Source organism: Allobosea sp. CRIB-10, assembly GCF_900112185.1.
In the GTDB taxonomy this organism is placed as follows: domain Bacteria; phylum Pseudomonadota; class Alphaproteobacteria; order Rhizobiales; family Beijerinckiaceae; genus Allobosea.
The window spans coordinates 111,443-153,035 of sequence record NZ_FOKP01000014.1 but is presented as its reverse complement, the minus strand read 5'-3'; the positions used below and the strand labels follow the sequence as shown (position 1 = coordinate 153,035).

The 41,593-nt window shown below is 66.2% G+C and carries 37 protein-coding genes and 1 pseudogene (1 of these 38 only partly in view); 27 read left to right on the top strand and 11 right to left on the bottom strand.

What is annotated here, in order from left to right:
- Window positions 1-218: 218 nt before the first annotated feature.
- Window positions 219-1,235, bottom strand: a complete 1,017-nt coding sequence (locus BMZ69_RS18190; protein ID WP_092159130.1) for a nickel/cobalt transporter — start codon at window positions 1,233-1,235, stop codon at window positions 219-221.
- Window positions 1,226-1,876 carry a DUF1007 family protein gene (locus tag BMZ69_RS18185; RefSeq protein WP_175506859.1) on the bottom strand — a complete coding sequence of 217 codons (651 nt, stop codon included), beginning with the start codon at window positions 1,874-1,876 and terminating at the stop codon, window positions 1,226-1,228. The genes BMZ69_RS18190 and BMZ69_RS18185 overlap by 10 nt, the downstream gene beginning before the upstream one ends.
- Window positions 1,877-2,155: 279 nt before the next feature.
- Here BMZ69_RS18185 and BMZ69_RS18180 point away from each other — a divergent pair, with 279 nt between their 5' ends.
- The 7 genes and pseudogenes from BMZ69_RS18180 to BMZ69_RS18150 all read left to right on the top strand — a co-directional run bounded on the left by BMZ69_RS18180 (window position 2,156) and on the right by BMZ69_RS18150 (window position 12,131).
- A complete protein-coding gene (locus tag BMZ69_RS18180) occupies window positions 2,156-5,710 on the top strand; it encodes an indolepyruvate ferredoxin oxidoreductase family protein (RefSeq protein WP_092159126.1) in 3,555 nt (1,184 codons plus the stop codon).
- A 74-nt stretch (window positions 5,711-5,784) separates the two neighbouring features.
- A complete protein-coding gene (locus tag BMZ69_RS18175) occupies window positions 5,785-6,378 on the top strand; it encodes a LysE family translocator (RefSeq protein ID WP_092159124.1) in 594 nt (197 codons plus the stop codon).
- A 143-nt stretch (window positions 6,379-6,521) separates the two neighbouring features.
- Window positions 6,522-7,196, top strand: a complete 675-nt coding sequence (locus BMZ69_RS18170; RefSeq protein WP_092159122.1) for a Crp/Fnr family transcriptional regulator — start codon at window positions 6,522-6,524, stop codon at window positions 7,194-7,196.
- Between the two features lie 288 nt (window positions 7,197-7,484).
- Window positions 7,485-8,060 (top strand): putative periplasmic lipoprotein, encoded by a 576-nt coding sequence (locus BMZ69_RS18165; protein WP_092159120.1) that lies wholly within the window; start codon window positions 7,485-7,487, stop codon window positions 8,058-8,060.
- A gap of 190 nt (window positions 8,061-8,250) precedes the next feature.
- Window positions 8,251-10,620: pseudogene (locus BMZ69_RS18160) on the top strand (Orn/Lys/Arg decarboxylase N-terminal domain-containing protein).
- A gap of 15 nt (window positions 10,621-10,635) precedes the next feature.
- Window positions 10,636-11,175 carry a GNAT family N-acetyltransferase gene (locus BMZ69_RS18155; RefSeq protein WP_092159118.1) on the top strand — a complete coding sequence of 180 codons (540 nt, stop codon included), beginning with the start codon at window positions 10,636-10,638 and terminating at the stop codon, window positions 11,173-11,175.
- A gap of 146 nt (window positions 11,176-11,321) precedes the next feature.
- The gene (locus tag BMZ69_RS18150) at window positions 11,322-12,131 is read left to right on the top strand and encodes an EF-hand domain-containing protein (protein WP_175506858.1); all 810 of its coding nucleotides are present in this window, start codon (window positions 11,322-11,324) and stop codon (window positions 12,129-12,131) included.
- 175 nt (window positions 12,132-12,306) lie between these two features.
- Here the strand turns inward: BMZ69_RS18150 and BMZ69_RS18145 are convergent, their stop codons facing one another.
- A complete protein-coding gene (locus BMZ69_RS18145) occupies window positions 12,307-12,648 on the bottom strand; it encodes a hypothetical protein (protein ID WP_092159114.1) in 342 nt (113 codons plus the stop codon).
- Between the two features lie 338 nt (window positions 12,649-12,986).
- On the opposite strand from BMZ69_RS18145, the gene BMZ69_RS18140 reads away from it, so the two are divergent.
- The 8 genes from BMZ69_RS18140 (at window position 12,987) to BMZ69_RS18105 (ending at window position 22,325) form a co-directional block, all read left to right on the top strand.
- Complete coding sequence (locus tag BMZ69_RS18140) at window positions 12,987-14,915, top strand: AMP-dependent synthetase/ligase (RefSeq protein ID WP_092159147.1); 1,929 nt, start codon at window positions 12,987-12,989, stop codon at window positions 14,913-14,915.
- Window positions 14,912-15,727 (top strand): ABC transporter ATP-binding protein, encoded by an 816-nt coding sequence (locus BMZ69_RS18135; RefSeq protein ID WP_092159112.1) that lies wholly within the window; start codon window positions 14,912-14,914, stop codon window positions 15,725-15,727. Before BMZ69_RS18140 ends, BMZ69_RS18135 begins: the two co-directional genes overlap by 4 nt.
- Before the next feature lie 187 nt (window positions 15,728-15,914).
- On the top strand, window positions 15,915-16,829 hold the full coding sequence (locus BMZ69_RS18130) for a branched-chain amino acid ABC transporter permease (RefSeq protein WP_092159146.1): 915 nt from the start codon (window positions 15,915-15,917) through the stop codon (window positions 16,827-16,829).
- A gap of 11 nt (window positions 16,830-16,840) precedes the next feature.
- The gene (locus tag BMZ69_RS18125; RefSeq protein ID WP_092159110.1) at window positions 16,841-17,920 is read left to right on the top strand and encodes a branched-chain amino acid ABC transporter permease; all 1,080 of its coding nucleotides are present in this window, start codon (window positions 16,841-16,843) and stop codon (window positions 17,918-17,920) included.
- A 106-nt stretch (window positions 17,921-18,026) separates the two neighbouring features.
- Window positions 18,027-19,355, top strand: a complete 1,329-nt coding sequence (locus BMZ69_RS18120) for an ABC transporter substrate-binding protein (RefSeq protein ID WP_092159108.1) — start codon at window positions 18,027-18,029, stop codon at window positions 19,353-19,355.
- Between the two features lie 156 nt (window positions 19,356-19,511).
- On the top strand, window positions 19,512-20,357 hold the full coding sequence (locus tag BMZ69_RS18115; RefSeq protein WP_092159106.1) for an ABC transporter ATP-binding protein: 846 nt from the start codon (window positions 19,512-19,514) through the stop codon (window positions 20,355-20,357).
- A gap of 31 nt (window positions 20,358-20,388) precedes the next feature.
- Window positions 20,389-21,063 carry a zinc metallopeptidase gene (locus BMZ69_RS18110; protein ID WP_091832588.1) on the top strand — a complete coding sequence of 225 codons (675 nt, stop codon included), beginning with the start codon at window positions 20,389-20,391 and terminating at the stop codon, window positions 21,061-21,063.
- 29 nt (window positions 21,064-21,092) lie between these two features.
- On the top strand, window positions 21,093-22,325 hold the full coding sequence (locus BMZ69_RS18105) for a phenylacetate--CoA ligase family protein (protein ID WP_092159104.1): 1,233 nt from the start codon (window positions 21,093-21,095) through the stop codon (window positions 22,323-22,325).
- A gap of 3 nt (window positions 22,326-22,328) precedes the next feature.
- On the opposite strand, the gene ung is transcribed toward BMZ69_RS18105, so the two are convergent.
- Window positions 22,329-23,027, bottom strand: a complete 699-nt coding sequence (gene ung / locus BMZ69_RS18100) for a uracil-DNA glycosylase (RefSeq protein WP_092159102.1) — start codon at window positions 23,025-23,027, stop codon at window positions 22,329-22,331.
- Window positions 23,024-24,544 carry a bifunctional metallophosphatase/5'-nucleotidase gene (locus BMZ69_RS18095; RefSeq protein ID WP_092159100.1) on the bottom strand — a complete coding sequence of 507 codons (1,521 nt, stop codon included), beginning with the start codon at window positions 24,542-24,544 and terminating at the stop codon, window positions 23,024-23,026. Before BMZ69_RS18095 ends, ung begins: the two co-directional genes overlap by 4 nt.
- A 153-nt stretch (window positions 24,545-24,697) precedes the next feature.
- Between BMZ69_RS18095 and hemH the strand changes: the two genes are divergently transcribed.
- Window positions 24,698-25,735: a ferrochelatase gene (gene hemH / locus BMZ69_RS18090; protein ID WP_092159098.1), complete on the top strand. Its 1,038-nt coding sequence runs from the start codon at window positions 24,698-24,700 to the stop codon at window positions 25,733-25,735.
- Between the two features lie 9 nt (window positions 25,736-25,744).
- Here the strand turns inward: hemH and BMZ69_RS18085 are convergent, their stop codons facing one another.
- Entirely contained in the window at window positions 25,745-26,644 is a 900-nt protein-coding gene (locus BMZ69_RS18085) for an alpha/beta fold hydrolase (RefSeq protein WP_092159096.1), read from the bottom strand.
- Window positions 26,645-26,698: 54 nt separating this feature from the next.
- Here BMZ69_RS18085 and BMZ69_RS18080 point away from each other — a divergent pair, with 54 nt between their 5' ends.
- The 7 genes from BMZ69_RS18080 to BMZ69_RS18055 all read left to right on the top strand — a co-directional run bounded on the left by BMZ69_RS18080 (window position 26,699) and on the right by BMZ69_RS18055 (window position 30,556).
- Entirely contained in the window at window positions 26,699-27,202 is a 504-nt protein-coding gene (locus BMZ69_RS18080) for a MarR family winged helix-turn-helix transcriptional regulator (protein ID WP_092159094.1), read from the top strand.
- A gap of 55 nt (window positions 27,203-27,257) precedes the next feature.
- On the top strand, window positions 27,258-28,235 hold the full coding sequence (locus BMZ69_RS18075; RefSeq protein WP_092159092.1) for an SPFH domain-containing protein: 978 nt from the start codon (window positions 27,258-27,260) through the stop codon (window positions 28,233-28,235).
- A gap of 2 nt (window positions 28,236-28,237) precedes the next feature.
- The gene (locus tag BMZ69_RS18070) at window positions 28,238-28,684 is read left to right on the top strand and encodes an NfeD family protein (protein WP_092159090.1); all 447 of its coding nucleotides are present in this window, start codon (window positions 28,238-28,240) and stop codon (window positions 28,682-28,684) included.
- A gap of 442 nt (window positions 28,685-29,126) precedes the next feature.
- A complete protein-coding gene (locus BMZ69_RS18065) occupies window positions 29,127-29,597 on the top strand; it encodes a L,D-transpeptidase (protein ID WP_092159145.1) in 471 nt (156 codons plus the stop codon).
- Between the two features lie 174 nt (window positions 29,598-29,771).
- Window positions 29,772-30,089 (top strand): DUF2853 family protein, encoded by a 318-nt coding sequence (locus BMZ69_RS18060; RefSeq protein ID WP_210188041.1) that lies wholly within the window; start codon window positions 29,772-29,774, stop codon window positions 30,087-30,089.
- A 124-nt stretch (window positions 30,090-30,213) separates the two neighbouring features.
- The gene (locus BMZ69_RS32380; RefSeq protein WP_280142116.1) at window positions 30,214-30,345 is read left to right on the top strand and encodes a hypothetical protein; all 132 of its coding nucleotides are present in this window, start codon (window positions 30,214-30,216) and stop codon (window positions 30,343-30,345) included.
- 7 nt (window positions 30,346-30,352) lie between these two features.
- A complete protein-coding gene (locus tag BMZ69_RS18055; RefSeq protein ID WP_092159086.1) occupies window positions 30,353-30,556 on the top strand; it encodes a hypothetical protein in 204 nt (67 codons plus the stop codon).
- Between the two features lie 4 nt (window positions 30,557-30,560).
- On the opposite strand, the gene BMZ69_RS18050 is transcribed toward BMZ69_RS18055, so the two are convergent.
- Window positions 30,561-31,862: a class I SAM-dependent methyltransferase gene (locus BMZ69_RS18050; protein ID WP_092159084.1), complete on the bottom strand. Its 1,302-nt coding sequence runs from the start codon at window positions 31,860-31,862 to the stop codon at window positions 30,561-30,563.
- Window positions 31,863-32,099: 237 nt separating this feature from the next.
- Between BMZ69_RS18050 and BMZ69_RS18045 the strand changes: the two genes are divergently transcribed.
- Both BMZ69_RS18045 and BMZ69_RS18040 read left to right on the top strand, forming a co-directional pair.
- Window positions 32,100-33,614 carry a globin-coupled sensor protein gene (locus BMZ69_RS18045; RefSeq protein WP_092159082.1) on the top strand — a complete coding sequence of 505 codons (1,515 nt, stop codon included), beginning with the start codon at window positions 32,100-32,102 and terminating at the stop codon, window positions 33,612-33,614.
- Between the two features lie 340 nt (window positions 33,615-33,954).
- Window positions 33,955-35,109 (top strand): winged helix-turn-helix domain-containing protein, encoded by a 1,155-nt coding sequence (locus BMZ69_RS18040; RefSeq protein WP_092159080.1) that lies wholly within the window; start codon window positions 33,955-33,957, stop codon window positions 35,107-35,109.
- 168 nt (window positions 35,110-35,277) lie between these two features.
- Here BMZ69_RS18040 and BMZ69_RS18035 read toward each other — a convergent pair whose 3' ends face one another.
- From BMZ69_RS18035 to galE, 3 genes are all read right to left on the bottom strand, one after another.
- Window positions 35,278-36,525: an SGNH/GDSL hydrolase family protein gene (locus tag BMZ69_RS18035; RefSeq protein WP_092159078.1), complete on the bottom strand. Its 1,248-nt coding sequence runs from the start codon at window positions 36,523-36,525 to the stop codon at window positions 35,278-35,280.
- A 68-nt stretch (window positions 36,526-36,593) separates the two neighbouring features.
- The gene (locus BMZ69_RS18030; RefSeq protein WP_092159076.1) at window positions 36,594-37,829 is read right to left on the bottom strand and encodes a lytic murein transglycosylase; all 1,236 of its coding nucleotides are present in this window, start codon (window positions 37,827-37,829) and stop codon (window positions 36,594-36,596) included.
- Between the two features lie 239 nt (window positions 37,830-38,068).
- Window positions 38,069-39,058, bottom strand: a complete 990-nt coding sequence (gene galE / locus BMZ69_RS18025) for a UDP-glucose 4-epimerase GalE (RefSeq protein WP_092159074.1) — start codon at window positions 39,056-39,058, stop codon at window positions 38,069-38,071.
- A 321-nt stretch (window positions 39,059-39,379) separates the two neighbouring features.
- Between galE and galU the strand changes: the two genes are divergently transcribed.
- Window positions 39,380-40,258: a UTP--glucose-1-phosphate uridylyltransferase GalU gene (gene galU, locus BMZ69_RS18015; RefSeq protein ID WP_092159070.1), complete on the top strand. Its 879-nt coding sequence runs from the start codon at window positions 39,380-39,382 to the stop codon at window positions 40,256-40,258.
- Between the two features lie 211 nt (window positions 40,259-40,469).
- Here the strand turns inward: galU and ppa are convergent, their stop codons facing one another.
- Complete coding sequence (gene ppa / locus BMZ69_RS18010) at window positions 40,470-41,009, bottom strand: inorganic diphosphatase (protein ID WP_092159068.1); 540 nt, start codon at window positions 41,007-41,009, stop codon at window positions 40,470-40,472.
- 143 nt (window positions 41,010-41,152) lie between these two features.
- Here ppa and BMZ69_RS18005 point away from each other — a divergent pair, with 143 nt between their 5' ends.
- On the top strand, window positions 41,153-41,593 hold the 5' portion of the coding sequence (locus tag BMZ69_RS18005; RefSeq protein ID WP_092159064.1) for a fused DSP-PTPase phosphatase/NAD kinase-like protein. 282 nt of this gene lie beyond the right edge of the window; 441 of the gene's 723 nt are visible here — the first part of the coding sequence; it begins with the start codon at window positions 41,153-41,155; its stop codon lies off the right edge, out of view.

The following is a 41,593-nucleotide window of genomic DNA, read 5'->3' as shown; positions in this document are numbered from 1 at the left end:
CCGACATGCCGATCATCCCGCTCCGATCAGGCCAACTGAATCAGCAATCAAACCTCAAAGCCAGAACCCTTTCGCAGAGAAATCCCTCGGGGGAGAAGGTGGCAGCGCGAAGCGCTGACGGATGAGGGAAGGGCTGCGCAAACGGCTCTTTTCGTTCACCCAGTCGTACCGCCCTCATCCGCCTGCCGGCACCTTCTCCCCCGAGGGGAGAAGGAAGCCTAACTCCCTTGCCCGGCCGCCCAGAGGCCGAAGAACAGCGCCGCGCCCAGCACCGCGACGAAGGCCGCCGCCAGCACTTCGAGCCCGGCGATAATCCGAGTTCCCTTCAACGAGCCGCCGCCGGCGAAGCGTAGGGCCGCGAACTTGAAGAACACCGCCAGCGCCGCCAGCGCCCCGGTGGTCAGCGCCGTGCCGAGCGCCATGGCGAAGGTGGCGGCGATGCCGGCCCAGAGCAGGCCCTGCGCATTGGCGAAGACGAGGATGATCAGCGCGCCCGCACAGGGGCGCAGGCCCGCCGCCAGCACGACGCCGGCCATCTCGCGGACGGAGCGCAGGCGCGAGACCTCATCCGCTCCCGGCATATGGACATGGTCGCAGGTTGCGGGGTCATGCACCGCGCTGCCGCCGAGCGCGACGAGGCTGCCGGCCTTGCGCCAGAGCACATAGAGCCCGACCAGCGCCACCAGCGCAAAGCTTCCCTGTTCGATCACGAAGGTGGTCGAAGCCATGGTCTTGGCGGTCGCGTTGAGCGACAGCGTCAGTGTGCCGACCAGCGCGATCGCCACCAGCGCCTGTACGATTGCCGCCGCGAAGCTAAGCCCAAGCCCGCGCTTCAGGTTGCGGTTGTCGGCGACGATATAGCCGGAGATCACCGCCTTACCGTGGCCGGGCCCGGCAGCGTGGAAGACGCCATAGGCGAAGGCGAGCCCGAGCAGGCCGGGCAGCGCCGCCGGCGATTGCGCGATCGCCTTCAGCGTCGCGGTCAGCTCGCGATAGAAGCTCGACTGCCAGGCGAGGATGATCGCACCGATGCCCGTCGTCGCCGGTAACGCCTCGCGCGGCAGCGCCGTGCCGAACGGATTACGCGGTGGCGGAGGCGGCGGCGGGAAATAGAGGCTGGCAACCCAGGCGATCAGCCCGAGCGCGCCGGCGACCAAAGCCAGCGCCAGCAGCGCGACCAGCAGCCGACGCGGCCAGAGCGGCAGGCCCGGCGCGGCGGGAGCGCTCAGGGACATGCCACCAGCGCCCGGGTGGTGACCTGATAGGCGCTCATGTCAGGCGTCGCGGTGATGTCCTCCTGCGCCAGACGCTGCTGCGTCGCAGAGTCGAGCTTGGGCGGGCGCATGATCCGGACGATGCAGCCCTTGGGCGCATCGCGCGCTGCGACGGCATCAGCCTCCTCGCCGATCTCGAAGGCGACGAAATAGGTTGGATCGCCGATCTCGATGCCGAAGGATCGATTGGCCGTGGCCGGCGTCTTCAGCGGCAGCGTATAGGTCAGCGTCAGAATCTTGTTCTCATAGGAGAGCGACTCTCCGCTCGGCGTGCCGAATTCCTGCGCCTTGCCGTTCGCCTTGGCGATGGTGAAGAAGCCGACATCCGGCAGCGATTCCATGTTGACCTTGGCGAGCTCGGCCAATTCGTCCGAGGTCAGCTTGCCGTCGCCGTTCTTGTCGAGGCCCTGGACCATATAGGCCGAATAGGCCTCGTCGAAGCTCCAGCGATGGCGCAATGCCTTCACGGCGCCGCTAGCGTCATAGAGAATCTCGGTGCGCGAGGTCACGAAGACGTGCGGGTGCGCCAGCGCCGGCAAAGCGAGGCCGAGCAAGCTGGCAACGGCGGCGAACAGCGTCGGGAGCGTCGAGTATCGCGGCACGCGGCAATTTCCTCGAATCTGCGGCGAATCCGGCCGAGCCTTCATACAAAAGCGCGCTCGCCGCGCCTACCCTCGCAATCTCGTGCCGGAGGCCCTGCCGGCATCGCCCGCAAAGGCGGCCAAATCGCGGCACATCCGTCTCCGCCACTCTGGAATCACCCCAGGGTGATTTGACGATATCACGCCGGGTATGACAGCCTTGCTGACGTAATAACGAATTGGAGACCGGCGCTACCGGTCCCTATAGTCGATTTGAGTGCGATCGTCGGGAGGTCGGCCATGGCCGGTACGCAGCAGACTTCGCAAGGCGCCGCAGCCGGCGAGCCCGAACTGAGGGCCGTCGCCCTCGACGACAAATACGACCTCTCCAAGCAGCAGATCTTCCTGACCGGCACGCAGGCCATCGCCCGCATGCTGCTGGTCCAGCACGAACGCGACCGGCGCGCCGGGCTGAATACAGCCGGCTTCGTCTCCGGCTATCGCGGCTCGCCGCTCGGCGGGCTCGACCAGCAGCTCGCCCGTGCCGCCAAGCAGCTGAAGCCCGCCAACATCGTGTTCCAGCCCGGCCTCAACGAGGACCTCGCCGCCACCGCGATCTGGGGCACGCAGCAGGCCGAGCTCTCCGGCGAGGGCAAGTATGACGGCGTTTTCGCGCTCTGGTACGGCAAGGGCCCGGGCGTCGACCGCACCGGCGACGTCTTCCGCCATGGCAACATGGCCGGCACCTCGCGCCATGGCGGCGTGCTCTGCCTGATGGGCGACGACCACACCGCCGAATCCTCGACCAACGCCCACCAGACCGAGTTCGTGCTGGTCGACCGGATGATGCCGATCCTCAATCCGGCCGGCGTCCAGGAGATCATGGACTATTCCCTGCACGGCTTCGCGCTCTCGCGCTTCGCCGGCGTCTGGGTCGGCCTCAAATGCGTCAAGGACAACATCGAATCGACGGCCTCGGTCGACGGTTCGGTCGAGCGGGTCAGCATCGCCACCCCCGACGACTTCGTCATGCCGCCGGGCGGCCTCAGCATCCGCCGCGAGCTCGACTTCCTCGACCAGGAAAAGCGGCTGCACCTGCACAAGCGCGCCGCGATCCTCGCCTATCTGCGCGCCAACAAGCTCAACCAGACCATGCTCTCGGGCGGGCAGGCGCCGCGCATCGGCATCATCACAGTCGGCAAATCCTATCTCGACGTGCGCCAGGCGCTGGAGGAGCTCGGCCTCGACGAGGTCCGCGCCAATGATCTCGGCATCCGGCTGTTCAAGATCGCCTGCCCCTGGCCGCTCGATCCGCAGGAGCTGAAGGATTTCGCTAGAGGTCTCGACCTCGTCATGGTCGTCGAGGAGAAGCGCTCGCTGATCGAGGTGCAGCTGCGCGAGGAGCTTTACGGCACCGCCCACCAGCCGATGGTGATCGGCAAGAAGGACGAGCAGGGCGAATGGCTCTTCCCGGTCCATGGCGCGCTCGATCCCAACGACATCGCCATCGCGCTCGGCGCCCGCCTGCTGCAGTACCGCGACGATCCCGCCTTGCGCGGTCGGCTGGAAGAGATCGCCGCGGCTCAGGGCCGTCTCGCCGAGGCGATCGAAGTCGCCAAGCGGACGCCCTATTTCTGCTCGGGCTGCCCGCACAATTCCTCGACCGTCGTGCCCGAGGGCTCGCGCGCCTATGCCGGCATCGGCTGTCACTACATGGTGCAGTGGATGGACCGCGACACTACCGGCTTCACCCAGATGGGCGGCGAAGGCGCCAACTGGGTCGGCGAGGCGCCGTTCTCGAAACGCGGCCACGTCTTCCAGAATCTCGGCGACGGCACCTATACCCATTCCGGCTCGCTCGCGATCCGCTGGGCCGTCGCGTCGGGCGTCAACATCACCTACAAGCTGCTCTACAACGACGCCGTCGCGATGACCGGCGGCCAGCAGGCGGAAGGGCACCTGTCGCCCGACCAGATGGCGCGCCAGGTCGCGGCCGAGGGTGTCGCCCGCATCGCGGTGGTCTCGGACGATCCCGACAAGTACCCGGCCGGCACGCTCTGGCCGCCGGGCACCACCCTGCACCATCGCGACGCTCTCGACGCCGTCCAGCGCGAGCTCGCGACCGCGTCAGGCGTTTCGCTGCTGCTCTACGACCAGACCTGCGCCACCGAGAAGCGCCGCCGGCGCAAGCGCGGCGCCTATCCCGACCCGGACAAGCGCGTCATCGTCAACGAGCTGGTCTGCGAGGGCTGCGGCGATTGCGGGGTGAAGTCGAACTGCGTCTCGGTGCAGCCGCTCGAGACCGAATTCGGCCGCAAGCGCCAGATCGACCAGTCGAACTGCAACAAGGACTTCTCCTGCGTGAAGGGCTTTTGCCCCTCCTTCGTCACCGTGCATGGCGCGCGGCCGAAGAAGGCGGAGCCGCGCACGACGGATGCCTCGGCGCTCGGCGCCGGTGACCTGCCCGAGCCCAAGGTCCCGGCGCTCGACCGCAACTTCGCTGTTGTCGTCACCGGGGTCGGCGGCACCGGCGTCGTCACCATCGGCGCGATCCTCGGCATGGCCGCCCATCTCGAAGGCAAGGGCTGCGGCATGATCGACATGGCCGGCCTCGCCCAGAAGGGCGGCGCGGTCTTCAGCCATGTCCGCCTCGCGCCGACGCCGGAGGAGATCCACGCCATCCGCGTCGCCGCCGGCCAGGCCGATCTCGTGCTCGGCTGCGACCTCACCGTCACCGGCTCGAAGAAGGTGCTGGGCGCGATCCGCCAGGGCCGCTCGGCCGTGGTCGTCAACACTGCCGAGGCGATGCCCGGCGATTTCACCCGCAACGCCGATTTCTCGCTGCCGACCGAGCGGCTGAAGCGATCGATCGTCTCGGCCGCGGGGCGCGAGCAGACCCATCTCGTCGATGCCACGGCAGCCGCCACCACCTTCCTCGGCAATGCCATCGCCGCCAACATGTTCATGCTCGGCTACGCCTGGCAGTTCGGCGCGGTGCCGCTGTCGCGAGCCTCGCTGCTGCGGGCGATCGAGCTCAACGGCGAGGCCGTGGCTATGAACAAGCAGGCCTTCGAGCTCGGCCGCCGCGCCGCGCATGACCCGGCGGCCCTGCTCGCGGCGCTCGCCGAGGCCAAAGCGCCGACCGAGGCGCGCCAGATCTCGCAGAGCCTCGACGAGATCATCGCCCGCCGCGTAGACTTCCTCACCGGCTACCAGAACGCCGCCTATGCGGCGCGCTATCGTGACCTCGTCGAGAAGGTCCGCGCCAAGGAAGCGAGCCACGTCCCCGGCCAGAGCGCGCTGGCCGAGAGCGTCGCGCGCTATCTCTTCAAGCTGATGGCCTATAAGGACGAGTACGAGGTCGCCCGGCTCTACAGCGACGGAGCCTTCCGCAGGCAGCTCGCCGCGACCTTCGAGAAGGACAGCACCTCCGGCGAGCCCTTGCGCCTCGAATTCCACCTCGCCCCGCCATTGCTGCACAAGCGCGATCCCAATACCGGCTTAGCCCGCAAGATGAGTTTCGGGCCGTGGATGCTGGGCGCCTTCGGCATGCTGGCGAAGCTGAAGGGCCTGCGCGGCACAGCTTTCGACGTCTTCGGCTACACCCAGGAGCGCAGGACCGAGCGCAAGCTGATCGCCGATTACGAGGCGCTGGTCGCCGAGATCCTCGGCAAGCTCTCGCCGCAGAACCATGCGCTCTGCGTCGCCCTCGCCGCGATCCCGGAAAAGATCCGCGGCTTCGGCCACGTCAAGGAGCGCCATCTCACCGCCGCCAAGGCCGAGGAGGCGGAATTGCTCAAGCGCTTGCGCGACGGCTCGGCCGAGGCATTGGCGATGCCACGGGCGGCGGAGTAGCCGCACGAACGTTCAAGACCGGTGGCGTCTCTGCTGCTTCCCTCTGCATTCTTTCAAGAACTGCGGAGGAGATCATGGACGGGTTGGCTGGCTTCCTTCTCGCCGGCGTCGCTCTCACCGGAAGTCCCGGCCCGGCGACGCTGAGCCTGACCGCGACCGGCGCCGCCTTCGGAACCCGGCGCGGCCTCGCCTATGGCGCCGGCATCACGCTCGGCATGGTGGCGGTGATGGCGCTGACCGCCAGCGGCTTCGTCGCGATCATCCTGGCGCTGCCCGGCCTCGCGCCGGTCGTCACCATTCTGGTGGCGCTGTATTTCCTCTACCTCGCCTTCCGCATCGCGACGGCCCCGCCGCTCGCCGAGACGAACAGCGATATCGCCGCGCCGTCCTTCGCCGCCGGCTTCGCGCTCTCGCTGGTCAATCCCAAGGGCTATGCGGCGATGGCGGCTTTGTTCTCCGGCTTCGCATTGCTGCCGCAGCAGCCGGCGATCGATGCGATCCTCAAGATCGGCTTGCTGTTGCTCGTGATCGCCGCGGTCAACATCGCCTGGCTGCTCGCCGGCTCGGGCCTGACCGGGTTGTTCCGCGATTCCCGGAGCAACCGGATCGTCAACCTGGTTTTCGCCGTGCTGCTGCTCGCCTCGCTCGCCGCCGCGATCAGGTTCTGAATCCCGGGCCGACTCCCCTCGCGGAAGCGGCGCACGGCGCATCTGGGGATCGGTGCAGGCGGTGCGACCGCCAGCCTGACTTGAGTTTGCGATGAACCGGGCCGCATAGTGCGCGACGAGCGCATGCGAGGGGCCGGCGAATCTTGATTTCCGAGGACGAGCTGCGCCGGATCGCCACCTGGTCGAACGACCTCACGCCGGAGGAGTTCGAGGAAGCCAGACGCGGCACCAGCATCAAGGCCTATGGCAAGGGCGCCTATGTCTGCCATGTCGGCGACCGGCTGGAATCCTGGACCGGCGTCGCCGATGGCCTGCTCAAGATGAGCACCACCTCGCGCAGCGGCAAATCGGCGACGCTTGCGGGTCTCCGCGGCGGCGCCTGGTTCGGCGAGGGCACGATCATCAAGAACGAGGCGCGGCGCTACGATCTCGTCGCGCTGCGCGAGAGCAAGGTCGCGCTGATGCGGCGCCAGACCTTCCTCTGGCTGTTCGAGCATTCGGCCGCCTTCAACCGTTTCCTGGTGCACCAGTTCAACGAGCGCCTCGCCCAGTTCATCGGGCTTGCCGAATACGACCGCATGCTCGGGGCCACCGGGCGCCTCGCCCGCAACCTCGCCTGGCTGTTCAACCCGATCCTCTATCCGAACAACGACCGGACGCTGACCATCAGCCAAGAGGAGCTCGGCCTGCTCGCCGGCATCTCGCGGCAGATGGCCAATCAGAGCCTCGCCAAGCTCGCCGAGCTCGGCTTCATCAAGATCGGCCACAACGAGGTGACGATCCTCGATCTGGAGCGGCTGGCGCGTTACGAAGGCTAGAGCGATTCCGCGATTCTCCGAATCGCGGAATCGCTCTAGGTCTTTGTTTTATTGCATTTTCTTCATGCGGACCGATGTCCACTGCGTCGCAAAGGCTCTAGGATAAACAGGTAGAGTGAAACACTAGCCCTTATTCGTCTTCGAGGGGCCTATTGTGGCGCCGTGGAAGTTGGCCTTTATTCTTGAATCCGCGAAGTCATCAATTCGCAATTTTCTCGATTTGTAGACCGAAACCCGGAAGCCGGCAGTCGATTTCAGGCCGGACAGCATTCGATGGGGAGACGTCCAATGTTGAAGAAGATCAGCGTGATCGCCGCAGTTTCATTCGCTCTTGCGGGTTGCGCGACCACTCCGGTAGTCACCAGCCAGACGGTCGTCGTCGCCGGGGTCGGGCCGGTGGAAGTCGAGCGGCTCGATGTCGAGATCGCCGCGGTCAATCCCGCCCAGCGCACCGTGGTCGTCAGGCAGGGCCGCCAGACCTGGCCCGTCGCCGTGCCGCCGGTATTCGGAGACTTGCAGAACCTGCGCCCGGGCGACAGGGTCGAGGTTCGCCGCGTCGAAGGCGTGATCCTCGACGTCAAGCGGGCCCGGAAAGGCGCCAAGCCGGCGATCATCTACACCGAGGCTTCGGCCGACTCCTCCTTCCAGAATCTGCCGGAGCGCTTCGTCGCGCGGTCGCTGACGGTGACGGCGCGATTCGAGAGTTTCGATCCGGCGACCAACGTCGTCAGCTATGTCGGCCCGGCCGGGCCTCGGACCCATGTCGTCGCGGATCCCGACATCCAGAACGAGCTGGGTCGCCTGAAGCGCGGCGACATGGTCGAGCTGAGCTTCGCCGAAGCCTTCCTGCTCCAGAAGACCTGACTGCGTTCGCACGCAGCCCTTGCGGGTGAGACCGCGAGGCGCAGCCTCCTCCTCGACAGGGAGATGGGGGTTGCGCCTGCCGCGGCAGTGGATGGTGCAAAAAGCGCGGCTCGAACCTAGCCGGCTCCATGGTCGCCGAATTGTCGCATAAATCGCCCAATGCTGCCGGTTCACGCTGAGCGGAGCCGGCATGGACTATTTCAGGCGCTTCACCTTCCTGTTCGCGACGCCGAACTTCGATGCCGAGGATCTCGAAGGCATCCGCTTCAACCAGATCATCGAGGAGATTGAGCGCTCGGGCTTCGAGGTGGTCAAGGCGCGCAAGCTCGAGGATGCCGAGATCGCGGTCCAGACCGATGCCGCCATCGGCTGCATGGTGGTCGACTGGGGCAAGAAGGGCCTGGAAGGCAAGACCGCCGCGCTGATCAACCTGATGCGCCGGCGCGGCCTCGATTTCCCGATCATCCTGCTGATCCGCCGCAAGCGCTTCGAGGACGTGCCGGTCGAGGTGCTCGATTTCATCGACGGCTATATCTTCCTCTCGGAGGAGACGCCGCCCTTCATCGCCAAGAGCCTGATCAGCCGTCTCAAGCAATATGCCGAGACGCTGAAGACGCCGTTCTTCGGCGCGCTCGTCGACTACGCCGAGGAAGGCAACCATCTCTGGACCTGCCCGGGCCATAATGGCGGCGTGTTCTACAGCCGCAGCCCGATCGGCCGGGTGTTCATGGAGCATCTCGGCGAGGCTGTCTTCCGCGACGATCTCGACAATTCCGTGCTCGATCTCGGCGACCTGCTGACCCATGAGGGCCCGGCGCTGAAGGCGCAGAAGGAAGCGGCGCAGATCTTCGGGGCGGAGAAGACCTATTTCGTCCTGAACGGCACCTCGACCTCGAACAAGGTCGCGCTCGCAGCCCTGGTGACCGATGGCGACCTTGTCCTGTTCGACCGCAACAACCACAAGGCCGCCCATCACGGCGCGCTGCTGATCGCCGGCGGCATCCCCGTCTATATCCCGACCGCCCGCAATGCCTGGGGCCTGATCGGCCCGATGCGCTGGGAGAGCTTCGACGAGGAAGCGCTGCGCGAGCGCATCCGCTTGAACCCGCTGGTCAAGGATCCCGAGGCCTGGACAAAGCCGCGCCCGTTCCGCGTCGCCGTGGTCGAGCAATGCACCTATGACGGCACGATCCACTCGGCCCAGATGATCCTCGATAAGATCGGCCATCTCTGCGAGTACATCCTCTTCGACGAGGCCTGGGCCGGCTTCATGAAATTCCACCCCCTCTATGCCGGGCGCTTCGCCATGGGGCTGACGGGCTTGGGGCCGGACTCGCCCGGCATCATCGCGACGCAATCGACCCACAAGCAGCTCGCCAGCTTCAGCCAGGCCTCGCAGATCCACATCAAGGACCGACACATCAAGGGCCAGAAGCGGCGGGTCGAGCACCGGCGCTTCAACGAGAGCTTCATGCAATACGCCTCGACCTCGCCGTTCTATCCGCTGTTCGCCTCGCTCGACGTCGGCGCGCAGATGATGAAGGGCCGGTCCGGCGAGGTGCTCTGGGACGACACGATCCGGCTCGGCATCGAATTGCGCAAGAAGATCCGGGCCGTGCGCCGCGAATTCGAGGAGAAAGAGACCAGGCCCGATCGGCGCTGGTTCTTCGAGCCATTCGTGCCGGACCGGGTCAGCATCGCCGACGCCTCGCGCGAAGGCGCCGTCCATGACGTCGCCTAGGAAATGGTCGCGACCGATCAGCTCGCCAGCAATCCCAACTATTGGCAGCTGGCGCCGGATGCGGGCTGGCAAGGTTTTTCCGGGATGGAGCCGGGCTTTGCCATAACCGACCCCAACAAGCTGACCCTGCTGACGCCCGGCTTCGACCGCGAGACCGGCGCCTATGCCGAGCATGGCATCCCGGCGCCGGTCGTCGCCCAGTTCCTGCGCGAGAACCGGATCGTCGCCGAGAAGAACGACCTCAACTCGCTGCTCTTCCTGCTCACGCCGGGCGTCGAGGCGAGCAAGGCCGGCACGCTGATCAGCGGGCTCGTCGCCTTCAAGAAGCTGCACGACGACAACGCTCTGCTGGAAGAGGCGATCCCCGAATTCTACCGGCGCCGGCCGGGCCGCTATGCCGGCGTCAGGCTGCGCGACCTTTGCGGGGAGATGCACCGCTTCTTCCGCGATCACGATGTCAGCGGACTGCAGAACCGGCAGTTCTCGCCGGAGCATCTGCCGGAGATGGCGATGTCGCCGCATGATGCGGCGCGCTGCCTGACGCGCAACGACGTCGACTATCTGCCGATCGACGCCATCGCCGGGCGGATCGCGACGACGCCCTTCGTCGTCTACCCGCCGGGCATCGCCACCATCGTCCCGGGCGAGCGGCTGACCGAACGGGCCAAGCCGATGATCGACTATCTCAAGATGTTCGAGGCCTGCTTCAACGCCTTCCCCGGCTTCGAGGTCGAGATCCAGGGCGTCTATCGCGAGTTCGATGCCGAAGGGCGGGTGCGGCTCCATACTTATGTCGTCAGCGAGCAGGCGCAGGGCTAAGGGTCGCTACGGCATATGGAGAGCGACCTACCGATCATCATTCGTCCCTCCCGCGACGACGATGTCGAGCCGATGCTGGCGATCTATCGCCGGCATATCCGCCATGGCATCGAGGCCGGCGTCGAGGACACCGGCACGCCGCAGCCGGACGATCTCAAGGACCGGCGCAAGAACCTGCGCAGCCGCAAGCTGCCGCATCTGGTCGCGACCCGCAGCGGCGAGGTCGTCGGCTATGCCTATGTCGTGCTGTTCCGCAAGCGGCCGGCCTATCGCTTCACGGTGAAGCACTCAATCTACGTCCATCACCAGCATCTCGGCCGCGGCATCGGACGGCTCTTGATGCAGGCGCTGATCGACGCCTGCGCCGCTGCCGGCTTTCGCCAGATGATTGGCTATATCGACGCCGAGAACGGCGCCTCGCTCGCCCTGCATGAGCGCTTCGGCTTCGCCCGCGTGGGGCTGTTGCCGGGTGTCGCCTATCGCCACGGCAAATGGTCCGACAGCGTCATGGTGCAGAGATCGCTGGGGCCGGGTGCGACGCAGCCGATTGGGTAGGCTGGGCCGGGCGATTCAATCGGACCCTCTATCGGAATAGCGACCGGAACTCGTGCCCGACCTGCCCTATTGGGCGCGACGGGCGAATTCTCGTGGCACTTGTCTTGCTTCCTAAAACTCAACCAATGGTTTTCCGGGGGAATGGCATGACCTCAGTATCCACCGGCGGCGGCCTGACGCAGCAGCTCCATATGCGGCTGTTCGACCGCCTCGACGCCGACAAGTACGATGTGCTCAGCGCCAAGGAAATTGAAGCGTCCGGCTCAGGCAGCGGAAATTCCGTAAACCTCGTGAAGAAGTTAGACGCCGATGGCGACGGGAAGGTCAGCCGCGCCGAGATGTTGCCGACCCGCACCTTCGGGATCGAGACCATGGGCTCGCTCATAGCGGCTCAGTCCGAAGCCGACAGGGCGAAAATCAGCACGGAAATTATTGCCGACCTGTTCAAACGTGCCGACCTTGATGGAGACGGCGCACTCAGTGTCGATGAGATGAACGCCGAAAAAGACCTGCGGCGCGCGGCCAATATCGATGCAGGATTTGCCTCGGACACAATATTGGTGCCCCGGGACGAGAACGGAGACGGCCTGCTGACAAAAGACGAGATCGGAGTAGGCCAACGACTCAGGATTCCGTTGAAAATAACCTTCTTCGATGAAATGCCTGCAGATGTGCAGAAGGAGATACTGGCTCGCCGCGAGCGCATGGGCCTCCCTCCGCCTCAGCCGCTGAGCGAGGCGGACAAGGCGGCAAGACGCGCACAAGTGGAGGCGGATTGGGCGGAGCGCAACTCCGGCCCTGCCGGCACCATGAAGTTCCTCAGCCGCGAGATCGAGAGCTTGAGGGAGAAAGCGGCAGCCGCCTATGGCACCGGCGCGCAGCTGTCGGACAGCCTGAGCCAACGCCTGATCCAGCAGATCATGAGCGAGAGGTGGAGCACCGACGCCAAAATCTAGAGCATTTTCGAGCGAAGTGGACACCGGTTCGCGTGACGAAAATGCGATGAAACAAGGAGCTAGAGCATTTTCGCGATTCGGAGAAACGCAGAAATGCTCTCGTCGCGCTCTGCCCCTGTGTCGGCATCGAGGCCACCCGCGGATGTCGGCTCTCGCCCCTCTCCCGACATTAGCACTATGATCCCCCACCCGGCGAGAAGAAGCAGAGCAACTCGCCCGCATCGTTCATGCAGAGATGGAAGAACCCGTCCGGCGAGAGGCGGGCCTTCTGATAGGGGATGTCGAGCACGGCCGGCTGGCGGCGCTCGCTGACCCACATCGGATGCCGGCCCGGCATGATCGTCACGACGAAGCCGGACGGGGTCTCCCGCACCTCGCTGGCGTCGATCCGGGCGCAATCGGCCTCGGAGCAGCACTCGAACGGGTAGTCCCAGCCGCCGGGCGCCCGATGCGCGCGCGTTTCGCTCGCTCCCACAGCGAGCAGCATCGCGATCGTGATCAGGGCAATAGCACGCATCGGCCGGTCCTCGCGCCGAGCCAGCGACCATGCGCACAGCCGGAAACACTGCGCCAGCCCAGTGAAAACCAGGCGCCTGCGAGCCTTGCGATGTCGGGAAGCGGTGCCCGGCCGATCGCGGGGCTGAAGACCAAGTCAAACCTCGGCGGGACAATAGCGCCTCAAATGCGTCTTGTCTGTCAAGTGGCTTCTTGCACAGCGCCGAGCCACCTGCAAAGCTTGCATGATCGCACAAGGGCCTTGAGGTCCGGCAAACCCGCGACAGACGGGGCGACAGGGTGGAGACGACGATCGTGGCAAGCGCAGCCGCCGGCCAGGCGGATACCTTTCCCAAGCTCATGCTGCGCAATGCTCGGGAGCGCGGCGCACGCGTCGCGTTCCGTCACAAGGACCTCGGTATCTGGCAGTCCTGGACCTGGGCCGAAGTCGCCGAGCAGGTCCGCGCCTATGCCAAGGGTCTTGAGCAGCTCGGCCTGAAGCGAGGCGAGAAGGTCGCGATCATCGGCTACAACCGGCCGCGCCTGTACTGGTCGATGGCCGCGGCGCAATGGCTCGGCGCGATCCCGGTGCCGGTCTATGCCGACAGCGTCGCCGACGAGATGGCCTATGTGCTCGACCATGCCGGGGCGGTCTTCGCCTGCGTGCAGGACCAGGAGCAGGTCGACAAGGTGCTCTCCGTCACCGAGCGCCTGCCGAACCTGCGCCACATGCTCTATGACGAGCCGCGCGGCCTGCGCGACTACGACCACGCCAAGCTGCACGATATCGGCGATGTGATCGAGGCCGGGCGCGCCGCACTCAAGGACACCGCCGTCTCAGCCGCGCATGACCGCGAGATGGAGCAGGGCAAGAGCGACGATCTCGCCATCATCCTCTACACCTCCGGCACGACCGGCCGGCCCAAGGGGGTGATGCTCACCCATTTCAACGTGATCACCGCCGCCGAGATCGGCTGCAGCTTCGACGGGTTGAACGAGAACGACGAGATCATCGCCTATCTGCCGATCGCCTGGGTCGGCGATCACGTCTTCTCCTATGCGCAGGCGATCATCGCCGGCTTCTGCGTCAACTGCCCGGAAGGCCCCGAGACCGTCGTCGACGACCGCCGCGAGATCGGCACGACCTACGCCTTCGCGCCGCCGCGCGTCTTCGAGACCATGCTGACGCTGACCATGGTGCGCATGGAGGATGCCGGCCCGCTGATGCGGAAGGTCTTCCACTACTTCCTCGGCGTCGCCAAGCAGCACGGCGAGAAGATCCTGAACGGCGAACCCGTGCCGCTCGGCGCCCGCCTGCTCTACAAGCTCGGCGACATCATCATCTACGCGCCTTTGCGCAACCGCTTCGGCCTGACCAACATCAAGGTCGGCTACACCGCCGGCGAGGCGATCGGCCCCGAGCTCTTCCGCTTCTACCGCTCGATCGGCGTCAACCTGAAGCAGCTCTACGGGCAGACCGAGGCCGGCGTCTACATCACCATGCAGCCGGACGGCGAGATCAAGGCCGACACGGTCGGCAAGCCGGCGCCGCAGGTCGAGATCAAGATCGCCGACAATGGCGAGGTGCTCTACCGCTCGCCCTCGATCTTCCGCGGCTACTACAAGGACGAGGAGAAGACAGCGGAGACGATGACGCCGGACGGATATGTCCGTTCGGGCGATGCCGGCTTCTTCGACGAGAGCGGCCACCTCAAGATCATCGACCGCGCCAAGGATGTCGGCAAGCTCAACTCGGGCGACCTCTTCCCGCCGAAATACATCGAGAACAAGCTGAAGTTCTACCCGAACATCAAGGAGGTCGTCGCCTTCGGCCAGGGCCGCGACTACGCTACCGTGGCGCTCAATATCGACCTCACCGCCGTCGGCAACTGGGCCGAGCGCAACAACGTCGTCTACGCCTCCTATCAGGAGCTCGCCGGCCATCCGCAGGTCTACGAGATGATGGCCAAGCATGTCGACGAGGTGAACCGCTCGCTCGCGGCCGAGCCGATGATGGGCGGGGCCCAGATCAAGCGCTTTCTGATCCTGCACAAGGAGCTCGACGCCGACGATGGCGAGCTCACCCGCACCCAGAAGGTCCGGCGTGGCTTCATCGCCGAGCGCTACGCCCCGCTGGTCGAGGCTTTGTACAATGGCTCGACCCAAGCGGACATATCGACGGAAGTGACCTTCGAGGACGGTCGCAAGGGGGTGATCTCGGCGACGGTCAAGGTCGCCGACGCGAAGATCTACCCGGTCACGGCCCCGGCGACGAAGGAGGCGGCATGAACGCGCATTCCACGGCCGTCACCGGCACGCCGGTCACGCAGAAGGGCGAGGTGCTGCTCTCGGTCGAGAACGTCTCGCTGCGCTTCGGCGGGGTGAAGGCGATCACCGACGTCTCCTTCGACATCCGCAAGGGCGAGATCCGCGCCATCATCGGCCCCAACGGCGCCGGCAAGACCTCGATGCTCAATTGCATCAACGGCTTCTACCACCCGCAGGAAGGCCGCATCACCTATAAGGGCGTGCGCCGCGCCAAGGTCAGGCCGCATCAGGCCGCCGCCGCCGGCATCGCCCGCACCTTTCAGAACGTCGCCTTGTTCAAGGGCATGTCGACGCTCGACAACATCATGACCGGGCGCACCCTCAAGATGCGCAAGGGCTTCTTCTGGCAGGCGCTGCGCCATGGCCCGGCGATGGACGAGGAGATCGAGCACCGCAAGGTCGTCGAGGACATCATCGACTTCCTCCAGATCCAGCACATCCGCAAGTTGCCGGTCGGCAAATTGCCCTATGGCCTGCAGAAGCGGGTCGAGCTCGGCCGGGCGCTCGCCATGGAGCCGGAGCTGCTGCTGCTCGACGAGCCGATGGCCGGCATGAACCTCGAGGAGAAGGAGGACATGTGCCGCTTCATCCTCGACGTGAACAACCAGTTCGGCACCACCATCGCCTTGATCGAGCACGATATGGGCGTGGTCATGGACCTCTCCGACCGCGTCGTCGTGCTCGAATACGGCCGCAAGATCGCCGACGGCACGCCGGCCGAGGTCAAGGCCGACCAGCGCGTGATCGATGCCTATCTCGGAGTGGCGCACTGATGGCCGCCGCAAGCAAGGACATGAGCGCATGAGCGACATCGCCGCGCAGCCCGCGCCCAATCTCCTCGCCAATGGCTGGGTCAAGGCCGGCCTGATCGTCGTCGGCCTCGTCGCCGCCGCGCTGATCGGCGCCCGCCTCGACCCGACCGGCACGATCCACGCCATCTTCGTCGACCCGTTCAACCAGATGGCGCAGGCGCCCGACCTGCTCGCCCAGACGATCTGGGAGGGCCTGGTCTCCGGCGTGCTCTACGCGCTGATCGCGCTCGGCTTCGTGCTGATCTTCAAAGCCTCGGGCGTGTTCAACTTCGCCCAGGGCATCATGGTGGTGTTCGCGGCGCTGACGCTGGTCGGCCTCTACGAGAAGGGCGTGCCGGCCTTTCTCGCCGTGATCCTGACGCTCGGCGTGATGTTCGCGCTGGCCGTGACGATCGAGCGCGTGGTGCTGCGCCCGCTGGTCAACCAGCCCGACATCATCCTGTTCATGGCGACCTTCGGGATCACCTATTTCCTGATCGGCTTCGGCGAATCCATCTTCGGCGGCAATCCCAAGCAGATGATCGCCGACCAGCTCTATCTGCCCAAGGGGGCGATCGACCTGAAGATCCTCGGCGGCCTGGTCTCGCTGCAGAAGATCGACATCGCCGCCGCGATCATCGCCTCGCTGATGATCGCCGTGCTGGCCCTGTTCTTCCAGTATACCCGCATCGGCCGCGCTCTGCGGGCCGTCGCCGACAGCCACAAGGCGGCGCTCTCGGTCGGCATCTCGCTCAACCAGATCTGGGTGATCGTCTGGTTCACCGCCGGCATCGTCGCGCTGATCACCGGCATCATGTGGGGCGCGCGCTCGGACGTCTCCTTCGCGCTCGAGATCGTGGCGCTGAAGGCGCTCCCCGTGCTGATCCTCGGCGGCTTCACCTCGATCCCGGGCGCCATCGTCGGCGGGCTGATCATCGGCATCGGCGAGAAGCTCGGCGAGTTCTACTGGGGCCCGCTGATCGGCGGCGGCATCGAGAGCTGGCTCGCCTATTTCATCGCGCTGGGCTTCCTGCTGTTCCGGCCGCAGGGCCTGTTCGGCGACAAGATCATCGAACGCATCTGAGAGGCTGACCCGTGTTCTACCGCGAAGCCGGCCAATACAAATCGACCTACGCCGCCGACATGGCCGTGTTCCCGCTCCGGCAGGACCGGATCGGCATCGCCGTCATCCTCGCGATCGCCTTCATCGGCATCCCGCTGACCGGAAACGACTTCTTCATCGCCTCGGTGATGATCCCGTTCCTGGTGCTCTCGCTGGCGGCGATCGGGCTCAACATCCTCACCGGCTATACCGGGCTGATCTCGCTCGGCACCGCCGCCTTCATGGGTGTCGGCGCCTATTCCTGCTACAAGCTGACGACCTTCTTCCCGGGCGTGAACATCATCGTCCTGATCCTAGTGTCCGGGCTGTTCTCGGCGGCGATCGGCGTGCTGTTCGGCCTGCCCTCGCTGCGGATCAAGGGCTTCTATCTCGCCGTCGCCACGCTCGCCGCGCAGTTCTTCCTGCAATGGGCCTTCGTGCGCGTGCCCTGGCTGTTCAACTACAACGCCTCGGGTGCGATCGAGGTGCCGCAGCGCACCCTGTTCGGCCTGCCGATCACCGGCGCGTCCGCGACGCCGGAGACGCGCTATTTCGTCTGCCTCGGCCTCGTCGTGGTGCTGACCTGGTTCGCCTCGAACCTGGTTCATGGAAAGCTGGGGCGATCCTGGATGGCCGTGCGCGACATGGACATCGCCGCCGAGCTGATGGGCATCAAGCTGCTCAACGCCAAGCTCACCGCCTTCGCCGTCTCCTCCTATTTCGCCGGGGTCGCCGGGGCGATGATGATCTTCCTCTGGTATGGCGGCGGCGAGGCCAACGACGTCTTCACCATCCGCCTCTCCTTCACCATCCTGTTCATGGTGATCATCGGCGGCCTGGGCTCGCTGATCGGCTCCTTCTTCGGCGCCGCCTTCCTCTCGGCCCTGCCGACGGCTCTGAAATTCGGCCTGCCGGCGCTGGGCGTGCCGATCGGCGGCGCCACCGCCGAGCACGTCACCTTCATGCTGGTCGGCGCGCTGATCATCATCTTCCTGATCGTCGAGCCGCACGGCCTCGCCCGGCTCTGGCAGATCGGAAAGCAGAAATTGCGGACGTGGCCCTTCCCCTATTGAGGCGGGGGAGCAGGACCCAAGGACAACGACCCGCCGCGGTCTTCAAGCGGCGGGCAAGCGAAGACGGGACGGCTCGGCCGGACCCGGCAACCACGGAGGAAGGCCTATGAAAACGAGCAGCATCATCAGGAGCGTCGCCGTCGGCGCGCTTCTCGCCGCCGGTGCGATCGCCGCCCCGGCCTATGCGCAGGAGACGATCTACTTCTCCAACAACGCCTATCGCACCGGCCCTTTCTCGGGCTCGGGCATTCCGATCGGCGACGGCATGCGCGACTACATCTCGATGATCAACGAGCGCGACGGCGGCGTGAACGGCGTCAAGATCGTCTATGAGGAGTGCGAGACCGGCTACGACACCAAGAAGTCGATCGAGTGCTACGAGCAGGTCAAGTCGAAGACCATCGTCTACAGCCCGTGGTCGACCGGCGCGACGCTGGCCGCGATCCCGCGCGCCCATGTCGACAAGCTGCCGATCCTGTCGATGGCCTACGGCCTCTCGGCCTCGGCCGACGGCACCAACTTCCCCTGGGTCTTCATCCCGCCGCTGACCTATTGGGACGGCGCCTCGGTGATGGTGAAGCACATGGCCAACGAGCTCGGCGGCATGGACAAGCTCAAGGGCAAGAAGCTCGGCCTGATCCATCTCGACGCACCCTTCGGCAAGGAGCCGATCCCGGTGCTCGAGAGCCTCGCCAAGAAATACGGCTTCGAGCTCAAGCTCTATCCGGTCGCCGCGGCCGACATGCAGAATCAGGGCTCGCTCTGGCTCTCGATCCGGCGCGACCGGCCGGACTTCCTCTACAACCAGGGCTGGGGCGCGATGAACCCGACCGCGGTCAAGGAAGCCATCAAGAACAACTTCCCGATCAACAAGCTGGTCGGCGTCTGGTGGGCCGGCGGTGACGACGACGCGCGCGCCGGCGGCGCCGAGGCCAAGGGCTACCGTTCGCTGAACTTCAACGCGGCCGGCCAGAACTTCCCGGTGATCCAGGACATCCTCAAGCATGTCGTGGATAAGGGCAAGAGCACGACGCCGAAGGAGAAGGTCGGCGAGAACCTCTATAATCGCGGCGTCTACAACTCGATGCTCGTGGTCGAGGCGATCCGCACCGCCCAGAAGCTGACAGGCAAGAAGGTGATCACCCCGGAGGACATGCGCCGCGGGCTCGAGAACCTGAACATCGACGAGGCCCGCCTCAAGGAGATCGGCATGGCCGGCTTCGCCTCGCCGGTGAAGGTCAGCTGCACCGACCATTCCGGTCACCACAAGGCCTATGTCGCCGAATGGGACGGCACCAAGTGGACCCAGAAGGGCGACTGGATCGAGCCGATGAAGGACGAGGTCCGGCCGCTGATCGAGGCCAACGCCAAGGACTATGTCGAGAAGGCCGGCAATTGGCCCAAGCGCACCGAGCCTTGCGAGAAGTCGTCCTGACCTGACGAGTGCCAATCCTTCTCCCCTCGGGGGAGAAGGTATCTGCGAAGCAGACGGATGAGGGAAGTCTTGCACCACCTCATCCGTCCGTCCCTCATCCGACCCGGCTGACGCCGGGCCACCTTCTCCCTCGAGGGGAGAAGGATTGGAGGTTCAATGTCGACCGCCATCCTCGAGAAGCCCGCCACCGCCGCGGCGACGGACACGATCCTGTCGCTGAACAATATCGAGGTGATCTATGATCACGTCATCCTGGTGCTGAAGGGCGTCTCGCTACAGGTCCCGCGCAAGGGCATCGTCGCGATCCTCGGTGCCAACGGCGCCGGCAAGACCACGACGCTGAAGGCGATCTCGAACCTGCTCAAGGCCGAGCGCGGCGAAGTCACCAAGGGCTCGATCGTCTTCGACGGCGAGCGGGTCGACAAGATGTCGCCGAACGAACTGGTGCGCCGCGGCTGCATCCAGGTGATGGAAGGCCGGCACTGCTTCGGCCATCTCTCGATCGAGGAGAACCTGCTGACCGGCGCCTTCACTCGCCGCGACGGCAACGCCGCGATCAAGCGCGACCTCGAGAAGATCTACGAGCTCTTCCCGCGACTGAAGCAGCGCCGCGGCTCGCAGGCCGGCTACACCTCCGGCGGCGAGCAGCAGATGTGCGCCATCGGCCGCGCCATGATGAGCAAACCCAAGATGATCCTGCTCGACGAGCCGTCCATGGGCCTCGCGCCGCAGATCGTCGAGGAAATCTTCGAGATCGTTCGTCAGCTCAACGACAAGGAGGACGTCTCCTTCCTCGTCGCCGAGCAGAACACCAACATGGCGCTGCGCTACGCCACCTATGGCTACATCATGGAAACCGGCCGCGTCGTCATGGACGGCGAAGCCAAGATGCTGCGCGAGAACGAGGACGTGAAGGAATTCTATCTGGGCGTCGCCGAGGGCAACAAGAAGTCCTTCCGCGAGGTCAAGAGCTACAAGCGCCGCAAGCGCTGGCTGTCATAGTCCGGCCGGGATCGGCGGGCAGGAGCCGGTCATGCTCTATGTCGTCCTCGCCCTCCTTCTCGTCGCCGTCATCTACGGTCCGCAATTCTGGGTCCGCTACGAAATGGACAGGCACGCCGCAGACAGGCCAGACCTTCCCGGCACCGGCGGCGAACTTGCCCGCCATCTGCTCGATCGTTTCGGCCTGCAGACAATCCCCGTCGAGATCACCGCCGCCGGCGATCACTACGATCCCGACGCCCGTGCCGTGCGGCTTTCGCCCGGCAATCATGACGGCCGCTCGATCACCGCCGTCGCCGTTGCCACCCACGAGGTCGCCCATGCGCTGCAGCATGCGCAGGGCAGCCGCCTCTTCGATATCCGAACCAGCCTCGCCCGGCTGCTGGGCAAGGTCGACAAGGTCGCGATGGTGGTGCTCGTCACCGCACCGCTGGTGATGATCCTGGTGCGGGCGCCGGGTGTGCTTTTCGCGCAGTTCGCCGCGGTGCTGGCGCTGCTCGGCATCGGCCTTGTCGTCCATCTCGTGACGCTGCCGGTGGAGTTCGACGCCAGCTTCGGCAAGGCGCTCCCGATCCTCCAGCAGGACGGCTACCTGCACCCGGACGACATGCCCGCCGCACGCGGGGTGCTGAGGGCCGCAGCGATGACCTATGTCGCGGCCTCCCTGATGGGACTGCTCAATTTCCTTCGCATCCTGCGCCGATAGGCCGGGCACCATTTCCAAGGGCAAGAGCGATGAGCGAGCATTTCGACGATCTCGAGACCCGGCCGCCCGAGCGGCGCGAGGCCGACCTCTTCGCCCGGCTACCGGCCGTGCTCGCCGCCGCGCTGGCGACGCCGGGCTATGCCACGTATCTGAAGGGTATCGACCCGGCTGCCATCACCGATCGCGCCGCCCTCGCCAAGCTGCCGGTGCTGCGCAAGGCCGACCTGCCGGCGCTGCACAAGGATACTCCTCCCTTCGGCGGCTTGGTCGGCTCCCCGCTCGGTTCCTTCGGCCGGCTCTTCACCTCGCCCGGCCCGATCTTCGAGCCCGAGGGCACCGGCAGCGATCCCTGGGGTACCGCCCGCGGTCTCTACGCTGCCGGCTTCCGTAAGGGAGACATCGTCCTCAACACCTTCGGCTACCATCTGACGCCCGGCGGCTTCATCATGGATTCGGCGGCGCGCGCCATCGGCTGCGCCGTCATCCCGGCTGGGCCCGGCAATACCGAGCAGCAGATGGAGGTGATCGGCGCCTACCAGCCGAGCGCCTATACCGGCACGCCGGATTTCCTGAAGCTGCTGATCGAGGCGGCCGACAGCCGCGGCGTCGACAGCTCCTGCCTGAAGCGCGCGATCGTCTCGGGCGCCGCCTTCCCACCCTCGCTGCAGGCCTGGGTGCGTGAACGCGGCATCGACGCCTACCAGCTCTACGCCACCGCCGATATCGGGCTGATCGCCTATGAGACCAGCGCCCGCGATGGCATGGTTCTGAACGAGAACCTGATCGTCGAGATCGTCCGCCCCGGCACCGGCGATCCCGTCGCCGAGGGCGAGGTCGGCGAGATCGTCGTCACCAATCTCGACCCGCACCACCCGCAAATCCGCCTTGCCGTCGGCGACCTCACCGCGGTCCTGCCGGGGGTGAGCGCAAGCGGGCGCACCAATGCGAGGATCAAGGGCTGGCTCGGCCGCGCCGACCAGACGGCGAAGGTCAAGGGCATGTTCGTGCGGCCCGAGCAGGTCGCCGAGATCGCCCGCCGCCATGCCGAGATCGCCAAGCTCCGGCTCGTGATCGGCCGCGCCAACGAGCTCGACACGATGACGCTCAAGGCTGAGATCTATGCCGAGCCGAAGGGCTTCATCGACGCGGTCTCCTCGACCCTGCAGCAGGTCACCAAGCTCAAGGGCTCGGTCGAGGTGCTGCCGCTTGGCGCCCTGCCGAACGACGGCAAGGTCATCGCCGACGAGCGGCCGGTCGGGTAGCCCTCACCACGCGATCGGCGCCTCCCCTTTCGCCTTCAGCCAGTCATTCGCCTGGCTGAACGGCTTCGAGCCGAAAAAGCCGCGCCGCGCCGACAGCGGCGAGGGATGGGCGCTGGCGATGACGAGATGCCTGCTCTCGTCGATCAGGGCACGCTTGGCCTGCGCCGGGCCGCCCCACAGGATGAACACGACATGCGGCCGCCGCTGCGAGACGGCCGCGAGGATCTCGTCGGTCACCGCCCGCCAGCCGAGCTTGAGATGCGTGCCGGCCTGGGTCGCGCCCTCGCGCACCGTCAGCGCGGTATTGAGCAGCAGAACGCCCTGCTTCGCCCAAGGCGACAGGTCGCCGTCGGCAGGTGCAGCAAGGTGAAGGTCCTCGGCCCGCTCCTTGTAGATGTTGACCAGCGAGCGCGGCAGCGGCGGCGGCCCGGCATAGGAGAAGGCGAGCCCGTTGGCATGGCCGGGCGTCGGATAGGGATCCTGGCCGAGGATGACGACGCGAACCTGATCGAGCGGCGTCAGTGCCAGCGCGGCCAGGAAGCGCTCCGGCGCAGGCGCCACGACATGGCCAACGTCGCGCTCGGCATCGACGGCGGCGCAAGCGCGCTCCACCGTCCCATTGCTGAAGACGGAGAGATCGCGCCAGGAGGCCGAGGCAGGCGAAGCCAGAAAGGCGTCGAGCGCCGCGCGAAAGCCGCTCACTTCAGGACTGCCCGCCCCTCGACCTTGGCCTCGACCGTGCCGAGGCGGCGGATATAGACCATCACCTCGTTCGCCATCAGCTTGCCGTCGGTCAGGCCGATCAGCGTCTTGCCGCGGCCGAGCGCGGTGTAGCCGTCGCCGCCAGTCAGCATGAAGTTGTTGGTGGCGACCGTATATTTACCGGCCGGGTCGATCTCCTTGCCGTCGACCTTGACGGAGGTGACGCGCGAGCCCTGCGGCTGCTTGAGGTCGGCCTCGAAGGTGAAGCCCGACACCACCGGGAAGCGGCCGGAGCCCTGCGGCGCATCGCGCAAGCCGTTCTCGATCGCGTCCTTCACATCCTTGCCGGTAATCTCGACCATGGACGTCGCATTGCCGAAGGGCAGTTCGCTCAACACGTCGCGCCGCGTCAGCTTGTGGCCGGCGGGATATTGCTTGTTGGCGCGGATGCCGCCGGCATTGGTGATGGCGAGCTGCGCGCCGGTCGCGGCCCGGATCGCATCGGCGATCAGGTTGCCGATCGCGGTCTCCTGCGTGCGAATCACGCTAGTGCGGGAATCGAGCGGGGCGCCCAGCGTCCCGATCTCGATGTCGAGCTCCTTCGACAGCTCGCTCTCATAGCCCTTGACGATGGCCGCGACCTCGGGATCGGGCGTCGCGGCGCGGCTGTCGTTGACGCGGAAGGTCGGTGTCCACTCGACCTTGCGATTGGCGCCCTCGCCCGTCGCCTTGGCGGCGATGTCGATCGCGGTGACGTAATTGCCCTCCTCGTTCGACTCGACCATCACCACCTTGCCGTCATAGGCGATGGCGAGGTCGTGATCGTGGCCGGTGAGCAGGATGTCGACGACGCGCGAGCGCACGATCTCGTAATCCGTCTTCCGGTCGGCATGGACCACGCCGACGAGGATGTCGGCACCCTCCGATTTCAGCTTGCGGGCCTCGCGCCGCAGCGCCTCCATGGTCGAGGAGAATTTGAGGTCGCCGGGATTGGAGAGCTGCGGCGTCGGATCGTAGGTCGTGCCGATCACGCCGACCTTGATGCCGCCGAGCTCGAAGATCTGCGAATCCTTGTGACCGGGCAGGGGATTGCCGGCTGCATCGCGCAGATTGGCCGCGAAGGTCGGATAGGTCTGGGCGGCTGCGAGCTTGAGATAGTTCTCCTTGCCGAAGTCGAATTCGTGATTGCCGGGCACGAAGACGTCGATGCCCATCTTGTTCTGCATCGCGACGATATGGGCGCCCTGGTCGAAGCCCGACATCAGCGAGGGCGAATAACAGTCGCCGGCATGGCAGAACAGGACGGGCACGCCACGCGCGCGCTCGGCCTTGGCGATGCCGGCCGCCCGGGCGAAGCCGCCTTTGCCCTTGTCGTCGCTCATCTTGTAGATGTCGTTGACGAGCAGCAGCGTGAAGCTGGCAGGCGGCGTCTGCGCCTTCGCGACCGGGGCGGTGGCGGCAAGGGCTGCTGGAGCGCCGAGGACGCGGAACGCGTGGCGGCGGGTCATCTTGGTCATCGGCGCGAACCCCTGCGGTTTTGATTTCGACAAAGACTAGCAAGAGCCTAGCCGGCTTGCGAGACCCCTGCTCACGCAGTGTCGCACCCCGTACGCCCCGACTGGACGAAAACCGTAACTCGTCTAAATCACAGCCGAACGAAAGCGGATGTGATGAGCCTCAAGCCGAGTTTGCCGCCCGACCACGCCACCATCAGAAGCGGCCGCATCGGCGTGCTCCTGATGAACCTCGGCACGCCCGAGGGCACCAGCTACAAGCCGATGCGGGCCTATCTCAAGGAATTCCTCTCCGACCGCCGCGTCATCGAGGAGCCGCGCTGGAAATGGTGGCCGATCCTCAACCTGATCATCCTGTCGACACGCCCAGGTCGCAAAGGCAAGGACTATGCCTCGATCTGGAACAAGGAGCGCAATGAGGGTCCGCTCAAGACGATCACGCGCTCGCAGACGGAGAAGCTCGCCGAACGGCTGGCGGGGGCTGCCGATGGCCGCATCACCGTCGACTGGGCGATGCGCTATGGCCTGCCCGATGTGAAGAGCCGCCTGAAGGCCCTGCTCGCGCAGGGCTGCGACCGCATCCTCCTGGTGCCGCTCTACCCGCAATACGCCGCGCCGACCTCGGCGACCGCCTGCGACCAGGCCTTTCGCGCCCTGATGGAGATGCGCTGGCAGCCGACCGTGCGGGTCGCCCATCCCTATTACGCCGACCCGACCTATATCGACGCGCTCGCCACCTCGATCCGGGCCTCGCTCGGCAAGCTCTCCTTCGAGCCGGAGGTCATCCTCTGCTCGCTGCACGGCATGCCCAAGGAATACCTGCTCAAGGGCGATCCCTATTACTGCCAGTGCGCCGTCACCGCGCGGCTCCTGCGCGACAAGCTCGGCCTCAGCGAGGAGCGCTTCCGGCTGACCTTCCAGTCGCGCTTCGGCCCCGACGAGTGGCTGCAGCCCTATACCGACGAAACCGTGAAGGCGCTGGCGCAGGGCGGTACCAAGTCGCTGGCGATCGTCGCGCCCGGCTTCTCGGCCGATTGCCTGGAGACGCTGGAAGAGCTCGACGGCGAGAACCGCGAGATCTTCATGCACAATGGCGGCAAGGAGTTCGCCTATCTGCCCTGCCTCAACGATTCCGAGGAGGGCATGCAGGTGATCGAGGCAGTGGTGCGCCGGGAGCTGATGGGCTGGGTGTGAGGTAGGGCGCTACCCCACCACGAAGCGCGTCACGCTCTCCACGACCTGCTTCGCTTGAAGAACCCGCCGGTGACCTAACCCGCTGGTCTCCTGCAGCGTCACGAACGGCCCGGCTGCCGCCAACGTCTGCGCGTGGTGGAAGTCCAGTTCCCGGTCCTGCCGGTCATGGATCACCAGGGTCGGCAGGCCGATCGCCTCCAGTTGACCGCGGCCCTCGAAGGCCTCGACCGGATTGCCGGCGACGCTGTGGATGCGGCGCTCCAGCGCCGCCTGGCCGCGGCGCCCGAGCCCGATCGTCGCGCCGAAATTGCGGGTGATCGTCGTCACCGAGGACGGCGCCGCGACCAGAGCGAGCCGGCCGGCTCTGACCCGCGGCTGGCCCGGGACGCTGCGGGCGAGGCCGGCCAATGCGATCGCCCCGCCGAAGGAATGCGCCACGATCGCATGCACCGGGGCGAAGACGCGCGCCACGGCGGCGAGCGCGCCGACCCCGAGCGGAATGTTGAGCTCGGCCCCGGTCGAGGCGCCATGTGCCGGCATGTCGAAGGCGACGACGCGGAAGCCCTGCGCCAGCAATGGCTGCACGAACGCGGTCATGAACGCCGCCTCGCTGTTCCAGCCATGCAGCAGGATCACTGTCGGCGCCGGACCGTCGCCATCTTGCAAGCGGGGCTCAGGTTCGAACAGATAGGTGCTGACCGTCCCGCACGGGTAGGATACCGCCTGCCTGATCGCAGGCGCCAACCGGGCGCGGGCGGCGATGATCGCTTTGCCGGTCCGGCTCTGTGGGCCAGGCGGGCGCGGTGGGGTACAGAAGAGCTTGAAGGCGGCGCGCCCGGTCGTGTGCGGGGCGATGAAACTGCCGATGCGGACGAGAGGGCGAATGACGCGAAGTGCTACGCTGGGCATGATCGGAAACCTTGTTCGTTCAGCCTTGAACTATTATGTTCAGCGATGAACAAAATGCAAGAGCCGATTTCCGCAACCGGAGCTGAGGGCGCGAGCACCGCGCGGCTGCCCTGGGACCTGCCGCGCTTCAAGAACTGGCTCGCAGTCGCGCGCATGCATCAGCTCTGGAAGAAGGTCTTTTCGGAGGCGCTGGCGCCGCTCGGCATCCAGCTTGCCCATTACGACGTCCTCGCCAATGTCTTTCGCACGCCCGGCCTGACCCAGCAGCAGCTGGCCGAGAAGCTGCTGGTCGGCCGTAGCGCCATGAGCATGCTCCTGCCCGAGCTCGAGCGTCGCGGCCTGATCGAGCGCCGCAGCGACGAGACCGACCGGCGCGTACGCCGGCTCTGGCTGACCGGGGATGGCGAGGTTCTCACGCGCAAGGCCCTTGCGATCCATGCCGCCCGGATCGAGGCGATGATGGGCGTGCTCAGCGACGAGGAATGCAATGCCGTCGGCACGATGATGTGGCGGGTCGTCGGCTATCTCGAAGGCAAGCCGCCGCGCGAGCCGTCATGAGACACTCGCAAAGCCGCGCTTGAACCAAATTCCCGGACCGGGCTGGAGAGCTGAGATGAATCCCACTGGCTTCGACATCGTCGTCGTCGCACTGGTCGCGCTGGTGATCCTGACGATCGCGCTCGGGGTGCGCACCATCCCGCAGGGCTTCAACTACACGGTCGAGCGCTTCGGCCGCTATTCGCGCACGCTGGGGGCGGGCCTCGGGCTGATCATCCCGTATATCGAGCGAATCGGCCACAAGGTGAATGTGATGGAGCAGGTGCTCGACATTCCCAGCCAGGAAGCCATCACCAAGGACAATGCTGGCGTGCGCATCGACGCCGCCGCCTTCTACCAGGTGCTCGACGCCGCCAAGGCCTGCTACGAGGTCGCCTCGCTCGACCAGGCGCTGATCGTGCTGACCATGACCAATATCCGCACCGTGGTCGGCTCGATGGATCTCGACCAGTTGCTCTCGCATCGCGACGAGATCAACGAGCGGCTGCTGCGGGTGATGGACGCCGCCGCCTCGCCCTGGGGCGTCAAGGTCACCCGCATCGAGATCCGGGACATCCTGCCGCCGGCCGACATCGCCGGCGCGATGAACCGGCAGATGAAGGCCGAGCGCGAGAAGCGCGCCGCCGTGCTCGAGGCCGAGGGCCTGCGCCAGGCCGAGATCCTCAAAGCGGAAGGGCAGAAGCAATCGCAGATCCTCGCCGCCGAGGGCCGCAAGGAGGCGGCGCTGCGCGATGCCGAGGCGCGCGAGCGCCTCGCCCAGGCGGAGGCGAACGCGACCGCCATGGTCAGCGAGGCGATCAGCCGCGGCGACATCCAGGCCGCCAACTTCCTGATCGCCGAGCGCTATACCGAGGCGCTGAAGGCGATGGCGAGCGCCCATAACAGCAAGGTGGTCATCGTCCCGATCGAGGCCGCGGCGCTCGCCGGCACCGTCGGTGGCATCGCGCAGCTCACCAAGGCCGTGTTCGGCGAGGATGCGGCGGCGAGCCGGCGCTCCGGCTCCGTGCCGGCAGCGGGCCGCACGGAGGGCTGAGCATGCTCGACTGGTTCGCTTCCTTCGGCGGCTGGGCCTGGATCGTGCTCGGGCTCGTCCTGATCGGCGGCGAGATGCTGGCGCCCGGCGTCTTCCTGCTCTGGCTCGGCCTCGCCGCGCTGCTGACCGGCGCCGTCGTCGGGCTGACCGGCCTTGTCTGGCAGGGTGCTCTCTTGGTCTTCGCGGCGCTCGCCGTCGCCTCCGTCCTCCTCGGCCGCGCCGTCACGCGCCATCGCAGCGACGAGCCGGACACCGCGTCCGGCCTGAACGATCGCGGCCGCCAGTTGATCGGCAAGGTCTTCAAGCTGGAAGCGACCATGGCTGGCGGCGAGGGCCGCATCCGCGTCGGCGATTCCTCATGGCGCATCACCGGGCCCGAGCTGCTGGCGGGCACCGAGATCCGCGTGGTGCGGGTCGACGGCGCGACGCTCGTTGTCGAGAAGGCCTGAACACCGGCCGCTGGCGAGCATTTTTCGCAAACCCTGCGGGAGTGCTTAACGGGCCGTTCATGCCAGCCATCGCTGCTCGTGGACCATGCCCGCTGCTTCGGTCATGACGGCCACAGCGCCGCCGGGTATCGGATCTCGGCCGCGCGGAGGAACCCGTCATGAGCATTTCGCACGGACCGATCGACCTCGCCCTTGCCGCCCTGCTGTCGCTGCTGCTGGCGATGCTCGCGCTCGGCGGCGCCGTCGCCTGAAAGTAAGAGTCGGTTAAGCCCGGATTCATGGTGAATCGCTCTGAAGCGGCGGTTCACCATGCTGCTGAACCCTGGATTCACCGGCCGCTCGTCCAATCCGCCTCCGAAGCGTTCAGATGCGCGAGGAGAAGGCCATGGCGGGCCGACACAGACCGATCGATTTCATCCTCGCAGCAGCAGTCTCGCTGCTGATGCTGCTGGCGGTGCGTCCCGCCCAGGCGCGCGAGGTCGTCGACTTCCCCGATTACCGCTACCAGCCCGGCACGATCCTGATCCGCACGGCCGAGCGCAAGCTCTACTACATTGCCGCACCAGGGCAGGCTTTGCGTTACACCATCGCCGTCGGCAAGGCCGGCAAGCAGTGGCGCGGCGTCAAATATGTCGAGGAACTCCAGGTCGACCCGGCCTGGAGCCCGCCGGCCGAGGTCAAGCGCGACAATCCGCGCCTGCCCGACGTGATCCCCGGCGGTGCGCCCAACAATCCGATGGGCGCGCGCGTCATCGGCCTCGGGCCTGGCGGGCAATACGCCATCCACGGCACCAATAATCCGCGCTCGGTGGGCACCGCCGCCTCCTATGGCTGCTTTCGCATGCACAATAGCGACGTGATCGATCTCTATGCCCGCGTCCGCATGGGAACGCCGGTCGTCGTCATGCCGTGAGTCGCAGGTTTCCTCGAAGGATCGTCACGGATTCCGCGATTCCACCCGAGGAATCGCGGGATTTTCGTGCCGACGCCTCTCGCCTGCGGCAAAAAAGCCGGATATCGTTTTCCGTGGCGGTTAACGCTGAGTCCAGCGCGCCTTCGAACCGATATGTCTTCAGAGGGGTACCCGATGGATCATCTCGCCGACGTCAAGAAGTTCGCCAAGAAGCCCGTGAACGAGGCCGCTTTCGCCGGCATGAGCAAGGCCTATGCATTGGTGATGAGCAAGCCCGACACGCGCTATGTCGCCTGCTCGGACCCCGCCGAACTCGAGCGCGTCCGCGAGAACTTCCTGAAGAAGAAGCTCGGCCTGAAGAGCGCCGACCTTGACGCCACCGTCAAGGCGACCTGCGAGCATATGAAGGCCGACAAGACCAAGTCGCGCCTGACCTTCTACTATCTGCTGGCCGAACATTACGGCAAGCTCGACGCCTTCGTGAAGAAATAGGTTTGAAAGCCTGGCCTGACCTGATGGCGCCCCCTCGGGCGCCATTCGCATTTTCAGGGGCTGTCGCGAAAACCGTGCAGAGCGCCGCAAAACCGAACACGAACGATCCGCTTGGGGGTTTTCGATGTTCACGCTGTCCCGCTCCGCCCTTTCAGGCCACGCCCAGACGCTCTTCACCGTCGCCGAGGCGGCCTTCGCCTCGATGATCGTCTTCGGCGCGGGCCTCGCCCTCGGCGCCACCATCGGTTTCTTTTGAGGCGGTCATGCCGACCGCCGCCGCCCCGACCACCCGTCCGCATTTCAAGATCGGACGCGACCGCGAGGGCCACTGGATCGCGGTCGAGACACATGGCCGCGGCGGCGGCTATTTCCGCAGCCGGGACGATGCCCTGCACTATGCCCGCGCCGAGGCAGGCGCCGGCGCCGTGAGCTTCAGCAACCGGCCGCTCGCACTGCGCCTCTCATGACAGCTCAGCGGTAGAGATCGGCCCGCGTCAGCGGCAGGCCCGACGGGCCCTTGCGCCGCTTCGAGACCAGTGTTTGGTTGATCAGCGCCCCGCCACGCTCGAAGGCGAGCGAGCAGCCGGCGAGGTAGAGCAGCCACATTTTGGTCCGCTCCGGCCCGACCTCGGCCTCCGCCGCAGACTTGTTCGCATTCAGCCGCTCGAACCAGAGCCGCGTCGTGCGCTGGTAATGCTCGCGCCAGCCTTCGACATCGTGGACCTCGAAGCCGTAGCGCTCGAGATTGGCGATCGACATGCCGAGATGATCGAGCTCGCCGCCCGGGAAGATGTAGCGCACCAGAGCCCGGTATTCGGCCGGCATCTTGTTGAAGGCCTTGTCGGTCTTCTTGGCGCGCCGCGAGATCGAGTGGTGCAGGTAGAGGCCTCGCGGCTTGAGCAGCCGGTTCACCGCCTGAAAATAGGTCGGATGGTTGCGGATGCCGACATGCTCGAACATGCCGATCGATGAGATCTTGTCGAACTCCCCCTCCATCTGGGTGAAGTCCTTGAGATGGAGCGTGACCTTGCCGGTGAGGCCGAGCGCCTCGACCTTCTCGCGCGCCAGCTTGAGCTGCTCCTCGGCCAGCGTCACGCCATGCGCCTCGACGCCGTAATGCTGGGCGGCGTAGCAGACCAGCGCGCCCCAGCCGCAGCCGATGTCGAGCAGCTTGTCACCCGGCTTCAGGCGTAGCTTGCGGCAGATCATCTCGAGCTTGTCGGTCTGCGCCCGTTCGAGATCGTCATGATCATCGGTGAAATAGGCGCAGGTGTAGACCATGCGCTCGTCGAGGAAGAGCCTGTAGAATGCGTTCGAGACGTCGTAGTGATGGGCGATATTGGCCTTGTTCGTCGCCGGCGTGCCGTCGCGGGCGATCTCGTCGCCCTTGATGTGCTCCACCGCCTGCGGCGCCTGTCCCGGCGCGAACAGGAAGTGCCTGACCACATCGAACGCCGCCGTCTTGGAGATGCTGCGCGCCAGCCGGCCGACCTTGCCGTCGGGCCTTGCCGCGGCGAGATCGAAGATCGTGCCGTTCTCGATCGCAATCCGGTCGGAGACGTGCAGATGCAGCAAGGTATCGAGCTTGGGCTTGCGCAGCAGCGCCGCGACGACGCCGGCATCGCGGATCGCGATCATCAGCCCGTCTGCTGGCCAGCTCGCCGGCACGCGCGAGCCGTCCCAGAGCGAGAAGCCGAGCTTCAGCCCGAGTTTTTCGTAGGCCTCGGTCAGGAGCCGCCGCAGCGCCTCGATTCTCTTGCCGTCGCCGCTCATGCTTTGCCTGTTCCGACCGATATGCGCCGCCCTCTTAGCGCGGTTTTCGCCCGATCGGAATTCGCGCCGTCAGAACGGCTTTGCCCTTCTGCAATCAGCGGCGGCTTGTCGAAACGGCACAGCACGCAAAACGGGCAGTAAACTGGCTAAGCAACCATTGTCGGTTTCTTAACCATACTTTGCTTCCATTCCAAAGTGGCCAAGCGGCGCCGCGCATCGTGATTGGGGGATCACATCATGTCGTCAGGGGATCAGCTCGACAGACGGCTGGACTTCATGCAGCTCGATCGCGAGGCGCGGGAGCGCATCGCCGGAATGGAAAAGAGCATCCTCGGCGCCTTGCCCGGCGCGCTCGATGCCTTCTACACCCAGGTCGCTGCCTTCCCCGAGACCAAGGCCTTCTTCAGCAATGCCGCCCATATGGACGGCGCGAAGAACCGCCAGATCTCGCACTGGAACCGCATCGCCAAGGGCCAGTTCGACCAGGACTATGTCCGCGCCGTCACCACCGTCGGCCAGATCCATGCCAAGATCGGGCTGGAGCCGCGCTGGTATATCGGCGGCTATGCCCTGCTGCTCGAGAATCTGCTCGCCAAGGTGCTGGAGGAGCGCTGGCCTAAGAGCCGCTTCGGCGGCAAGCTCGACGGCGCGGCCGAGCGCGGCGCCGAGATCGGCGCCATCGTCAAGGCCGCCCTGCTCGACATGGATTACGCCATCTCGGTCTATCTCGAAGCCTCGGAGGCGGCGCGCCTCAAGATCGAGGCCGAGGCTCGTGCCGTCGAGGAGGCCAAGGCGAAGGAGCGCGACAAGGCGATCGGCTATGTCGGCAATGGCATGGCGGCGTTGGCGCGCGGCGACCTGACCCATCGCATGGCTGACGACATGCCGGCCGAATACGCCAGCATCCGCGACCATTTCAACGATGCCATGACCAAGCTCGGCGAGATGGTCGCGAGCATCAAGACCAGCTCCGCCGCCATCGCCGCCTCCTCGCAGGAGATCAACAGCGGCGCCAACGACCTGTCGTCACGCACCGAGCAGCAGGCATCGGCCCTGCAGCAGACCGCGGCGACCACCGAGGAGCTCACCGCCTCGGTCAAGAGCTCGGCGCAGTCCTCCCGCCAGTCGGTGACGCTGGCGGACAATGCCTCGGCCGTGGCACGCACCGGCGGCGAGATCGTCAAGGACGCGATCGAGGCGATGGCGCGCATCGAGGGGGCCTCAAAGAAGATCTCCGAGATCACCAGCGTGATCGACGGCATCGCCTTCCAGACCAACCTCCTGGCCTTGAATGCGGCCGTCGAAGCCGCTAGGGCCGGCGATGCCGGGCGCGGCTTTGCCGTCGTCGCCGCCGAGGTCCGGGCGCTGGCGCAGCGTTCGGCCGAGGCCGCCAAGGACATCACCGGCCTGATCGGTTCCTCCGACATCGAGGTCGTCGAGGGCGTGCGCCTGGTCCGGCAGGCCGGCGAGACGCTGGAGAAGATCGTCGAGGCCTCGATGCAGGTCTCGTCCACCGTCAACGAGATCGCCGCCGCCGCCGGCGAGCAGGCCAACGGCATCGACGAGATGGCCCGCACCGTCAGCCATATGGACGAGATGACCCAGAGCAATGCCGCTTTGGCCGAGGAAAGCGCCGCCTCGGCACGGGCCCTGCTCGATCAGATCGAGCGCCTGAACCGTTTCGTCAGCACCTTCCGGACAACGCAAGGCGAGGAGGCCGCGGCACCGGCTCGGCGCAGCCGGGCGGCCTGAGCCTCTGCCGGAACGGCCGGGGCCGCATGGACTGTTCCACACGGCACCTCCATCGTTCCGGTGTTCCGCTCGGCTGCAGCCGATCCAGGTTTGAGTTGCGGCGCTCAGAGCCGTCCGCTTTCGGCGGAAAGCGTATCGGCGATCGCAAGCTGGGAAGCAGCGTGTGTCAAGGGGGCGGACCAGGGCTTCATCGACGCCAGCTCGGCAGGCCTGCTCCGGATCTATGAAGCAGACGGCCGGCAAGATACCGGGCCTGTCACTCGTCGCCGCCGACAGCTTCTGTCAGGAATGCGGGCCATCGCCACTTATCGGCGCACCGGCTTGTCGCTAGCTTGCCCAGATGGCGACGCGACCGCGAAAGATTCTGACACTCGACAAGGCGGCGGCGCGCCGGGGCTGGCTCAAGGCCCAGAAGCTCGACATGCGCGAGCCCTTCGGTTCTGGCGCGGAGGCGACGGCGGCGGCGGTCGCCCATCTCGGCTATGTCCAGATCGATACGATCAACGTGATCGAGCGCTGTCACCACCACATCCTCTACAGCCGGATTCCCGGCTATAGCCGCGACGACCTCGCGCAGGCGCAGTCGCAGGACAAATCGGTGTTCGAGTACTGGACGCATGCGTTGTCCTATGTGCCGACTGCGGACCTGCGCTATTTCCTGCCGGCGATGAAGGCACATCGCGCCGAGCCGAAGCGCTGGGCTGCGGTCGGCAGCCGCGAGGAGACGCGCAAGCTGCTGCGCCGAATCCGCAAGGACGGCGCCCTCACCATCCGCGACATCGACACTGACGTGCTGGTCGAGAAGACGCATCTCTGGGCCAGCAAGAAGCCGTCAAAAGGCCTGCTCGAGCGCGCCTTCTATGATGGCGAGCTCGCGATTTCGGCCCGCGCCGGCATGCTCAAGACCTATGAGCTGATCGACCGGCATTTCGGCTGGGACCAGCAGCCGGCGCCGGCGTCGGAACGTCAGGTCGCCGCCTACAAGCTCGACCGGGCGTTGCGGGCGCAAGGGATCGTCAGCCTGGATTCGATCTGCCATCTCGATGCGCCCAGCAAGAAGGCGATCGCCGAACTGATCGCGGCGCGCGTCAGGCGCAAGGAGCTGGTGCCGGTCGCGATCGAGGGTGCCGCGAAGACCCCGCATTGGGCGATGCCGGAGGTGCTGGAGCCATCGGAGCCGGTCGACGACAGCCTCGTCCACATCCTCTCGCCCTTCGACCCGCTGATCATCCAGCGCAAGCGGCTGAAGCTGTTCTTCGGCTATGACCATGTCTTCGAGGCCTATTTGCCGAAGGAAAAGCGCGTCTTCGGCTATTTCGGCCTGCCGGTGCTGGCGGGGGACCGCATCGTCGCCGTCGCCGACCTCAAGACCGACCGGGCGGCGCGCAAGCTCCTGGTGCAGCAATGGACTTGGCTGGAGCCTGAGCCGTCTGCGGAGCTGCGGCGGCGGGTCGACGAGGAGATGCAGCGCTTCGAGCGCTTTCAGCTGGGATAACCATGCCGTCTTGCCGGGACGCTGCATCGCAGCGAGCCTGGAACCCATGAACACAGGCAGAGCCGACCAAGACTCACCGATCATCGACCTTCTGGAAATGCGCTGTGGTTATGGGTTCCGGGCTCACGCCTTTGGCGTGACCCGGAAAGACGGAGCGGCTCCGCTGCTTCAATTGCCCCGCGGCCAGCGGAAATCGTCGGCGCGGCCGGGGCGCGGCTCAGGCGCGATGCCCTGGCCGAAGACGCGGTCGAGCCCTGCGGCAATATCGCCGCGGCCGCGCGCTTCCTGGATCGAGGCGATCAGCGCCGCATCGCCGCCCAGGGAGACCGCCCCGGTCAGGGGCAGGATCGGGCCGGCGAGCGGCCTGGGCGGGACCACGGGTAAGAGCGGAAGATCGGTCGGCGCGCCGCTGACCATGCGGTCGATCAGCCGTTCGACATCCATGGGCTGCGGCGGCGGCGAGGGCGTGCCCTCTGCCTCGGGAGGAACGGGCAGGGCGATGACATTCTGCGTCGGTGTCTTCTCCAGGATGCGGCGGATGACGACGTCGACGAAATGAGCCGCCTTGCGGGCGCCGGCCTTGGTGAAATGCACGCCGTCGCCGAGCCGCAGCCGGGCGATTTGGCCGTTCACGTCCGGCCCCATCGCCGTATAGCGGTTCTCCGTGTCGACATAGGCCTCCCAGAGGTCGACGAACTGGCCGCCGGCCCCCTCGGTTCCCTTGCGAAAGAGATCGTTCAGCGTGGTCAGGTCGGTGGATAGGCGAGGATTCTGCATCGGCGGCGCGCCGACCCAGATCAGCGGCACGCGCTTGGCGCTGAAGGCCGAGGCGACCGCCTCGATCCGCGCCCTGTAAAGCTGGAGCCAGCGTTCGCTCAGCGGCTCATGGGTGATCTCGCCTTCGCGGATGACCTGCCGGTCGTTCGGCCCGAGCACGACGACGCCGACCATGACCTTGGCGTCCGCCGCCAGCAGCTCGCCGGCCATTTTGGGCCAGTCGTAGAAATCGCTGCGGACCAGGCCGCTATCGGCCTTGGCCTTGTTTTCGACCGCAACGTCGGCGCGGTCTTGCAGGCTGTCTTCCAACCCTTCGGCGATCTGCCCGGCGAGCGTGTCGCCGATGACCAGGACGTGGTGGTTGACGTCGACCTTGGGGATGACCGGATCGTCTCGGACGACGACGCGGGTCGGCGCCCGGCGCTGCTGGACCGGCGCAACGCGTTGACGCTGCGGGCGTGGCTGAGCGACGGGCTTCTCGGGAATCTGCCAGAACATGTTGAACAGGCTGCGCCCCTGCGGCGGCGCCTGCGGTATCCGGCCCGGCGGCACCGGGTTCTGGGCGATCGAGATCGGCCCGCCGGTGACGAGCACGAGCAGGGCCGCAGCCAGTACCATGAAGAGCGAACGCGGACGCATCGTGCTCTCGATCGGCGCCGGTCGGGAAGTGGCACCGGAAGGCAATATAGTCGCGATTGCCCGCTTTGTCAGCGGGGCGCCTTCATCCGCGCCAGCAGCGCCGGGGTCGGGTAGCCGTCGGCAAGTATGCCGACGCGCAGCTGATACTGTCTGACCGCCTCGCGCGTGCCGGTGCCGATGCGCCCGTCGGCGTCGTGATTGTAGAGACCGAGGGCCTTCAGCCGGCGCTGGACGTCGGTGGTGCCGGCCTTGTCGAGGCGTGGTGCCTTGACCGGCCATTCGCCCTGCAGGGCGGGCCTGCCGACGATCCGGTCGCCGAGATGGCCGACGGCGAGCGCATAGGCGTCGGAGGAGTTGTACTTCTTGATGACGTCGAAATTCGCGGTCAGCAGCATGGCCGGGCCGGTATGGCCGGCCGGATAGAACAGGCGCGCTTCACCGGAGGAGGGCAGCGAGCCGCCGTCGGCGCGGCGCACGCCCGCCGAGCGGAAGGATGAGAAGCTGGCGCGGTAGAGATTGTGGTCGAAGCCCTCAGGGATCACGACCTCGATCCCCCAGGGCAGGCCGGGGGTCCAGCCATAGCCCTTGAGATAGTTGGCGGTCGAGGCGATGGCGTCGCTGGTCGAGGTCCAGATGTCGGCATGGCCATCGCCGGTCTGGTCGACCGCGTATTTCATGTAGCTCGATGGCATGAACTGGGTGTGGCCCATGGCGCCGGCCCAGGATCCCCGCAATTCGCTGCGCTCAACATGACCCTTCTCGATCAGCTCCAGCGCGGTCAGGAGCTCGTCGCGGAAGAAGTCGCCACGATAGCGGATGCTCGCCAGGGTCGCGAGCGAGCGGATCACGTCCTTGTCGCCCTTGAACGAGCCGTAGTTGGTCTCCATCCCCCAGATACCGAGGATGATCTCCTTCGGCACGCCATAGCGGGATTCGGCCTGGGCCAGCACGCTGGCATGGGCGTCGAGCATCTCGCGGCCACGCGAGATGCGCGAGCCGCCGACCGCGCTGTTGAGATAGCTCCAGATCGGCGCGGTGAATTCCGATTGCTTGCGAGTCAGCGCCACGATGGAGGGATCGGGCGTTACTCCTTGAAAGGCCAGGTCGAAGGTCTGGCGCGAGATGCCGCGCGCCTGCGCCATCGGCCAGAGCGTCCGCAGGAAGCCGTCGAAGCCCGGCGCAGCCGGCCGCGCCTCGGGCTTGGGGACTTGCGCCCGCGCCGGATTGATCGAACCCGTCGTCTGCGCGAGCGCCGGCCCGAGGCCGAGCGCCGCTGCGAAGGCGAGAACGGTGACGGGGCGCATGGTTGCTCCTCTGGCTCGGTCGCGGGGTCTTTCCACCACAGCGCCCGATCGAGGTTAACCATGGGTTAACGCCGCGCCAAATCTCTTCGCCAGCAGCCAAACATAAAGCCCTCATCCTGAGGAGGCCGCATCAGCGGCCGTCTCGAAGGATGCTTCAGCTGTCTCTCGAGCCTCGTGGAGCATCCTTCGAGACGCGATCTGCGATCGCTCTCCAGGATGAGGGCTGAGAGAATGCGGTGTTAGCTCGCATTGCGCTTGCGCAGGCTCTCCTCCCAGGCCAGCGCCTGGGTGACGATCTCAGTGAGATCGTCATGCTCTGGCTGCCAGCCGAGCTCGGCGCGGATGCGGTCGGCCTTGGCGACGAGCGCGGCCGGATCGCCGGGGCGTCGCGGCGAGAGCCGGACCGGGAAATCGACGCCCGAGACCTGCTTCACCACTTCCGTGACTTCCTTGACCGAATAGCCGCGGCCATAGCCGCAGTTCAGCGTCAGATTGCCGCCGCCGGTGCGCAGATGGTCGAGAGCCGACAGATGGGCGCGGGCGAGGTCGGTGACGTGGATATAGTCGCGGATGCAGGTGCCGTCCGGCGTCGGATAATCGGTACCGAAGATGTCGAGTCCGGCGCGCTGGCCGAGCGCCGCCTGGCTCGCGACCTTGATCAGATGGGTGGCGTTGGTGCTGGACTGGCCCGACCGCCCCTTGGGATCGGCGCCGGCGACGTTGAAATAGCGCAGCGCGACGTAAGACAGGCCGTGGGCGCAGGCGACGTCGCCGAGCATCCATTCGCTCATCAGCTTGGAGCGGCCATAGGGGTTGATCGGGTTGAGCGCGATCTCCTCCGGCACCGGCGAGACCGGCGGCTCGCCATAGACGGCCGCGGTCGAGGAGAAGATCACATGCTTGACGCCGCCGCGCACCGCGCTCTCCAGGAGGGCGCGCGTCTTGACGGTGTTGTTGTGGTAGTAGCCGAGTGGATCGGTGACCGAATCCGGCACGACGATCTTGGCGGCAAAATGCGCGATCTCGCTGATGCCATGTTCGGCGATGGTGCGCTCGACCAGGGCCTGGTCGCCCATGTCGCCGCGCACGAGGGTCGCCTCCTGCGGCACCGCCCACCAGAAGCCGGTCGAGAGATCGTCGAGCACCACGACCTTCTCGCCACGGTCCAGAAGCTCGAGGACCATATGGCTGCCGATATAGCCGGCCCCGCCCGAAACCAGAATCGCCATCTTCGTCTCCTCGTCACGTGACCGGCATAGACCGGAATCACGACAGTTCGATCCAGCCTGTCTCCCTGGCATGGCTAATCTCGGGCATGGTTCCGATGAAGCCGTGCAGGATTGCAGGGGAGGGCAGCAAATCCGGTACGTTACCGCAAAAACGTTGACGTATCGGCAAGGCCCGACTGGTATTCGAAGATGGGGCCGGCCCGGCTTTCGCCAGATTCACGGGCCAGCCTTGAGCCGCCGGCATGAATCGGGCGAAGCCGGCTCTCCCGAAGCCCTCCGATCTTCAGCAGGCGCGCGCCCGGGCGCGCGAGATGGACGCGCATGATCAAGAAAATCCGCAAGGCGGTCTTCCCCGTCGCTGGCCTCGGCACCCGTTTCCTGCCTGCGACGAAGGCGATCCCGAAGGAGATGCTGACCATTGTCGACCGGCCGGTGGTCCAGCATGTGGTCGACGAGGCGCGCGCCGCCGGGATCGAGCATTTCGTCTTCGTCACCGGCCGCAACAAGGCTGTGATCGAAGACCATTTCGACATGGCTTATGAGCTCGACGACACGCTTGCCAAGCGCGGCAAGACCAAGGAACTGGAGGCGCTCAAGCACGATCTGCCGGCCGCCGGCGCTTCGAGCTTCACCCGCCAGCAGGCGCCGCTCGGCCTCGGCCATGCCGTCTGGTGCGCGCGCGAGATCGTCGGCGATGAACCATTCGCGCTGCTGCTGCCGGACATGCTGCATCACACCAGCGGCAAGGGCTGCCTCGCCGAGATGATCGCCGCCTATGAGGAGCATGGCGGCAACCATATCGCGGTGGCGCCGGTGCCGGACGACCAGACCCATCAATACGGCATCGTCGGCGTCGCCGACGCCAAGGCCAAGGTCTCGCAGATCAGCAAGATGGTCGAGAAGCCGCCGAAAGGCACGGCGCCGTCGAACCTGCACATCACCGGCCGCTACATCCTGCAGCCGACGATCTTCGACCTGCTCGCCAAGCAGGAGAAGGGCGCCGGCAACGAGATCCAGCTCACCGATTCGATGATCGCGCTGGCGCAGCAGGAGAAATTCTTCGCCGTCCGCTTCGATGGCGACATCTACGACACCGGCTCGAAGATCGGCTTCCTCAGCGCCAATGTCGCCTATGCGCTGGAGCGCGGCGATCTCGGCCCGCAATTGCGGGCTGAGATCGAGCGGATGCTGAAGCGGTAAACAGGGCGCGAGCGTGCCGCTCTTGCCTTCTCCCCTTGCGGGAGAAGGTGGCCCGAAGGGCCGGATCAGGGGGCGCACAGGTCTACCCGTCATACTCGCCCTTGTGGCGAGCACGCACGTCTTGAACACCGCGCTTGACCAGCGAAGACGTGGATGGTCGGGACAAGCCCGACCATGACGGAAAGGCGTCGCGCGACCCCTCGTCCTGGCCTCAGCCCGACTTGGCCTTCTTGGCCCGCTCGATCGCCTCGACGATCAGCTGCTTGGCCTTGGCGGCGTCGCCCCAGCCGGTGAGCTTCACCCACTTGCCGGGTTCCAGGTCCTTGTAGTGCTCGAAGAAGTGCTGGATCTGGTCGAGCGTGATCTGCGGCAGATCGGTGTAGTTCGTCACGTTCTCGTAGCGCTTGGTCAGCTTGGGGACCGGCACCGCGATGATCTTCTCGTCGCCGCCGCCCTCGTCTTCCATCATCATCACGCCGATCGGGCGGACCGCGATGTAGGAACCCGGCACCAGCGGACGGGTATTGGCGACGAGCACGTCGCAGGGGTCCCCGTCTTCCGACAGCGTATGCGGGATGAAGCCGTAATTCCCGGGATAGCGCATCGGCGTATAGAGGAAGCGGTCGACAAAGAGCGTGCCGGCTTCCTTGTCCATCTCGTATTTGATCGGTTCGCCGCCGATCGCGACCTCGATGACGACGTTGACCTCTTCCGGGGGATTCTTGCCGATGGCGATGGCGTCGAGCCGCATGTACCTGACCTGTCGATGACAAAACTTCGGGAGGCCTTATGCGCGGTTGTGGCGCAAAGGCCAAGCCCGGCTTTTAGTCGGAGTTACCGATTTGCGCAGTGGCGCGCGCGCTGCTATCGGGCCGGGATGACAGGTGCGATCCCATGCTGAACCGCTGGCGGCGGCCGGAAGACCGCTATGCGAGGCGCATGGCGCGGATCGCGCGCTGGGACCGCCCCTTGCGCGGCCGGCTCGATCGCGCCCGTGCCTGGGCCAATATGCTGCTGTCCGATCACGGCATCTTCCGGCTCGCCTATCTCAACGCCCATCGCGTCACGCCGCAGCTCTGGCGCGCCGCCCAGCCGGCGCCGACGGACATCGCCTGGTTCGCCCGCCAGGGCGTCAAGACCATCGTCAACCTGCGCGGCGGCCGCGAGCACGGTGCCTGGCCGCTGCAGAAGGAGGCCTGCGAGCGCCACGGCATCGCGCTGGTCGAATTCGTCCTGCGGTCGCGTGGCGCGCCGGACCGCGACACCCTTCTGGCTGCCCCCGCGTTTTTTGCGGGGTTGCAGACGCCTGCTCTGGTCCATTGTAAATCGGGCGCC

Coding starts and splice junctions, on each gene's coding strand:
- BMZ69_RS18190 (WP_092159130.1), bottom strand. CDS start 1,235: ATGTCCCTGAGCGCTCCCGCCGCGCCGGGCCTGCCGCTCTGGCCGCGT.
- BMZ69_RS18180 (WP_092159126.1), top strand. CDS start 2,156: ATGGCCGGTACGCAGCAGACTTCGCAAGGCGCCGCAGCCGGCGAGCCC.
- BMZ69_RS18175 (WP_092159124.1), top strand. CDS start 5,785: ATGGACGGGTTGGCTGGCTTCCTTCTCGCCGGCGTCGCTCTCACCGGA.
- BMZ69_RS18165 (WP_092159120.1), top strand. CDS start 7,485: ATGTTGAAGAAGATCAGCGTGATCGCCGCAGTTTCATTCGCTCTTGCG.
- BMZ69_RS18155 (WP_092159118.1), top strand. CDS start 10,636: ATGGAGAGCGACCTACCGATCATCATTCGTCCCTCCCGCGACGACGAT.
- BMZ69_RS18150 (WP_175506858.1), top strand. CDS start 11,322: ATGACCTCAGTATCCACCGGCGGCGGCCTGACGCAGCAGCTCCATATG.
- BMZ69_RS18145 (WP_092159114.1), bottom strand. CDS start 12,648: ATGCGTGCTATTGCCCTGATCACGATCGCGATGCTGCTCGCTGTGGGA.
- BMZ69_RS18140 (WP_092159147.1), top strand. CDS start 12,987: ATGCTGCGCAATGCTCGGGAGCGCGGCGCACGCGTCGCGTTCCGTCAC.
- BMZ69_RS18135 (WP_092159112.1), top strand. CDS start 14,912: ATGAACGCGCATTCCACGGCCGTCACCGGCACGCCGGTCACGCAGAAG.
- BMZ69_RS18130 (WP_092159146.1), top strand. CDS start 15,915: ATGGCGCAGGCGCCCGACCTGCTCGCCCAGACGATCTGGGAGGGCCTG.
- BMZ69_RS18120 (WP_092159108.1), top strand. CDS start 18,027: ATGAAAACGAGCAGCATCATCAGGAGCGTCGCCGTCGGCGCGCTTCTC.
- BMZ69_RS18115 (WP_092159106.1), top strand. CDS start 19,512: ATGTCGACCGCCATCCTCGAGAAGCCCGCCACCGCCGCGGCGACGGAC.
- BMZ69_RS18110 (WP_091832588.1), top strand. CDS start 20,389: ATGCTCTATGTCGTCCTCGCCCTCCTTCTCGTCGCCGTCATCTACGGT.
- BMZ69_RS18105 (WP_092159104.1), top strand. CDS start 21,093: ATGAGCGAGCATTTCGACGATCTCGAGACCCGGCCGCCCGAGCGGCGC.
- BMZ69_RS18095 (WP_092159100.1), bottom strand. CDS start 24,544: ATGACCAAGATGACCCGCCGCCACGCGTTCCGCGTCCTCGGCGCTCCA.
- hemH (WP_092159098.1), top strand. CDS start 24,698: ATGAGCCTCAAGCCGAGTTTGCCGCCCGACCACGCCACCATCAGAAGC.
- BMZ69_RS18085 (WP_092159096.1), bottom strand. CDS start 26,644: ATGCCCAGCGTAGCACTTCGCGTCATTCGCCCTCTCGTCCGCATCGGC.
- BMZ69_RS18080 (WP_092159094.1), top strand. CDS start 26,699: ATGCAAGAGCCGATTTCCGCAACCGGAGCTGAGGGCGCGAGCACCGCG.
- BMZ69_RS18075 (WP_092159092.1), top strand. CDS start 27,258: ATGAATCCCACTGGCTTCGACATCGTCGTCGTCGCACTGGTCGCGCTG.
- BMZ69_RS18070 (WP_092159090.1), top strand. CDS start 28,238: ATGCTCGACTGGTTCGCTTCCTTCGGCGGCTGGGCCTGGATCGTGCTC.
- BMZ69_RS18065 (WP_092159145.1), top strand. CDS start 29,127: ATGCTGCTGGCGGTGCGTCCCGCCCAGGCGCGCGAGGTCGTCGACTTC.
- BMZ69_RS18060 (WP_210188041.1), top strand. CDS start 29,772: ATGGATCATCTCGCCGACGTCAAGAAGTTCGCCAAGAAGCCCGTGAAC.
- BMZ69_RS32380 (WP_280142116.1), top strand. CDS start 30,214: ATGTTCACGCTGTCCCGCTCCGCCCTTTCAGGCCACGCCCAGACGCTC.
- BMZ69_RS18055 (WP_092159086.1), top strand. CDS start 30,353: ATGCCGACCGCCGCCGCCCCGACCACCCGTCCGCATTTCAAGATCGGA.
- BMZ69_RS18050 (WP_092159084.1), bottom strand. CDS start 31,862: ATGAGCGGCGACGGCAAGAGAATCGAGGCGCTGCGGCGGCTCCTGACC.
- BMZ69_RS18045 (WP_092159082.1), top strand. CDS start 32,100: ATGTCGTCAGGGGATCAGCTCGACAGACGGCTGGACTTCATGCAGCTC.
- BMZ69_RS18040 (WP_092159080.1), top strand. CDS start 33,955: ATGGCGACGCGACCGCGAAAGATTCTGACACTCGACAAGGCGGCGGCG.
- BMZ69_RS18035 (WP_092159078.1), bottom strand. CDS start 36,525: ATGCGTCCGCGTTCGCTCTTCATGGTACTGGCTGCGGCCCTGCTCGTG.
- BMZ69_RS18030 (WP_092159076.1), bottom strand. CDS start 37,829: ATGCGCCCCGTCACCGTTCTCGCCTTCGCAGCGGCGCTCGGCCTCGGG.
- galE (WP_092159074.1), bottom strand. CDS start 39,058: ATGGCGATTCTGGTTTCGGGCGGGGCCGGCTATATCGGCAGCCATATG.
- galU (WP_092159070.1), top strand. CDS start 39,380: ATGATCAAGAAAATCCGCAAGGCGGTCTTCCCCGTCGCTGGCCTCGGC.
- ppa (WP_092159068.1), bottom strand. CDS start 41,009: ATGCGGCTCGACGCCATCGCCATCGGCAAGAATCCCCCGGAAGAGGTC.